Below are 56,223 nucleotides of genomic sequence, written 5' to 3' on the forward strand. Positions count from 1 at the left end.
GGGATTCCGGGCGTCGAGTACTTCGCGCACCCGTGGATGCTCGGCCCGCGCGCCGCGAAGGAGGTGCTGTTCACCGGCGATCGCTTCTCGGCCCAGCGCGCCTACGAGTGGGGCATGGTCTCGCGGGTCGTGCCGCGGGCCGAGCTGAAAGAGTCGACTTTCCAGTTGGCGTCACGGATCTCGGCGATGCCGCGGTTCGGGCTGGCCTTGGCCAAGAAGGCGGTCAACCAGTCCGAGGACCTCATGGGCATGCGCGCCGGGATGGACTCCGTGTTCGGCCTGCACCACTTCGCCCACGCGCACAACGCCGAGGTGAGCACAGACGCGTTGGCCGGGATGGACGCCCGTTCGATGAAGAAGGCCTCCAGCTGATGGACCTCTCCCTGGACGCTGAGACGCTGGAGTTCCAGGCCGAGGTGCGCTCGTGGCTGGCCACGAACGTGCGGCCGCTGTCCTCAATGGACACCGCGCAGGGCTTCGAGGAGCACCGCTCGTGGGAACGTCTGCTGGCGTCTTCGCGACTGTCGGTGGTCTCCTGGCCTCGCGAGTTCGGCGGCCGGGAGGCGTCGCTGCTGCAGTGGCTGGTGTTCGAGGAGGAGTACCACGCGGCGGGCGCACCGGGCCGCGTCTCGCAGAACGGCATCTTCCTGCTGGCACCGACGTTGTTCGCGCACGGCACCGACGAACAGCGGGCGCGCATCCTGCCCTCGATGGCGCGCGGCGACGAGGTGTGGGCGCAGGCGTGGTCCGAGCCCGAAGCCGGGTCCGACCTGGCGTCGTTGCGCAGCACGGCGGTGCGGACCGACGGCGGCTGGCTGTTGCGGGGCCAGAAGACCTGGAGCTCACGGGCGGCGTTCGCGGACCGCGCCTTCGGCCTGTTCCGCACCGGCCCCGGCGAACGTCACCGCGGCCTGACCTACCTGCTGTTCGACCTGCGCGCTGACGGTGTCACCGTCCGGCCGATCAACCAGCTCGACGGCGAACCGGGCTTCGCGGAGATCTTCCTGGACGACGTGTTCGTGCCGGACCACGACGTGGTGGGCGAGGTCGGCGACGGGTGGCGGGTCGCGATGAGCACCGCGGGCAACGAACGCGGCCTCACCCTGCGCAGCCCCGGCCGGTTCACCGCCGCCGCCTGCCGGTTGGTGGAGCTGTACCGCAAGAACCCCGATCCGGCCTTGCGGGACCGGGTCGTCGACGCGTGGATCGGTGCGCAGGCCTACCGGCTGCACACGTTCGGCGCCCTCGCGAACCCGCCGTCCGGGCCGGCCGCGAGCGTCACGAAGGTGTTCTGGTCCGAGCTGGACGTGTCGATCCACGAGACCGCGCTCGACCTGCTCGGGGAGATTGCTCCCGGCTGGCAGGACGGGTGGCTGTTCTCGCTCTCGGGGCCGATCTACGCGGGGACCAACGAGATCCAGCGCAACGTGATCGCCGAACGAATCCTGGGGCTGCCGAGATGATGTTCACGCTGTCACCGGAGCAGACGGACTTCGCCGGGGTGCTGCACGGGTTCCTCGGGGCGGGGAAGCGGGATCTGAACGAGATCGGGGTCGCCGAGGTCACCGATCCGGTTGATCTCGTGGTGGTGTTCGAGGAACTGGGGCATCACGCGGTGGCCGGGCCGTTGATCGAGTCGCTCGCGGTGCTGCCAGCGCTTGGTGTCGTTGGTCCTGGTTCTGTGGCGTTCCCGCCGCTCATCCCCCACGCCGTGGAAGCCGATCGCTACCTCCTGGTCGAGGGCGACACCGTCCGCGAGGCCTCCCCGACCGCCGAACTCACCTCCGTCGACCCGGGCCGACACCTCGTCGAACTCACCGCGGGCCCGGTGATCGCCACCGACGTCCCGGCCGCCCACGCGTTCAACCTCGGCGTCCTCACCTGCTCCGCCCAGCTCCTCGGCCTCGGCCGCGCGATGCTGGAGATGACCACCGCCCACGTCCTGGCGCGCACCCAGTTCGGCAAGCCGATCGGCCAGTTCCAGGCCGTGAAGCACCACCTCGCGAACGTCCTGATCGGACTGGAGATGGCCCGGCCGCTGGTGTTCGGCGCGGCCGTGACCATGACGACGCGCGACGTCTCGGCCGCCAAGGTCGCCACCTCGGACGCCGCCTGGCAGGCCGCCCGCATCGCCCTGCAGGTCCACGGCGCGATCGGCTACACCGCCGAGCACGAACTCAGCCGGTTCCTGTTGCAGACCCGAGCCCTGCGGACCGCGTGGGGCAGCCCGTCGATGCACCGAGCGCGCGTGCTGGAGGCGTTGTGACCGAGGAACAAGAGGAGCTCCGCGACGCCGTCCGCAGCCTGCTCGAGAAGCATTCGGACGTCCGGTCGGCGATCGAGACCCCGCACGGCTACGACAAAGCCGTGTGGGCCAGGTTGTGCGACATCGGCGTGCTGCCGATCCCCGAGCAGTACGGCGGATCGGGCGCCGGGCTCGCGGAAACCCGCGTCGTGCTGGAAGAACTCGGCCGCACCCTCACCCCGGCGCCCCTGCTGTCCTCGACCCTGGCCGCTCAGGCACTCCTGGCCAGCGGAAACGAAGAGGCGTGCGAACGGTTGCTGCCGCGGATCGCGAACGGCACCGTCGCCGCGCTCGTCTGGCCGTGGGACAACGCCGAGACCAGCCTGGACGGGATTACCAGCTACGTCGTCGACGGCGACCTCGCCGAGATCCTCCTGGTGACGGACGGCGTCTCCCTGTACGAGGTCGACCTGAACCAGCCGGGCGTGACCCGCGAGCACACGCCGACCATGGACCTGACCCGCCGCCTCGCCACCATCACCCTGACCGGCGCGTCCACCACCCGCCTCGGCCCGTGGTCGGCCCAGGTCCGCGACATCGCGCTGGCCGCGCTGAGCGCGGAACAGGTGGGCGCCGCCGCCAGAGCACTCGAACTCACCGTCGAGTACACCAAGACGAGGATCCAGTTCGGCAAGCCGCTCGCTTCGTTCCAGGCGTTGAAGCACCGCATGGCAGACATGCACGTCCTCGTCGAAACCGCCAGGTCAGCCTCACAGGCCGCGACCGACGAGGTGTCCGCGGCGGTGGCGAAGGTCTACTGCTCCGAGGCGTTCTTCAAGGTCGCGAGTGAGATGGTGCAGTTGCACGGCGGAATCGCGATCACCTGGGAGCACGACGCGCACCTGTACTTCAAGCGGGCGCACGGCAGCGGCCAGTTGTTCGGCGGCCCACGCGTCCACCTGGACCGACTCGCTCGTTCCGCCCGCAGTTGATCATTTCGGTGCATAGACTCCGGTCGTGGACGAGCAAATCCTGGATCCGGACGGCGCACGCGAGCGGCTGGCCGCGTGGAAGGGCCGGATCGACAAGCTGGCCTCCGCCACGTTGTCGATGAGCGACCAGTTGCAGGGTGTGCGGATCGTCGCGAAGGACCCGGCGGGGCTGGCCGAGGTCACGATCGACTCGACCGGCTCGATGACGAACCTGAAGCTCACCGACCGGATCAGCACCACCGCGCCGGAGACGGTGGCGGCGACGATCATGTCCACGCTCGCCGACGCCCGCAAGCAGCTCGCGCAGCGGTCGAAGGAGATCGTCGCGGAGACCATCGGCACCGAGACGGCGGCGGGCCGCGCCATCGTGGAGAGCGTCGGCCGGCAGCTGGGCGCCGACGAACCGAAACCCGTTGCCCGGCGCGCACCGGACGACGACGACAACAGCGCGGAGATCTACACCGAGGAGCGCTGGTGACCGGGTTCAACGTCGAGGCGGAACAACTGCGGGCACACGCGGGCAGCATCGACGCCATCAAGCAGCGGTTCGCGAAGGTCAAGTCCGCCAGCTCCCACATCACGGCGGACTCCCAGGCGTACGGCGTGCTGTGCGGGTGGATCTCCGGCGTGCTGGAGGGCAGGCACACCGACATCGACGCCGTGATCGCGACCGTCGAGAGCAACCTGGAGCTCGTCGCGAAGGAACTGCGCTCCAGCGCGGACACCTACGCGTCGGCCGACCAGGACAACGCGGACAAGCTCCGCGCGACCGGAGGTGGACTGTGACCGAGGGTTCCCTGGTCGCGCCGGTCCAGTCGTCCCGCGAGGCCTGGACGGGCTCCAGCCTCGCGGACGGCATCGAGGGGCTCGTCGACGCGATCAAGAGCGAGGGCTGGGTCGACGACGCGATCGCCGGCGCGTCGCTCGGCGTCGACGTCGCGGCGAGCGTGATGGACCCGATCAGCGCGTTGCTCGCCAACGGGCTCGGCTGGGCCATCGAGTACTTCGACCCGTTGCGCGAGATGCTCGACGAACTGACCGGCAAGCAGGACGTGGTCAGGTCGCACGCCGCGACGTGGAACAACATGGCGACGGAGCTCGCCGACATGGCCACCGACCTGCGCGCGGACCTCGAGAGCGACCTGCTCGGCTGGGAGGGCGAGGCGTCGGAGGCCTACCAGCGGTTGATGGTGAACAACGTCAACGCCATCGGTGGCCTGTCCGCGATCGCGGCGGCGATGGCGGCCGCCACGGAGGGCGCGGGCGGCCTGGTCGAGATGACCCGCGAGATCGTCCGCGACCTGATCGCCGACCTGGTGGCCAGGGTGATCGTGTGGGCGGTCGAGGCGATCTTCGTGATCACGATCCCGGTGATCGCGGCGCAGATCGTCGCGGCGGTGGTCAAGTGGGCGGGTCGCATCCTCACCTACACCACGAGCCTGATCACCAGCCTGACCAACCTCACGAAGCTGCTGAACGGGTAGGGCTCGATGACCGGGAAACCGAGAACTCCGGGCGGCGGCGGCAGCACCCCGAGCGGCACGCCGAAGAAGAAACCGTCCCAGCAACACGGCAACATCAACGCGGGCGCCGGCCTGACCAGCGCGACGAAAGCCGCCGCGCAGACCGCTCAGGCAGGCACGCCCGGCGGTGGCTCCGGCACCCCCGGCACCCCTGCCGGCAAACCCGGCAACCAGCAGAACAACCCGCCCGCGAAGAAACCGTTGCCGGCCAAGCCGACCACGCCGCCCAAAGCCGACGACATCCACCACAGCGATGCGTCCAAAGAGCACATCATCCACGGCGACGGCGGCAAGCAGGGCGGCCACATCGCGGGCACCGGGTTCTCGAACAAGACCGAGTTCCCGAAGGGCTGGGACGAGGCCAAGATCCTCGACGCGGCCCACCAGGTCACCCAGTCCGGGCAGCCGGTCACCGGTCCGAAGCCCACCAAGGACGCCAACGGCGACCCGGCGTGGGCCTACAACTACGAGGGCATGGTCGACGGAGTGCTCGTCCGGACCACGGTGCTGTCGAACGGCGAGATCCGCACGTCGTTCCCGCCGGACGCCACGAACCCCGGCGTGATCCTCAACCCGCCCGCGCCCACCCCGGCCCCGCAGGGCATCCCCCAGGGCAACCCGCCGCGCTACAGCAACCCCGCGGCCGGCGGCGACGGCAGCTGGACCTGGGAGGGACCGAAGGGCGACCGTGTCATCAAGATCGTCCAGGACGATCAGGGTAACGTCACCAAAACCGATCTCGGCCCGTACAAAAAGAAGTGAAAACCATGGATGTGAAGACCTACGCGACGGTCACCGACCTGTGCGCGCGGCTCGCGGGCCGGTTGGAAGACGACACCCTGCGTTCGGTGCGCGAGGACTACTTCGGTGGCGAACCCGCGCAGGCCGAGGCGACGCTGCTGCTGTCCATGGCGTACGAGAACATCGGCATCACGGCCGAGGAGCGCGAGCTCATCGCGTCCACATTGGATGATCCGGCCAGCCCGGACCTGGCCGCGGTGCCGAGCATCGACGAGGTGCCGCCGCTGCCGTACCGCTTCAGCGCCAACGCTCCCGCCTCCGCGCCGGACCCGAGCAGGGCGGACGTCGTGTTGTCCGCCGACGCCGCACGGCACGGTGGACGCCGGTTGCGCCGGGCCTGGCGCGAGCCGCTCGACGGCGCGCCCGACGTGGCGAAGTGGGTGTACGTGTTGCAGGCGCACGAGAACGCGAACCTGCTGGGTGCGTTCGCCGGGCTCTCCGGACGACTGTGGGTGGTGTTGCAGGAGAAGTGGCCACTGGAGGTCGTGGTCGAGGGCAGGCTGCTGCCGCCGTACCAGGCCGCCGCCGTCACCGTGGCGCCGCAGATCTGGAGCCTCTAAGCCTGCCCCAGCACTCGCCGGAAGGTCGGGCACTCCATGTGCGACGGTGCCGGGCAGGCCGCCGCGTGGCGCAGGTCGTCGCGCATGGACGCGAGCTTGCGGATCGTCGCGTCCAGCTCGTCCGCCTTGGCCGCCAGCATCGCGCGGTTCGGGCTCGGGCGGCCGTCCGGGGCGAACATCTGCAGGACCTCCTCCAGGGAGAACCCGGCCGAACGGCACACCGCGATCAACGCCAGCTGTTCCAGGACCGAGGTCGAGAACACCCGCGCCAGACCCCGGCGGCGCACCGAGGTGATCAGGCCGCGTTCCTCGTAGTAGCGCAGAGTGGACGCGGGCACGCCGGAGCGCCGCACCACCTCGCCGATCCCGATTTCATCCACGACACTTGACCTCAAGCCGACTTGAAGTAGGACGGTACGAGCATGACATCAGAGGTCAACAGCGCCCAGGCCGAGTGGTGGAACGCCGCAGGACAGGGCTGGGCCCAGGCACAGGACATCGTCGACCTGGTCCTGAAGCCGTTCCAGGACCTGCTCGTGGAAGCCGCGCGAGAACGGCCCCGCGAGCGGGTGCTCGACGTCGGCTGTGGCACCGGCGGCGTGACACGGGCGATCGCGGACGCTCTCGACGGGACGAGGTGCGTCGGCCTCGACATCTCGGAATCGATGCTGGCCGCGGCGCGAGAGCACGGGAAGGCGGAGTTCCTGCTCGCGGACGCGCAGGTCCACGTGTTCGAGGAGCGCTTCGACCTGATCGTCTCGCGGTTCGGGGTCATGTTCTTCGACGATCCGGCCACCGCGTTCCGCAACCTGCTGCGCGCCTCGGTGCCGGGCGGTGAGCTGTGCTTCATCACGTGGCGCACACCGGAGGAGAACCCGTTCATGACGGCCGCCTCACGCGCCGCCGCGTCGTTGCTGCCCGACGCGCCGGCTCCTGATCCGGACGGACCGGGGCCGTTCTCGCTCGCGGACGCCGCCAAGACCCGGAAGATCCTCGAAGAGGCCGGCTGGAGTGGGATCGACATCAGCGCGGTGGACCGGATCTGCACGATGCCGGAGTCGTTGCTGGTCCCGTACCTGAGCAATCTCGGCCCGATCTCCCGTGCGCTCAAGGAGGCGGACGAGTCCGTGCGGCCGCAGCTGATGGCGCAGGTCCGCAGCGCGTTCGACGAGTTCGTGCACGGCGACGAGGTGCGGGTTCCCGGTGCGTGCTGGCAGGTCACCGCGTCAGCTCCACTCTGACTGACGCTGCCAGGTCATCAGGTTGTCCAGCACCTCGCCGGACCACCCGCGGGTGTCGAGTTCGGCGTGCGAGGCGTAGCGGCCGCGGTAGAACAGCAGCGGCTGCGCGTCCCGTGTCGGGCCGAGTTCGACGACCTCGCCGACGACCACGTGGTGGTCACCGGCGTCGTGCACCACCGTCACCTGGCAGTCGATCCACGTCAGTGCGCCGTCGAGCACGGGAGCACCGGTGCTCGACGGCGTCCAGGACACGCCGGCGAACTTGTCCGCGCCGGCCCTTCCGAACACCGTCGACACCCCACGCTGGTCCTCCGCCAGCACGTTCACGCAGAACGAGCCCGCCGACGCCATCGCCGCCCAGCTGCGCGAAGTCCGTTGTGGACAGAACAACACCAGCGGCGGGTCCAGCGACAGGGCCGCGAACGACTGGCAGGCGAACCCGACCGGTCCGTCCGCGGACATGCCTGTCACCACGGTCACACCGGTGCAGAAGTGACCGAGTACGGAACGGTAGTGGGCTGCTGTTTCTGACTGCATTACTTCTGGTGGCCAACGCTGAAGTCGTGTCCCCACAGGCTCACCGCCGTGCTCTCGCGTGCGATCCAGTCCTCATCGGACACCTGCCGTCCCTCACAGCCGAACTCGACGTCGAACCCGCCGGGTGTCTTCATGTAGAACGACAGCATCAGGTCGTTGACGTGCCTGCCGAGCGTCGCCGACATCGGCACCTTCCTGCGCATCGCCCGGTCCAGCGTCAGGCCGACGTCGTCGGTGTTCTCGACCTCGACCATGAGGTGCACGATCCCGCTCGGCGTCGGCATCGGCAGGAACGCGAGGCTGTGGTGGCGCGGGTTGCAGCCGAAGAACCGCAGCCACGCGGGCGGTCCGTCGGCCGGGCGACCGACGAACTGCGGTGGCAACCTCATCGAGTCGCGCAACCGGAAGCCCAGCACGTCGCGGTAGAAGTGCAGCGCGGCCTCGTCGTCCGATGTGGACAGCACGACGTGCCCGAGGCCCTGCTCCTCGGTCACGAACCGGTGCCCGTACGGCGACACCACGCGGCGGTGTTCCAGAGCCGCGCCGTGGAAGACCTCGAGGGTGTTGCCGGACGGGTCCTCGAACCTGATCAGCCCGTTCACCCGCCGCTCGGCCAGGTCCTCGGCGCTGCCCTCGACGTACGCGACTCCGGCCGACGCCAGGCGCTTCGCCACCTCGTCCAGTTCGGCCTCGGTGGCTGCCTCCCAGCCCGACGCCTGCAGCTTGTCGGACTCTCCCGGCACGATCACCAATCGCGCCGGGAAGTCGTCCATCCGCAGGTACAAAGCGCCTTCGGTGGAGCCTTTGCCCTCGACCATGCCGAGGACCTTCAACCCGAACTCGCGCCACCGGGTCATGTCGGTGGTCTCGATCCGGAGATATCCCAGCGAACGGATCCCCATCACGCCTCCGTCAAGAAATCAGTGGCCAGCCTGTTGAACTCGTCGAACTTCTCCAGCTGGGCCCAGTGCCCGCACCCGCCGAACACGTGCAGCTGCGCGCGCGGGATCAGTTTCATCGCCAGCAAGGCGCCGTCCAGCGGGTTGACGCGGTCTTCGCGGCCCCACACGAGCAGCACCCGTTGACGGAGCTTGTAGGCCTCGCGCCAAAGCATGCCCTGCTCGAAGTCCGGGCCGGCGAACGACTTGCCCAGCGCGGCCATGGCCCGCAACGACTCCGGCTTCGACGCCGCCTCGAACCGTTCGTCGATCAGCTCGTCGGTGATGAGTGACTGGTCGAAGACCATGATCCGCAAGAATTCTTCGATCTTCTCCCGCGTCGGCGTGCGGGCGAACGCGCTGAGCTTGCGCACACCCTCCGTCGGGTCCGGCGAGAAGACGTTCAAGCTGAGGCCACCCGGCCCCATCAGCACGAGTCGTCCGGCCCGTTTCCCGTAGTCCAAGGCGAACCGGACCGCGGTGCCGCCGCCGAGCGAGTTGCCCAGGATGTGTGCCTGCTCGACACCCAGCTCGTCGAGCAGGTCGTTCAACGCCCTGGCCGCGAAGGTGAAGTACTGGTCGTGCTCGGCGGGCTTGTCGGACTGGCCGTAGCCGGGCAGGTCCACGGCCAGCACGCGGAACGACTTCGCGAACACCGGGATGTTGCGGCCGAAGTTGCTCAACGACGACGCGCCTGGCCCACCGCCGTGCAGCATGACCAGTGTCTCGGCGTGATCCGCACCGGCTTCGTGGTAGTGCAACCGAACCTTCACAGCACTCTCCTCAGAACAGCCCGTCGCGGACCTGGATGCCGAGCTCGTTCTTGCCGTACAGGACAAGCACGCGCTCCGGGTCGTTGGCCGCGTGCACGCGTGCGGCGTGCGCATCGCGCCAGAACCGGGGCAGCGGTGAACCCTGGTTGATCGCCTTGCCGCCCGCGCTCTCGAAGAGCCGGTCGATCGCCGAGATCGCCCGCGCGCTGCCGAGCACCTGGTCCCGCCGGGCCCGCAGCCGCAGGTCGATCGGGATCTTCGTGCCAGCGACGGCGTGTTCCCACTCGTCGTTGATGTCCTTCTCGAGCTGCCACCACGCCGTGTCGATGTCGTTGGCCGCCGTGGCGATCCGCACCTGCGCGAACGGGTCCTCGACCGACTTCTCGCCCAGATAGGCGGCCCGGACGCGCTCACGGGTCGCGCCCACGTGCAGGTCGTATGCGCCGGTCGCCATGCCGATCATCGGCGCGGTGATCGCGTACGGGTGGATCGTCCCGTACGGCATGCGGAACAGCGGACCGGGATTGACGTCCTGGCCAGGACAGATGCACCGCGCCGTGTGCAGCATGCTCAGCGCACGGTGCTCCGGCACGAACACGTCCTCGACCACGATGTCGTTGCTGCCGGTGCCGCGCAGGCCGACGGTGTCCCAGACGTCGTTGATCGTGTAGTCGGCGATCGGCAACAGGAACGTGCGGAAGTCGACGGGTTTGCCCTCGTCGTTCATCACCAGGCCGCCGAGCAGCACCCAGGTGGCGTGGTCGCAGCCGGACGAGAAGCTCCACTTGCCGCTGAACCGGAACCCGCCCTCGACCGCCGTCGCACGACCCGTCGGCGCGTACGACGACGAGATCCGGGTGTCCTGGTCCTCCCCGAACACCTCTTCCTGCGCCTGCACGTCGAACAACCCGACGTGCCACGGGTGCACGCCCAGCACGGACGCGACCCAGCCCGTCGAGCCGCACGCGCTCGCGATCAGCTTCACGGCGGTGTAGAACTCCAGCGGATGCGACTCGAACCCGCCGTACCGCACGGGTTGCAGCATCCGGAAGAACCCGGTCTCCTGCAAAGCCTTCACCGACTCCGGTGGCACCTTGCGCAGCTCCTCCGCCTCCTGCGCGCGTTCCCGCAGAGCAGGCAGCAGCTCCCGCACCTTGCCGAGGATTTCCTCGCTCATCGGACTTTCTCCCTGCTCAGCTCCAGTGCGATGTCGATCAGCTGGTCCTCTTGCCCTCCCACGAGCCGGCGTTCTCCCGCTCGGATGAGGATCTGCGCGCCGGACACGTCATAGCGCTTCGCTTGCGTGTAAGCGTGTTTGAGGAAGCTGGAATAGACGCCGGCGTACCCCATCATCAGTGCCATCCGGTCGAGCAGGCACTCCTCGGGCATGACGGGCCGGACCACGTCCTCGGCCGCGTCCACGATCTTGAAGAAGTCCACACCGGTCTCGAACCCGAGCTTGTCGCACACGCCGACGAACGCCTCCAGCGGCGTGTTCCCGGCACCAGCCCCGAATCCGCGCACGCTGCCGTCGATCTGCCGCGCCCCCGCCCTGGCCGCGGCGACCGAGTTCGCGACGCTCAGCCCGAGGTTCTCGTGCCCGTGGAAGCCGACCTGCGCGTCCTCGCCCAGCTCGTCGACCAGCGCGGCCACCCGGTCGGAAACCTGTTCCAGGACAAGGGCTCCTGCCGAGTCGACCACGTACACGCACTGACAGCCCGCGTCCGCCATGATCCGCGCCTGCTTCGCCAACGCCTCGGGCGGTTGCGAATGCGCCATCATCAGGAACCCGACGGTCTCCAGCCCGCGTTCCCTGGCCAGCTGGAAGTGCTGCACGGAGACATCGGCCTCGGTGCAGTGCGTGGCGATGCGGACGATCGAGGCGCCGTTGTCCTGGGAAACAAGAATGTCGTCCTTCACCCCGACACCCGGCAGCATCAGCACGGCGATCTTGGCCTGCGTCGCCGTGTCGGCCGCGACCTTGATCAGCTCCTGCTCCGGGGTGAGGCTGAAGCCGTAGTTGAACGACGACCCGCCGAGCCCGTCGCCGTGCGTCACCTCGATCACCGGCACCCCGGCGCCGTCCAGTGCCGCCACGATCGAACGGACGTCCTCGACCGTGAACTGGTGCCGCTTGTGGTGCGAGCCGTCACGCAGTGACGTGTCGGTCAGCCGCAGCTGCATGTGCGATCTCCTCCCCCACCTTGGTCGCGGCGGCGGTCATGATGTCGAGGTTCCCGGCGTACGCGGGCAGGAAGTCACCGGCGCCCGCGACCTCGACGAAGATCGACACTCGACCGGCGTCGAACTGCGGTTCGCTCAGCAACCGGAAACCCGGTACGTACGAACGGATGTCGGTCTCCATCCGAGCAATCGAGTCCGTGATCGGATCGGGGTCGGCGTCCTCGGGGATGGCACAGAAGATCGTGTCGCGCATGATCATCGGCGGGTCCGCCGGGTTCAGCACGATGATGGCCTTGCCGCGTTCCGCTCCCCCGATCGCCTCGATGCCGTGGCTGGTGGTGCGGGTGAACTCGTCGATGTTGGCCCGCGTGCCCGGTCCGGCCGACACCGACGCCACGCTCGCGACGATCTCCGCGTACGACACCGGAACCACCCGCGAAACGGCGTACACCATGGGAATCGTGGCCTGGCCGCCGCACGTGATCAGGTTGAGGTTGGGCGCGTCCCTGTGTTCGCCGAGGTTCACCGGCGGCACGACGTACGGCCCGACCGCCGCCGGGGTCAGGTCGATCGCCCGGATCCCGGCCTCCGCGTAGCGCGGCGCGTTCGCCCGGTGCACCGCCGCGGACGTCGCCTCGAACACGACGTCCGGCAGCTCGTCCTGACGCAGCAACCACTCCGCGCCGTCGACCGAGACCTCCAGGCCCAGCGACGCCGCGCGCTTGAGGCCCTCGCTGGCCGGGTCGATGCCCACCATCCAGCGAGGCTCCAGCACTTCGGAGCGCAGGAGCTTGTAAAGCAGGTCGGTGCCGATGTTGCCGGAGCCGACGATGGCCGCCTTCACCCAGTCACCTCACTCGAATTTCAGGTCGACAGAACCAAGTCCGGCGAACTCGGCGTGGAACTCGTCACCCGGCCGCGCGTCGATCGCCCGCGTGCACGACCCCGGCAGCACGATGTCGCCGGCCAGCAACCGGACGCCGAAGCCCGCGACCTTCTCCGCCAGCCACGCCACCGCGATCGCCGGATCGCCCAGCACCGCCTCACCACGGCCTTCGGCGACGACTTCGCCGTTGCGCCGCAGGGTGGCCGCCACCGCGCCGATGTCCAGTTCGGACGGACGCACCCGTTCGGAGCCCAGCATGAACCCGGCCGAGGACGCGTTGTCCGCGATGGTGTCCTGCAGGCCGATCTTCCAGTCGATGATCCGGCTGTCGATCAGCTCGATGGCCGGCGCGACGAACTCGGTGGCGGCCAGGACGTCCTCGACCGTGCAGCCCTCTCCTGGCAGGTCGCGGGCCAGCAGGAACGCGATCTCCACCTCGACCCGCGGATACAGGTACGCCGAGGCGTCCGCGATCCCGGCGAGTTGCATGTCGTCGAGCAGGTGGCCGTAGTCGGGTTCGTCGACGCCCATCATCTGCTGCATCGCCAACGACGACAGGCCTACCTTGTGGCCGATCACGTCCCGGTTGCGGTGCCGGACGTTGAGCAGCTGGATCTCGTACGCGTCGACCACGTCGATGTCGGGATACAGCTCGACCAGCGGCTTGATCGGCACGCGGTCGCGTTCCGCCACGCGCAGCAACTCGGCGGCCGCTTCCCGTTTCTGGATCGTCAGCACCTGGCCTCCCCTGCACCTGTTGACATGGCAGCGTGTTGCCCCGCACGGCGGCCCGAGAAGACGCAGTCGGCGAGCGCGAGCCCGCTGACGTAGGACTCCGAGCACACCCCGACGGCCGACCGGCCCGCCGCGTACAGGCCGGGAACTCCCTGCACCTGACCGGTTTCCTCGTCGACGACGAGTCCGCCGAGCGTCAGCATCGGGCACGGGTAACCGAATCCCGCGCGCACCGACACGTTGATCAGTGAATAGGGCGGCTTGCCGACCGGTTCGGGCACGCCGATTCCGGCCTTGGCCGCGACTTCCTCGATCGTCGGCGCGGTGACCATGCCGCGGCCCAGCAGGTAGCGGACCTGCCAGCGCTGGAACGGCGCCGTCTGCGTCCTGACCTGGGCGCGTGCGACAGCGAGGATGTCGTCGTCGATCAGCAGCCACGCCTTGCCGCCGCGTTCGACGATCTCACTGCCGATCGCCGCGCCGTACCGGGTCGCGTCACCGAACGCCTTGCCGTCGACGTCGACCAGCACCCCGCGTTGCAGAGCGCTGGGCGGCGTGACGAACCGCCAGACCGAGATCTTGTCCATCCGCGCGGTCTTCCCACCGGCGGCGATGCCGAGCCGGATCCCGCCGCCGTCGTCGCCGGGCGTGCCCAGCGCGAGTCCGCCGCGGTGAGCAGGAGCGTTCTCGTGCACCATCGCCCGGTCCGCGATGAAACCGCCGGCGGAGATGATCACGCCCTGGCGCGCGATCACCGTCACCGGGCGGGCGAACCGTTCCAGCCACCCGGCCAGCCCGAACAGCCTTCTGCCCAGCGGCGGGTAGTAGAGCCACGGTTTGGCGCCCGCCCTGGACAACGCCCCGTGCAGCGCCTTCGCGATCCCGGACAACGCGCGGCACCGCACACCGGTCACCCGGCCGTCCGTCGTGATCAGCTCGACAGCGCGGGTCTGCGGCATGATCCGCACGCCCGCCCGCCTGGTCGCTTCCGCCAGCCGGGTGAAAAACGCCTTGCCCGAAGTTCCCTTGGCCCTGGTCCGATGTCCGCGCGGGGCCGGGTCGGGCCAGGCGTCCTCGCTGCCGGACTGGTACAGGTAGTAGTCGTCGGTCGGGTACGAGGTCTTGAACGGGGACACGCGGGCATCGAACGGCACGCCCTGGTCCTCCAGCCACGCCAGCATCTTGGCGCTGTCCTCGCAGAACCGCCGCAGCGTCGCCTCGGACACCGCGTCCCGGACCTCGGTGCGCAGGTAGGCCACCATCGCCTCGACCGAATCGGTCACTCCTGCCTCGACCTGCTGCCGCGTTCCACCACCCGCGTAGACGACACCGCCGGACAACGCGGTCGCGCCACCACCGGCGAACCGGTCCAGGACCACCACGGACGCACCGGCCGCCGCGGCCTCGACGGCGGCGCACGCGCCGGCCGCACCGAAGCCGATGACGACCACGTCAGCGGTGACCTCCACGCAACCCTCCTGGAACAGGTTCTTGGCCAGAAACAGGTTCTTGGTGAGTCGACTTGCCTGGAACTCCTACACCATAGCGCCAAAGCGCCCCGAAACTATAACCTGTTCTAGTTCGACTTCCGGGGAGGTGCGATGTACGACGTGATCGTCGTCGGCAGCGGTGCGGCAGGCATGACAGCCGCCCTCTGCACCGCTCAACAAGGCCTGCGCACCCTGATCATCGAGAAGGCCGAGCACTACGGCGGCTCGACCGCGCGGTCCGGCGGCGGCATCTGGGTGCCGAACAACGCGGTGGTCGCCGCCAACGGCGTGCCGGACTCGCCGGAGCAGGCCAGCACCTACCTGGGGCACATCGCCGGGGAAGTACCCGCCGAGCTGCGCGAGGCGTTCCTGGACGCCGGACCCGCGATGCTCGCGTTCGTCGCCGCGCACACACCGCTGAAGTTCCGCTGGGTCCGCGACTACTCCGACTACTACCCGGAAGCGCCCGGCGGCCAGCCGCGCGGCAGATCCGTCGAGCCGCTGCCGTTCAACACGAAACTCCTCGGCGAGGAGCTCAAGGACCTCGAACCGCCGTACGTGCCGACGCCGGCGGGCATCGTGATCACCCAGACCGACTACAAGTGGCTGACCCTGATCGGCCGCCACCCGCGCGGCATCGTCACCGCCGCCAAGGTCTTCGCCCGCCGGTTCCTGCCGGGCCGGCGCCTCACCATGGGCCAGGCGCTGTCCGCCGGACTGCGGGCGGGACTCAAAGCACTGAACGTCGAGATCAGGCTCAACACCGCCATGACCGACCTGCACTACGAGAACGGCCGCGTCGCTGGCGTCCTCATCGGCGACCGGCTGATCACCGCCAAGCACGTCGTCCTGGCCGCGGGCGGGTTCGAGCACAACGAACGCCTGCGCAAGCAGCATCAGGACATCGGTACGGAGTGGACAGTCGGCGCGAAGGCCAACACCGGTGACGGCATCGAGGCCGGCATGCGGGCGGGCGCGGCCGTCGGGCTGATGGACGACGCCTGGTGGGGCCCGTCGGTCCCGCTGCCCCGCGGCCCGTTCTTCCTGCTCGCCGAACGCTCGCTGCCCGGCTCGGTGCTGGTCGACAAGACCGGCCGCCGGTTCGTCAACGAGGCGGCGCCCTACATCGACGTGGTCAACGCGATGACCGGCGACACCTGGCTCGTCTTCGACCACACCTACCGCGGCCGCTACCCGTTCTGCGGCATCCCACCGCGCCGCCCGCTCCCCCGCCGCTGGAAGGAATCCGTGCTCACGGCCCCCAGCCTCGAAGAACTCGCCCAGGAAGCCGACCTGCCGGAACTCATCGACACCGTCCGGCGCTTCAACACCCTGGCCGTGGACGGCAAGGACGAGGACTTCCACCGCGGCGACAGCGCGTACGACCGCTACTACGGCGACCCGCGCAACCACCCGAACCCCAACCTGGCACCGCTGACGACCGGCCCGTTCTACGCGGTCAGGATCGTGCCCGGCGACCTCGGCACCAAGGGCGGCCTGCGCACCGACACCCGTGCGCGGGTGCTGCGCGAGGACGGTTCGGTGATCGACGGCCTGTACGCGGCCGGAAACACCAGCGCTTCGGTCATGGGCCACACGTACGCGGGCGCGGGCGCCACCCTCGGACCGGCCATGACGTTCGGTTATCTCGCCGGTCTCGACATCTCTGGAGGCATGTCATGACGCAGGACGCCGTACGCACGATCGACACCGGCGCACCTCCAGCGCGGTTCGCGCGCGGCTGGCACTGCCTCGGACTGGCCAGCGCCTTCCGCGACGGCAAACCTCATGCGGTTGAGGCGTTCGGCACCAAGCTCGTGGTGTTCGCGAGCGAGGACGGCAAGATCAACGTGCTGGACGGGTACTGCCGGCACATGGGCGGCGACCTCACCCAGGGCACGGTCAAGGGCAACAACATCGCCTGCCCGTTCCACGACTGGCGCTGGGCGGGCAACGGCAAGTGCGTCGACATCCCTTACGCCAAGCGGGTTCCGCTGCGGGCGCGCACCCGGTCGTGGATCACGATGGAGGAGAACAAGCAGCTCTTCGTGTGGAACGACCCGCAGGGCAACCCGCCGCCGGAGAACGTGACGATCCCGCGCATCGAGTCGGCGTTCAGCGACGAGTGGAGCAACTGGACCTGGGACTCGGTGGTGATCGAGGGCGCGAACTGCCGCGAGATCATCGACAACGTCGTCGACATGGCCCACTTCTTCTACATCCACTTCGCGTTCCCGACCTACTTCAAGAACGTGATGGAGGGCCACGTCGCGTCGCAGTACCTCACGACGCGGGGACGGCCGGACGTGGCGATGGGCTCGAACTACACCGGTGACGTGGAAGTTCGTTCGGAGGCCGCCTACTACGGGCCGTCGTACATGATCGATTATCTGTGGAACGACTACAAGGGCCTCGAGATCGAGACCGTGCTGATCAACTGCCACTACCCGATCACGCCGAACTCGTTCCGGCTGCAGTGGGGCGCGATCGTGAAGAAGCTGCCGGGTGTCGACGACGTGCACGCGGACAAGATCGCGGCCAAGTTCGCGCGCGGCATCGGCGTCGGGTTCCTCCAGGACGTGGAGATCTGGCAGAACAAGACGCGGATCGACAACCCGTTGCTGTGCGAGGAGGACGGGCCGGTCTACCAGCTGCGGCGCTGGTACGAGCAGTTCTACGTCGACGTCGAGGACGTCAGCGACGACATGACGCGGCGCTTCGAGTTCGAGGTCGACACGAGCCGGGCGATCGAGGTGTGGGAGAAGGAGGTCGCCGAGAACCTGGCCAGGCGGGAACCGGCGCCTCAGGAGTCGGCCACGTGAACGAGCGGGACGAGTTCCTCGTCGGTGGCATGGGGCCGGTGAGGTGCGACTGCGGGAACCGGGTGCTGGTCAAGAAGAACAGCCCGCAGCACACGAGCGTGCAGTGGCTTTCCGACACTCGCGACTGCCCCGAGTTGTGCGGGCCGCGGTCGGCGTTCGTGCCGACGTGCCTGCGGCTGCGGGACAGCATCGAGAAGGCCGTGCGCGACGGCACGCTGGAGGTCGCGGATGGCTGAGGTGCACCGGGTCCGGGTCGACGAGGTGATCGAGGAGACCGCCGACGCGCGCTCGTTCGTGTTGTCGGGAGTCGATTTCACGCCGCGGCCCGGCCAGTTTCTCACCGTGCGGGCGGGCGAGGTCGCTCGGTGCTACTCACTGTCCAGCGCGCCGGGCGAGCCGTTGAAGATCACGGTCAAGCGCACGCCGGACGGGTACGGCTCTGCGTGGATGTGCTCCGAGGTGCGGCCTGGCATGGAGCTGGACGTGCTGGCGCCGGCCGGGGTCTTCACCCCCAGTTCGCTGGACGGCTCGCTGCTGGCGTTCGCCGCCGGTAGCGGGATCACGCCGGTGATGTCGATCATCAAGACCGTGCTCGCCCAGGGATCGGGCAGGGTCTTCCTCTTCTACGCCAACAGGGACGAAGGCTCGGTGATCTTCGCCCGCGAGCTGGACGAGCTGTCGCGATCCTGTCCGGATCGGCTGGTCGTCGTGCACTGGCTGGAGTCGGTGCAGGGGTTGCCGCACCTCGGCGCGTTGCGGGCGTTCGTCCAGGACTGCGACGAGGCGTTCGTGTGCGGGCCGGGACCGTTCATGGAGGCCGCCCGCAAGGCGTTGCGGGACGTCAAGGTCGTGCACGTCGAGAAGTTCGTGTCGCTGTCCAGTGATCCGTTCGCCGAGGTCGTGCCGGTGGCGGACGATCGACCGGACGCCGTGGTCGAGGTCTCGCTGGACGGCGAGGAGCACCGGTTTCCGTGGCCGGCGCGGCAGAAGTTGCTCGACCTGTTGCTGGAGAAGGGACTCGACGCGCCGTACTCGTGCCGCGAGGGTGCGTGCAGCGCGTGCGCGTGCCGGTTGGTCGAGGGCGAGGTCAAGATGCTCAACAACGACGTGCTCGACTCCGAGGACATCGCCGAGGGCATCGTGCTGGCGTGCCAGTCGGTTCCGGTCACCGACACGGTGAAGATCACCTACGAGTGAGGAGTGCTTGATGCCGATCGATCCGGACGTCGCGATCGGGGCGGAACTTCCAGAGATCAAGTTCTCCTGGACGCACTCGGACGTGCTGCTCTACCACCTGGCGCTCGGCGCCACCGAACTCCAGTACGTCTACGAGCAAGGTCTGCGAGTGCTGCCGACGTTCGGCGTGGTCGCGCCCCGGTTCCACGAGACCGCGCCGCCCGCCGTGTCGTTCCCCGGCGTCGACATCGACCTGGCCCGCGTGCTGCACGGCACGCAGGAGATCACCGTGCACGCTCCCCTCCCCGCCGAGGGCGAGGCGGTGCTGCGGACTCGGATCGCGGACGTGTGGGACAAGGGCAAGGCCGCGGTCATCGTGCAGGAGTCCACGGCTCTCACGCCGGACGGGACCGCCCTGTACACGACCAGGTCCAGCATCTTCGCGCGCGGCGAGGGCGGGTTCGGCGGCGAGCGCGGGCCGTCCGGCAAGGTCGAAGTGCCCGAGCGCGAACCTGACGTCGTGATCGAGACGCCGACCTTGCCGCAGCAGGCCTATCTGTACCGGCTTTGCGGTGACCGGAATCCGCTGCACGCCGATCCGGGCTTCGCCAGGGCAGCCGGGTTCGACCAGCCGATCCTGCACGGGCTGTGCACGTACGGCGTGGTGTGCAAGGCGGTGATCGATGCGCTGCTCGACGGGCCGGAGCAGGTGCTGTCATTCGGGGCGAAGTTCGCGGGCGTGGTGTTCCCCGGCGAAACCTTGACCACACGAGTGTGGCGTGAGGGTTCACAGCTGGTGCTGACAACGTCCGCCGGAGACCGTGCTGTGCTCGCGGACGCGGTGCTCACCACGGTGTGACGGCTTCGGTGCCTTCGTTCCAGCGCCAGCCCGGCTGAGTCCCCTGCAGGTGCACGCCGCCGATCCACCGGTCGATGCCGTTGATCGTGACGTGGTCCGCGGCGCCCGCGAGCACCTGCGCCCCGGTGTCGGTCAGACCGAGGCGGGTGTGGCGGGTGATCCGGTCGCTGTCCGCGGTGAGCAGCGGCACGGGCGCGTGCACCATCCGTTCCATCGTCAGGAAGCACCAGGTGTCACCGAGGTACGGACGCGTTTCCCTCGCCCAGACGCGGACGAACGCCGTGCCCGCGTCGGCCGCCCCGCCGGCGACGGCGGCCAGCACGCGCCGTTCGGTGAGCGCCAGACCATCCCGAGTGGACGGATACTCCCGGCAGAGCCGGTCGAACGCCTCACCCAGGAACCGCAGCTCGCCCGAACGACTGGCGGCGATGGCGGCGAGTCCTTCCGGGGTCGGCGCCCGGAAGACGGCCCACGCCCCGACGGCCAGCTCCAGCGCAGCAGGAGTCAGGACGGCACACGCGTTCGTCTCGGGCAGCTCGCGCAGTTGCTCCGCCGTGAGCTCGCCGAGACCGCCGAAACGGGCGATGCCGGGGTACTCGCCGATGCAGATCAGGGTGATGTGCCCGGCCGGGACGCCCAGGCCGGCGAGGCGGTCCAGGATCTGGATGATCTGCAGCTGGTCGTACAGGTCCGCCTCGAACCACAGCACGTACTCGCCGTCCCGGCCGGCCTCCAGGATCCGGTCCCGTTCGGCGAACATCGCCGAACCCTCCGCCCGGTCGTCGACGTCGCTGTCCGCGAGGAAGCCCGCTCTGATCCGGCGGAGTTCCTCGGGCCCCACCGCAGGCACCGGGCCCTCGTGCAGGGAGTCACGCCAGTACAGGACGTGCTGCGCGAGGCCGGTGCCCGGGATGTCGGTGCTGTCGCCATTGCTCACGTGCAACGCGGACTCGGTCATGGTCCGCCAGATTAGGCCTCCCGGCCCAGTATCAGGCCGCTCGTCGGCACGCCGGTCCCTGCCGTGACCAGGACGTGGTCCACACTCGCGACCTGGTTCACCGCGGTGCCGCGCACCTGCCGGACGCCCTCGGCGATGCCGTTCATGCCGTGCAGGTAGGCCTCGCCGAGCTGGCCGCCGTGCGGGTTGAGCGGGAGCGAGCCGTCGAGTTCCAGGGCGCCGGACGCCACGAAGTCCTTCGCCTCGCCCTTCGCGCAGAAGCCCAGCTCCTCCAGCTGGACCAGCACGAACGGCGTGAAGTGGTCGTAGAGCACGGCGACGTCCACATCGGACGGACCGATGCCCGACTTCTCCCACAGCCCGCGCGCCACCACGCCCATCTCGGGCAGGCCGGTCAGGTCGTCGCGGTAGTAGCTGGTCATTGTGAACTGGTCGGCACTGCTGCCCTGCGTGGCGGCCTTGACGTGCGCGGGCTTGTTCGGCAGGTCGCGGGCGCGTTCCGCCGAGGTGACGACCAGAGCGACTCCGCCGTCGCTCTCCTGGCAGCAGTCGAGCAGCCGCAACGGTTCGGCGATCCATCGGGAGGCCTGGTGATCTTCGAGGGTGATCGGTCGTCCGTGGAACCACGCGTGCGGGTTCGTGGCAGCGTGCTTGCGGTCGATCACCGCGATCCGGCCGAAGTCCTCGGAAGTCGCGCCGTACTCGTGCATGTACCGGCGGGCGAACATCGCGACCATCGCACCCGGTGTGCCCAATCCCATCGGGTACGACCAGCTGTTGTCGATGTTCGCGGCGGCCGCGGTCTGGACCTGACCGAACCGGTGGCCCGACCGTTCGTTGAACGCCCGATAGCAGACCACGACCTTCGCCGCGCCGGTCTCGATCGCCATCGCGGCCTGCTGGACGGTCGCGCACGCCGCCCCGCCGCCGTAGTGGACGCGGCTGAAGAACGTCAGCTCCGGGATGCCCAGCTCGCGCGCGACCGCGATCTCGGCGTTGGTGTCCATGGTGAAGCTGACCAGGCCGTCCACATCGGACGGTTCGAGCCCGGCGTCTTCCAGGGCTGCCCTGACGGCCTCGGCGGCCAGCTGGAGTTCGCTGCGCCCCGAGTCCTTGGAGAAGTCCGTCGCGCCGATACCTGCGATCACGGCGTTCATGCCGGCACCTCGATCTTCACGGTGCCGGTGACGTGGTCGCCGTGCCCGGTCCTGCCGACGACCTCGATGGTCAGGTCCTGGTCTTCGCGTCCGATGACCTGGCCGAAGAACTTCAGCGTGTCGTAGGCGTAGCAGGGCGCGCCGAGCCGGATGTTCACCTGACGCACCAACGCTTCCGGGCCGGCCCAGTCCGTGACGTACCGCTGCACCAGACCGGTCGTCGTGAGGATGTTGATGAAGATGTCCTTCGAGCCGCGCTGGATCGCCAGGTCGCGGTCGTGGTGGACGTCCTGGAAGTCGCGCGTGGCCAGCGCGGTGCTGATCACGAACGTGGGCGTGGCCTCGACGTGCCACTCGGGCAGGGAATCACCGATCCGCACGGGGCCTCCAGCTCGGCATCGTCAGCTCGTCGTCGACCTTGGTGAACACGACCTCGACCGGCAGCCCGATGCTGGGCTCGCCGGCCAGTTCGCCCAGCATCCGCACGCCCTCGTCCAGTTCGATCAGGGCGATCACGAACGGGGTCTGCTTGCCGGGCACCTGCGGGTGGTGGTGCACGACGTAGCTGTAGACCACGCCGTACCCGTCCGAGACGAGGTACTTCGGTTTGGTGGCACCGCATTCCGGGCACATCGGGCCTGGTGGATGCCGCAGCAACCCGCAACCGCCGCAGCGTTGGATGCGCAGCTCGCCTTCTCGGCAGCCTTCCCAGAAGTACTCGGTGTCGCGGTTGACGGAAGGCCGGATCGCCTGTGCTTTCGGAGGTTCCTGGGCCGCTTCCCGCTTCTCCGCCGGCCGGAACTTCAGCACCCGGAACCGCATCTCCGCCACCGGCTCGTCGCCGACCCACCAGGTGCTCCTGGTCGTGACGAACCAGCCCTCGCCCAGCCCAGTCTTCTTCGGGCCGGTCACGTCCTCCAGACTCGTCGTCACCGACAGGTGCTCGCCGACCTTGAGGTAGCGGTGGTAGGTCTGGTCGCTGTTGGTGGCGACCACGGACGTGAACCCGGCCTCGTCGAGGATCTTCATCATCGCGCCGAGCGGGTCGTCCAAAGTGCGCTGGCCGTGCAGTCCGGCCATCGTCCACACCTGGACCATCGCGGGCGGTGCGACCTCGGTGTAGCCGGGGTGCTGGTCGCCGATGGCCTCCAGCCAGTTGTTGATCATCGGCAGGTTGACCGGGTCGCGTGCCAACCTCGGCGCGCATTCGCCCTTTTCCGCGATGCGTGCGGCTTCTTTCTCAACGTCGATCATCGCACCACCCGAGGTAGGCCGAGCCCGATGCTGGTGATGAGCTCGCGCTGGATCTCCTGCACTCCCCCGCCGAAGGTCAGCACGAGGTTGCGCCGCGCCTGGACGTCCAGCCACCGCACCAGTTCCGCATCGGCGCCGTGGCGTCCGACCAGTTCTTCGAGCAGGCGGCCGATGCGCTGGGTCCGGTCCGCGGCGAACACCTTGGTCGCCGAAGCGTCCGCGACCTCCACCTCGCCGGCCGCGACCTGCCAGTTCAGCAGCTCGTTCACCCGATGCACCGCCCGTGCCTCGGCCAACGCCCGTTGGACGTCCGGCAGGTCGAGGAGCTGGCGTTCGGCGGCCCAGGCATGCACTCGCTCGATCAGCGCGCCGATCCTGCCGGACGGGCCGAGCATCACGCGTTCGTGGTTGAGCTGGGTGGTGATCAGCCGCCAGCCCTTGTTCTCCTCGCCCACGCGCATGTTCTCGGCCACGCGGACGTCGTTGTAGTAGGTGGCGTTGACGTGGTGCGCGCCGTCGCAGGTGATGATCGGCGTCCAGGAGTAGCCGGGATCCTCGGTGTCGACGATGAGGATCGTGATGCCCTTGTGCCGCGAGTCCGGCGCCCCGGTGCGGCAGGCCAGCCACACGTAGTCCGCGTCGTGGCCGCCGGTCGTGAACGTCTTCTGCCCGTTGACGATGTAGTGATCACCTTCGCGGACGGCCTTGGTGCGCAACGCGGCCAGGTCCGTGCCGGCGTCCGGTTCGGTGTAGCCGATGGCGAAGTGGATGTCGCCCTTGAGGATGCGCGGCAGGAAGAAGTCCTTCTGCTCCCGCGTGCCGTACGCCTGCAGCGTCGGCCCGACCGTCTGCAGCGTCACGTACGGCAGCGGGACGTCCGCGCGGGCGGCCTCGTTGACGAAGATCTGCTGCTCGATCGGCCCGAACCCCTTGCCGCCGTACTCCTGCGGCCACCCGACGCCGAGCCTGCCGTCTTTGCCGAGCCTGCGCACCAACGCGCGGTAGGTCTCGCCGTGCCGTTCGGTGAGCATCGCCTCGCGTTCCCCGGCGGACATGAGGTTCGCGAAGTACTCGCGCAGCTCGTCCCGGAGCTTGAGCTGCTCGGCGCTGAGGTCAATGAACATCGATGACTCCCAAGCGGTGCTCCACTCCGCCGACGAACCGCGTCAGCTCCTTGGCCATGCCGTAGTACCGGTGCATCGGGTAGGTGATGTCGAGGCCGAGACCGCCGTGCAGGTGGTGGCAGGTGTGCACGGCCGGCATCGCCTCGGCCGCGAGCCAGTAGGCGGCGGTGTCGAGGTCGTTGTCGTCGAGGCTCCAACACGCCGTCAGTGCGGCCAGGTGTAGGGTGCGGGCGGCGATGTAGACGTCCGCGACCTGGCACGCCGCCGCCTGGAAGGTCGACAGAGGCTTGCCGAACTGGTGCCGGGTGCCGACGTGCTTGACGGTGAGGTCCAGGGCCCCGGCCAGGACGCCGTCCGCGACCGCGCACGCTCCCATCAACGCGAACCGCCGCAGGTCCTCGGCCGCGCCCGCCAACTCCTGCCCTCGGACACCGTCCAGGTGCACGGTTCCGTCCGATGTGGACACACCGGGTTGCGCGGGATCGATGATGAACACACCAGCGTCGGTGCTCACGAGGATCCGGTGTGCCTCCGCGGCGTGCGGCACGTTGATCTTCACGCCGAAGATCCCGTCCGGACCCGCGGTGGTGCTCGGACGGGCGGGCAGCGGCGCGGACGGCTCGCTCAACGCCGCCGTCAGCACGCCGTGTTGCTGAGTCACCAACGGGAGCAGCTCGTCCTGCTGTTCCGGAGTGCCGTGTCTGACGATCGGCAGCACGCCCAGCGCCAGCGTGGCCAGCGCCGGAACGTCCACCGCCCGGCGCCCGATCTCGGTGAGCAGCACGGCCGTCTCCAGCACGCCGAGCCCGTCGCCGCCGAGCCGTTCCGGAACGGCCAGGGCCAGCAACCCCGCCTCCCCCAGGGCTTTCCAGGGCGTGTCGCTCTCCCTGCCCAGCACGTCGGCCGCCAGCGCGGCGATCTCCCGCTGGGTCTCGTCGAGCTGGAAGTCCATCACGTCTCCCTCGGTAGACCGAGAATTCGTTCTCCGGCGAGGTTCATCAGCACTTGCGTCGTGCCGCCCGCGATGCTCAGGCACCGAGTCAGCAGGAACTCGTGGACCAGCTCGTTGTCGGCGGCCGCACGCGGTCCGAGCAGTTCGACCGCGAACTCCGCGACGTCCTGTCGTTGCCGCACGCCGACCAGCTTGCGCACGCTGGACTCCGCGCCCGGCTCTTGCCCGCTCAGCACCCGCAGGCTCGCCCTCAGGTCCAGCACCGACACCGCGAGTCCCTGCGCCACCAGCTCACCGAGTCGTTCCGGATGTTCAGCGGCCGCCGGTTGCCGCAGAACCTGTTCCAGTGCATCGCCGAGCGACGACCCGCGTCCCATCGCGACGCGTTCGTTGGCGAGGGTCGTGCGCGCCAGCCGCCAGCCGTCGTTCACCGCGCCGACCACGCAGTCGTCCGGCACGAACACGTCGTCCAGGAAGACCTCGTTGAACCGCGCGTCGCCGGTGATCTCCCGCAACGGCCGCACGTCCACGCCGTCGGAGCGCATGTCGACCAGGAAGTACGTGATGCCCTTGTGCTTCGGCACCTCGGTGTCCGTGCGGGCGAGACAGATCGCCCAGTCGGCCTGGTGCGCGAGCGACGTCCACACCTTCTGCCCGGTCAGCCGCCAGCCGCCGCCCACCTTCAGCGCCTTGGTGCGCAACGACGCCAGGTCCGACCCGGCCTCCGGTTCGCTGAACAGCTGGCACCAGGTGAGCTCCCCGCGCAACGTCGGCCGCACGAACCGTTCCTGCTGCTCGGGCGTGCCGTGGCGGAGGATCGTCGGTCCCGCCCAGGCCCCGATGATCAGATCCGGCCTGCGCACCCCTGCTCGCGCGAACTCGTCGTCGATCACCATCTGCCTGGCCGGGCTCGCGTCCTGCCCGAACGGCTTCGGCCAGTGCGGCACCAGGAACCCGCTGTCCGCCAGCCGTTCCCGCTGCTGCGCGGCGTCCAGTCCGGCGATCTCCTCGGCGAACGCGCGCACCTCCTGGTCGCGTTCGATCTCGACCGAGTGGGACCTGCGCACGCCCTGGAGTGCCAGTTCGGCGACCCGCCGGCGCCAGTGCGCGACCCCACCCGCGAGCTGCTGCAACGCCAGCGCCCGGCGCAGATAGCGATGCGCGTCGTGCTCCCACGTGAACCCGATGCCGCCGAGCACTTGGATGCAGTCCTTGGCGTTGCGCACCGCGGCATCGAGCGCCACCGCCGCCGCGACCGCCGCCGCCAGCGGATGTTCGTCCTCACCGACCGAACTCGCGGCGTCCCACGCCACCGAACTCGCTTGCTCGGACCGGCACAGCATCTCGACGCACAGGTGCTTGATCGCCTGGAACGAGCCGATGACACGCCCGAACTGCTGCCGCTGTTTCGCGTACTCGACGGCGGTGTTCAGGCACCACGCCGCCACCCCGCTCGCCTCGGCGGCCATCAACGTCACCGCGAGGTCCGTCGGATCAGCCACGGCCTCTCCTGGCGCGTTGACCACCACCGACCCGAGCGAACGAGACAGGTCAACGGCTTCGAGGCCGGTGACCGTCACCTGCTCGGCCGGTACGAGCATCCACGTGTCCGTTTTGAGCAGCAGATGTGTTGCCTCAGCAGCACCGACGACGTGCTGTGGCGAAAATCCCAACCCGGCGATCCCGTCAAACTCCGGAAACAGCACCGAAACCAGCGCCGTGGGCAGCAACGGCCCCGGCACGAGGTTCTCCGCCGCCCGCTCCAGCATCACCGCGAGATCGGCGACCGTGCCGCCCTCCCGCGTCACCTCGAAGAACCCGACCCGGACGAGATCAGCCCACTCGCCCTTGGCCGCGTCCACACTGTCCCGCAACGCTCGTTGTTCACCGGTCGTGGCGATCGGCATGCGGCCTCCTCCAGTACGTGAAGAAGTTTATAGAACGTGTTCTAATTCGAGCAACAGATCATGGCCGCGAAACCGATCGAGTATCATGAGAGGGCAGCTGCAACACGTTCCAGGAGGATCATCTCCGTGTCACCTTCGAAGTCGCGCACGGACGCGCTCATGGCGGGCGAGGAGCTCAGCTCCGCGGCCCAGCGCGAGCGCCGCAAGCGGATCGTCGACGCGACCATCGCGCTGGCGTCCAAGGGCGGGTTCGACGCCGTCCAGATGCGCGCCGTGGCCGATCGGGCGGACGTCGCCCTGGGCACGTTGTACCGCTACTTCCCGTCGAAGGTCCACCTGCTCGTGTCGAGCCTCGCGGTGGAACTCGAGCGCGCCCAGGAGAAGATGGACCGCACCACGGTCCCCGGTGACAGCCCCTACGAGCGCGTGCTGTTCGTGCTCGGCCGCATCACCAGGGGCCTGCAGCGCAACCCGCACCTCACCGAGGCGATGACGCGCGCGTTCACCTTCGCCGACGCCTCCGCGGGCGCCGAGATCGACCGCGTCTCCTTGCTCATGGAGTCGATGTTCACCCGCGCGATGAGCGCCGAGGAACCGACCGAGGAGCAGAAGGCGATCGCCCGCGTCATCGGCGACGTGTGGCTGTCGAACCTGGTCGCCTGGGTCACCCGCCGCGCCACCGCCACCGACGTCGCGAACCGCCTCGAACTCACGGTCCGCCTGCTGCTGAAGTAACCGGCCTAGTGTCCTGAGTCGCAAGGTCGCAGCCAGTCATCCCGTCTGGCTGGGTGGCGTCTGCAAGTACCGCCAACTCTTGATCAGATCGCCTGTAACTACACCCAACAAGCAGGTCTGCGGTCCGTGACCGCCGGAGCAGGCCGGTCGGTCGGGTGTAGTTACACGCCCGATGATCTTGAGTTGGTGGTACTTGCACACGCCACAAGCTGACCGTGAACCAGCGACTCAGGACACTAGGCTGGGCGGGTGCAGCGGATCCGGGTGTTCCTGTCGTCTCCTGGCGACGTCGCCGACGAGCGTGCCATCGCGCTCGAGGTCCTCGACCGCCTGCCGTACGAACCGGCGCTGCGCGGACGCGTGGCGATCGAGGTCGTCGCGTGGGACAAGCCGGGTGCCGGCGCGCCGATCCTCGCGACGGGCACACCGCAGGCGTCGATCGACAGCGGGTTGCCGCGGCCACGGGACTGCGACGTCGTCGTGGTGCTCTTCTGGGCCCGGATGGGCACCCCGCTGCCGTTTCCCGAGTACACGCGTGCGGACGGCCAGCCCTACCTCTCGGGCACGGAGTGGGAGTTCGAGGACGGTGTCCGCGGCGGCGCGCAGGTGCTGCTGTATCGCCGCGACGCCGAGGTGATGATCAGTCTCGCCGATCCGCGGCGGGCGGAGAAGCAGCAGCAGTACGACCGGGTCCAGGACTTCTTCGCACGCATGCGAGACCCGGTGACCGGCGCGATTCTGCGGGGGTACAAGGAATACACGGCTCCCGAGCACTTCCGCGACGAGCTCACCACCGACCTGCGTGAGGTGCTGCACCGGCTGGTCGTCGGTGAGGCCAGGCAGGACACGGGACCGCGCTGGCAGGGTTCACCGTTCCCCGGCCTGCGCTCGTTCACGCCGGCGGACGCGCCGATCTACTTCGGACGTGGACGGGAGACCGACGAGCTGGTCAGCCGGGTGGACGCCAGCCGGTTCGTCGCGGTGGTCGGCGCCAGCGGGTCGGGCAAGTCCTCACTGGTCGGCGCCGGGCTGATCCCCCGGCTGGCCGCGCGCGGGTGGACGGTGCCCTCGCACACCGGCAACCAGTGGATCGGGCCGCGCTTCACTCCGGCCGAACTGGGCGACGACCCGTTCCTCGCGCTCGCCGTGAAGCTCGGCGGGATCCCGCGCGAGGTCGTGCGCGACCTGCGGGCCGGCCACCTCGCCCAGCACATCACCGACGACACCCTGATCTTCGTCGACCAGTTCGAGGAACTCTTCACGACCGTCGCGCCCGAGCACGTCGAGCCGTTCGTCGCACTGCTCGCGAACCCTGGCCCCGCCCACGTCGTGGCGACCGTCCGATCCGACTTCTACCACCGGTGCGTGGAGATCCCCGCCCTGGCGAAGTTGCTGGAGACCGGCCAGTTCCCGTTGTCCACGCCCACCGACACGCTGATCGACATGATCGCCAGACCCGCCGCGTGCGCGGGCCTCGACTTCGACGAGGGCCTGCCCGGCCGAATCCTGGACGACGCCGGCAAACAACCCGGCACCCTCCCCCTGCTCGCCTACACCCTCGACGAACTGCACCGGGTCTGCCCCGGCACGCTCACCCACCACGCCTACGAACGACTCGGCGGCGTGGCGGGCGCCATCGGCACCCGAGCCGAGGACGTGTTCCAGCGCAAGCTCGACGACGCCACCCGCGCCACCTTCGACGCGGTGTTCCGCGAACTCGTCGACATCGACGAACACGGCCACGTGGCCCGCCGCCGCGCCGCACTGTCCACTGTGGCCGGCTCACCCGCCGCCGAACGGCTGATCGACGTCTTCGTCGAGGCCCGCCTGCTGGTCCGCAGCGCGGAACCCGGCCAGGAACCCGTGGTCTCCGCCGCGCACGAGGCGTTGTTCGGCAGCTGGAACCGCCTGCGCGAGTGGATCGAAGTGGGCCAGGACGACCTCGTCCTGCTGCGCCGCGTCCGTGCCGCCGCCCGCGAGTGGGACGAGGCCGACCGCGCGGACGCCTACCTCTGGCAACACGAACGCCTCGAACCGGTCTACGAGATGATCTCCCGCCTGCAGCCCGCGATCGACCCGGTGCTGCGCGACTTCATCGAGTTCGAACACGTCCGCCTGCTGACCGAGTTCACCTCCCCCGCGCTGGAGGGCTACCGGCGCCAAAGCATCGCCGACCGCCTGTGCGTCATCGGCCTGCAGGCAGTGCCGGAACTGCTCGACGCCATGCTCGACGGCGCCCCGGCGGTCCGGACCGCCGCCGCGGCCGCCCTCGCCCGGCTGGCCCCGGCGTCGATCCTCGGCCTGGTCGAAGCGGCGGCCCACCACCCCGACGCAGACGTCCGCCTCGCCGCCCTCAGTGCGTTGCGCCAGACCACAGACCCGCACGTGGTGCCGGCACTCGGCCATGCGCTGCACGACCCCGACGACCGCGTGCGCTCCCTGGCCAGCGGCGGCCTCCGCGCCATCGGCGGCGCCGAAGCCCAATCCATCCTCGCGGCCGCCGCAGGAGATGCCGACGTCGACATCCGGTGGCAGGCCGTCGGCATGCTCGGCGCGTTCGGCGAAGCGGCCGTCAACCCCTTGCTCCTCGCCATGCGCGACAACGACGTCCGCGTGCGCACCGACGCACTCCGCGCCCTGCAAGCGATCTGCGCCGACGCACCCGAACCGTTGATCAGCGCCCTGCACGACCAGAACGCGAGCATGCGCGCGGCCGCCACCGAAGTGCTGGGCACGCTGGACGAACGCGCGATCCCGGCGTTGCTGGCCGCCCGCGACGACCTCGACGACGACGTGGTCTGGCGGGTGCGCGACGCACTGGACGCCTTGGGCCACGCCGATCCAGTCGACGAGTTGATCGGCAACCTGCCAGACACCGTCGACGCGCTGGTGCGGCACGGTGAGGAAGCGGTCGCCCCGTTGCAGGCCGTCCTCACGTCGCTGCGGCCCAGTGAAATGCGCGTCGCTGCCGCTCATGCGCTGCGCAGGCTCGGCGATGCAGGCACCCATGCGCTGGTGGCGGCATTGCACGACGAACGCCCGCAGGTCTGGCTCAGGGCGATGGACGCGTTGAAAACGTGGCCGGGATCGTTCTCCGACATACTCGATCTCCAGGGGCGACCGCACGAGGCCGCCGTCGCCTTGCTGCTGGCCGACGAACACGGTTACGGCGTGACGATGCTGCGGAACGCGGATTTGCCCACTCGCAGGGTGTTCGCGGCGACGCTCTCGGCCTGGCCTTCTCACTACGTGAACAGCCGGTTGGTAGAGCTGCTGCAAGAACAGGACACGGCTGTTCCTGTCCTGGCCGCGCGCAGTGTCGGGGCGATCGGCGCGGAGATGCTGCCGCTACTCGCCCCGCTGGTGAACGACCCGAACTTGCAGTATCCGCTCAAGCTCGCGCTGCAAGCGATCGGAGCCGAAGCCGTGCCGTGGCTGCTCGACCTCGTATCCGGACCCGACGAGCAGGCACGAGAGCTGGCCATCGACGTGCTGAGCGACATCAGCGGCCAGGCGGCCGTCTTCGGGCTGGTCGAACGCGGCATCGAGCTTCAGCCGAGGAAGTAGACCACCCGGAAGAACGACTGCCCTCGCGCCACGGTGATCCCGCACTCGGCGATGATCTGGTTCGCGTCGCGGCTCTCGTCCGGGTTCGCCGCGTCATCGCAACGCACGGAGTAGGCCTCGGCAGGGGTCTCGCCCTCCAGCACCCCGGCCCGCCACAACAGTCCGAGGAACTCGTCCAACGCGCTTTCGATCCGCTGGAACAGGCCCTTGTCGTAGGAGTCCTCGAAGATCGCCCAACTCGTGCCCGCGACGATGTTGCGGCCGATGAAGTTCATCAACCTCCGCCGGTTCAGGTATCGCCAGGCCGGATCGCTCGACATCGTGCGCGAACCCCACACCCGGATGCCGCTCGCCATGGACACCAGACAGTTGATGCCCCACGGGTGGAGCAACTCCTGTTCGGCCTTCGTCAGGTCCTGTTCAAGCCCGAGCACACCCTGAAGTTCCAGGTTCGCGGCTTGGCGCTGCGGTCCGCGCAGCAGATCGGAGCGTGCGTAGGCACCTGCCACGTGCCCACACGGTGGCGCGGACACGATCCCGGTGTGGTCGATGACGCGCAGCCACGGGTAGTACAGCGCCACGTACTTCGAGTCGTAGCCGCGCGTGGTTCGCCAGTCCCTGACCTGCTGCGCGCTGAGCCCTTGCGGCGGGTCGATGATCGCGATGCGGTCGCCCATCAGCTCGCAGTGCGCGAGCGCCCCAAGCCGAAGAGAGTGCGCGAGCTCGTCATCGCCCGTCACATCAGGCACACACACCGTGGAGATGTCGTCGATGCGCTCCAACTTGGTGAAAACCTCGTAGAGATCTTCGTCCTGCGGAACGATCCAACATCCCGTGCCGCCGTTCTGGAAGAAACCCTGCACAGCGCGTGGGAGGTGCATTGTCTCGTCGGAGATGTCCCAGAACTGGCGGCGGTAGGCGTCCCAGCTCGTCACGTAGGTCGGATCGGTGTGGTCGTGGCGTGCTGGACGGCCGATGAACGCGGCGATCGAGTGCTCAGCCAGCCACTTGGTGTCGTTCGGCTTCAACGGCCGTGGCGGCTCGTACGGACGACGCAGCTGCGGATTCGTCCACGAACCGGCGTCCACCTCTTCGATGTAGACGCCGGGACGCATGTAGGTCGGCACGCGCACATCGTGACAGTTCGGCAGCCGGCGCGTCATGATCTCGGGCGTGCGCGTGTTCCTCAGCCATCGGACCGAGAGCGAAGGCCCGCTCGCCCAGCGGTTGTCCGCCGACCTCGAGCGGCACGGTGTCGCGACCTGGATCGCGCCCCGCGACATCGACCCCGGCGTGACGTGGCCGCAGGCGATCGAGGCCGGGTTGCAGTCGTGCACGCACGTGGCCGTGCTGGCGTCGGAGCAGGCGTTCCAGTCCAGGGCAGTCCAGCAGGAGCTGCAGATCGCCGAGATGCTGCAGATCGACGGGCACGTGGTGCTGGTGCCGTTGCTGGTGGCACCGGTCGAGCTGCCGTTGTGGCTGCGGGTGACGCAGGGCGTGGACTTCACCGGACCGTACGAGCAGGGGTTCGACGCGCTGGTCAGGATGCTGCGGCGGATGCCGGTCGCGGTGCGCAGCGAGCCGGTGGTCTACCACCGGGTGCGGCGTGGCGACCGGATCGACCTGCTGGCACACCGGTATCTCGGCGCGTCGCAGGACTGGCGGCTGATCGCCGACGACAATCCCGGTCTCGACGTGTCGGCGCTCGTGCCCGGCACGCTCGTGGCGATCAGGAGGCGGTGACGGTGGCTGGCCTCGGCTTTCCGCTGCGACTGGACGCGCGCGGACGGATGACCGTCGTCGCTGGCGGGGCGGCGATCGAGTCGTCGCTGGCCGTGCTGTTCGGCACGGTCGCGGGCGAACGGGTGATGCGGCCGGACTTCGGGGTGCGGCCGGACTGGACCGAGCAGGAGCTGCCGGACCGCGTGCGGGAGCTGATCGCCGCGCACGAGCCGCGGATCGAGGTGGCCGGGCTGGAGTTCGACGACCTCGCCCAGCAGTGGGGCACGCGCCGGCTCGGGTGGGCGGTGGTGCGGGTGGAGTACGTCGTGACGGCCACCGGCGAACGCGGCATGTTCGAGGGGCGGTTCGAGTGGACGCGCTGAACGCGGACGGGCGGTTGCCCGTTCCGTCGCTGGACGACCGGCGCTTCTCCGACCTCGTCGACCAGGCGATGCGGCTGCGCGCCCAGCTCTGTCCGGAGTGGACGAGCACGGAACCGGGCGACCCCGGCGTGGCGTTGATCGAGATCTTCGCGTTCCTCACCGACCAGCTGATCTACCGGCTCAACCAGGTGCCCGACCGGCTCTACTCCACGTTCCTGAACATGGTCGGCGTGCGCGGCCGACCGGCCGGCGTCGCGAGCACCATGGTCGCCTTCGGGCTCGGGTCGCCCAACGACCAACCGGTGCACATCCCGGCCGGCACGAGCGTCGCCACCGTCCGCACCGACGACTCCGCACCTGTCGAGTTCCGCACCGTCGCCTCTGCGGTCGCGCCGGCCGGACGTCTCGCCGGCGACGCCACCCGCACCGAGGAGTGGACGTATCTCCCGTTCACCGGCGGAGCACCGAACGCGCTCGTCTGGGTCAAGTTCGCGGACAACGCGGACGTCGAGCTCGACTGGGAATCCTCGACCAGGGACGGCTGGTCGGCCGCGTTCTCCGAGAACACGTTCGTCCACATCGGACCGGACTGGGACGGCCGCCAGCTCAGGTTCAGGCCGGTGGTGAGCCGCCTGGACATCCCGCTGGTGCAGGAAGCGCACTGCTGCGGAGTGTCCGTGCTGGCCGAACACGGGACACGGGTGACCGGGGAGGAGCTCGGCACCGGAACCGGTCGGCCGCGGCAGCGTCTGCGCACCCGCCAGGCCCCGGTGGTGCCCGGCGAGCACCGGGTCCGCGTCGGCGGTGCCGAATGGGCCGCGGTGGACTCGCTGGTGGATTCATTCGGTGACGACCGGCATTACGAGATCGACCGCAACACCGGTGAGGTCCTGTTCGGCGACGGCGCGCACGGCGCGGCTCCCGCGGCCGGCGAGCAGATCGCGATCGACTACGTGGCCGGTGGCGGCACGGCCGGCAACGTCGCCGCCGGAATGATCACGGTGTCGAAGGCATCGGTTCCCTTCGTGTCGTGGGTGATCAACCGCTCGCCCGCGCTCGGAGGCATCGACCCGGAACCCGTCGAGGAGGTGCGCGCCAAGGCACCCGCGCTGCTGCGGTCAGGATGGCGGGCCGTGTCGGCCGCCGACTTCGAACGACTGACCCTGGAAGCCACCCCGGAGGTCGCCCGCGCCCGCTGCCTCACCGACGACGACGGCGGCGCGCGAGTCCTGGTCGTGCCATCGGTCCAGGTCGACGACGACTTCGCCGACCTGCTCATCCACAACCCGGTGTTCGAAGCGGTCGGCTCGTACCTGGAGGAACGCCGGACCGTCGGCACGCGCCTGGTCCTCGAACCACCGATGTACCGGGGCGTCGTCGCGTCGGCAACCGTGACGAGGTCGGGCTACGAGCCGATCGACCGGCTGCGCACCCGTGCCGCCGAGGCGGTCCGCACCTACCTCCACCCGGTCACGGGCGGACGGGACGGCCGCGGCTGGCCGTTCGGCCGGTCCCTCGTCGCGGGTGAACTCTTCGGCGTGCTGCTGAACGTCGCCGGTGTCGAACTGGTCGAGGAAGTGCAGCTGTTCCACTGGAATCCGATCAGCGGCGACCGCAGCGGCCCGGACAACTGGATCGGCCTGCCGCCGCACGCACTGCTGTGGCCCGGTCCCCCGGAGATCGAGTTCCGATGACCACACCACCCCGCATCACCTCACTGGTGCCCCGCGGCATGCTCGACGACTGGCTGCTGGTGAAGTTCACCGCGATCTTCGACGAGCTCGTCGACGGCGTCGCCACGCAAGTGGACGACCTCGCGCTGCTCACCCATCCCGCACTGGCACCCGACGCGATGGTCGGCTGGCTGTGCTCCTGGCTCGGCTGGGACCTCGCCGGCTGGCCGTCGGCCGACGCCGGGCGACGGCTCCTGCGTGACGCCGGCGAACTGCTCACCTACCGCGGCACCGCACGCGGCATCCAGCGCCTCGCCGAGGTGCTCGGCGGGGCGGACGTCACCGCGGTGGACGTGGTGGATCCCGGCAGCACGTCGATCGGCCCGCCCGGTGACACCAGTCATGATCGGCAGATCACCGTCCTGGTGCACGGCCCGATCGCCACCACCTGGACCCAGGACGACCTGGGTCGGTTCGAGCGGCTCATCCTCAGTGATCTTGCGGTTGGCCATCCTGCTCAGGTTCTGTTCCGGTCACCGACCACGTCCCCTCCGGATGGTCCAGAACGAGGGTCAGCGGATACCCCTTCGTGATCCGCCCGTCGAGATTGACGTGGATCCGCCAGCGATCCGAAATCAGCGGCTCGCACCGAACCGAGAACGCACCGTCAGGTTGGCCGGACAACGACCTGATCTCGTGGGCGATGGCCTCTTCCAGGTCCACCGAATACTCGATCGACCCGCGCAGTCGTGTCACCGCGGATTTCAGGGCGGCCAGCAGCCGCACGGTGGAGGCGCGGAACAGCCACGCTTCGCTGGACAGGGTGCGCGCCCCGGCGGTCCGGATGCCCCAGCCGGGCAACGCTCGCAGCACGCTCACCCCGACCTGCTGGAGAACCCACTGCTCGTCCGGCGCGACATCGGTGGCGACGTCCACCACGTCGATCAGCTCGATTCCACCCACCGAGGCGCAGACTCCCTCGTCGCGCGCCACCCGCGCCCACGCCCCCGCGACGTGCCCGCACGGCGGAACCCACCCGTCGCCCGCCCGGATCCACGGGTAGTACAGGACCGCGTTCGGGCTGTCGATCGCCAGCACGTGTGTTCGCCAGACCCGCGCCTGCCTCGGGTCCCGGCCAGGCGGGCTGTCGAGCACCGCGATGCTGCCCCGCCGCTCGCACTCCGCGACGACCTGCCGTTGAGCGTCAAGCCAGTACTGCGCGTCCTCGTTCATCCCCGGCTCGGCCAGGCCTGGGAAGCACACCACGTCGGCGTCGGGCATCGCCTCCAGCGCCGCGGGCAGGTCGTCCGGCTCGTCCAGCCGAACGAGCTCAGCCGGGCCGCCACCGTTGGCGAACCAGCCCCGCAGCACGCCTTCCAGCACCTCGGCACCGCTGAACGACCACATCTCGTAGGCGTTCTGCATCCGCCCGAGTGGGCCGCTGAACGTCAGGAAGACTCCGCGCATGACCTGATCGTCCTCAGGAATGACCCGCGCGTCACCCCGGCGAATGATGCCAGCGCATTCCCCGCCGCAATAACGTCTGTCCTGTGAAGACGCTCATCGTCCTGGCCGTGCTGGCCGTCATCGGTGGCGGAACGGTGTTCCTGGTGAACCAGTCCGGCGGCTGGTCCACGCTGACCGGCAAGGCCTGGGCCATCACCTACGAGGTGCGGGCCCAGCCAGCCGACACGGCCGTGGACCTGACCTACACCGAATCGCCGGACCGGTACCGCAAGCAGACCCCGGAGACCGTCACGATCTCGAAGCCGCTGCCGTGGCAGCTCGAGGTCGTGATCAACGCCGGCGAGAAGGCGAAGGTCGAGGCCACGCCCAAGGGCGACCAGGTGCTGACGTGCCGCATCCTGCTCGACGGGATCAAGGAGCTGGCGACCGCGACCGCGAAGCCCGGCCAGAAGGTCAGCTGCGAAACGGTGACCACCGGCTGACCGGCCACCTCACCGGGTTTGCTCGTCCTCCTCACCGGGCTCCAGTTGCGGCGGCGGGTCCTTCTGGATGTTCGCCAGCGTCTGGTTGATCATCTGCTGACCCACCACGAGCGGCAACGCGCCGTTGGCCGTGGCGCCGTCGGTCACGATGCTCGGCGTGTTGAAGTCCTTGAGCTGTCCGAGCGACTGGAGCAGCACCTCGGACTGCACGCCCAGCACGTTGGCCCTGGCCTCCATCTCCGCCACCGGAACAGTGGCCCGTTCCTTCTCCGTGTCGATCTTGGTGCTCTCGATCTCCTTCGTCAGCTTGGCGTTGTCCAGCTCGTGCTCCAGCGTTGCCCGCCTGTCGCGTTCCTCGGCCTTCCTCCGCCGGCGCGCGTCCAGTTCCGGGTCCTCGCACTCGAAGTCGCTGAGGGTCGTCCGCCCGGCCTCCACGCCCCACTCCGTGAGCGCCTCGGCGACCTTCGACTCCAGCTCCATCCGCACTTCGTTGAGTCCCTCGATGAACTGCAGCACCTCGTACTCCGACGCACAGCTTTCGAAGTAGCCCTTCACGGTGCGGCCCAGCACGCGTTCCACGAACCGCTGCACGGGTGCGGGACTCTGCACGTCGCCGAGGCCCGTCATGTCCCGGTCTTCACCGAACCGGCGCACGAGCAGCGGTGCCGCCTTGGCCGGGATGCGGATGATCTGGGTCATCGTGAACAGCAGCCGGTTGCCCTCGACGTTGGCCACGATCTGGTCCAGCGCGGCGTCGTAGCGGTCGGCGGACTTGGTGTCGCTGCGCTGCCAGTCCAGCGTCAGCTCGCGCGTCGGGATGATCACGACGCGGGCGAACCACGGGTTGATGCGGTAGACGCCGCCGTGGGGCAGCGTTTCGGCCTGCGCGCCGCGGCGGCCGCCGCCTGCCAGGAACTCCCAGGGCTTCTGGAAGCTCGCGTGGCCCGCCACCACCGGGCCGACGGTCTTGTCGTCCTCGTCCGGTGACTCGCCCACCTTGGCGATGACGACCCCGGTGGCGCCCTCCGGGATGCTGATGTCCATCAGGTCGGAGCGGGTGAGCTCGTCCTTCTCGTCGTCACCCAGCGTTTCGGTGGTGATGACGTCGAACAGCGCGGGGTTGATGTCGTAGTAGGCACCACCGGGCAGCACCATCGACTGCTTGCCCATCTGACCACCGTTCAGCAGGAACTCGCGGCCGTCCTGGAAGTAGTCGCAGTCGACGTGCCGGCACAGCGTGAACTCGACCGGCGGCACCGCACCGACCTTCGCGATCACCAGCCCGATCGTGCCGGTGGGGACGTAGGTCCTCTCGACGTTGCGGACCCGGAACAGCAGCGGCGGCAACAGGTAGCGGCGGTCGGCCTGCAGGGTGGCGGCCTGCACGCCCTGGCCGCCGTGCACCCGCACCGGGTACCTCTCGCTCTTCAAGCCACCGAACCGCTTGTACACCAGGCCGATCTTCCCGGTCGGCACCGACTGGTAGCCGGTCAGCGCCACCACCGCGGCCAGAGCGATCACCAGAACGACAAGCATGAAAAATGTCATCGGACACCGTTGTTCCGCAGTCGGGTGTGCACGGTCATGACCGTGTCGGTCCATTTGTCGTGCCAGCTCTCGAACCGTTCGAGCTGGGGGTTGCGCATCGTCGGGAAGAAGCCCGGCGGGAAGAAGTCCGCGCCGACGAGTTCCTCGTACACCGGGGACACCTCACCCCGCAGTCCTTTCCACCCCACCGACAACGCCAGCGCGAGGAAGTCCCGATGGCGGCCGGGTGGTGCGCCTGGCGGCGGTCCGGGATGCCTGGCCTGCTGCACCGCGAACCCCTGCTGGGCGAACTTCGACCAGAGCGCGTCGATGTCGGCGAGCAGGCCGGTGGGCAGCTTGGCGCCGTCGGTCCGGCGCAGCCATCCCTTGTCGAGTCGTTGCGCGGCGTCCAGCAGCAGCGACGTCGTCAGGATGTCGGCGTGCGCGAGCTGGCCTTCTTCCAACGCGTGCCGCAACTTCCGCAACGAGGTCTCCGCCGGCACCGACGCCACCGGGACGACCGGGCTCGGCCTCGGCACCGGTGGCGGTGCCCCCTCCAGCAGCTCCCGCAGGTCGTGGATCTCCTGCGGACCCGGCAGCCGCCCGTCCCGTGCGTCGAAGAAGCTGGTGGAGGCCAACAGGAAGTGCCGCTGCCCGCGCAGCAGGATCGGCAGGAACGGCCGCCCGTACCGCTGCCCCTCGAGGATCTCCCGCTCGACCCACTCCGAGCGCTCGGACGCGGGCGACATGATCACGATGATCCCCGGCGCGGCGGACAGCTTGTCCCGGATCTCGACGGGAACCCTCGCGCCCCAACGAAGCTTGGCGTCGAGCCAGACCGGTAGCGCGGAGGCCTCCAGGTGCTCCGCGAGCCGCTTCACGTAGGCCGCGTCAGCCTGCGTGTAGGAGAGGAAGAATCCGGGTGGTCCAAACGACATGCGCGCAAGCTAGTCACGACGCCGCCGGTTGAGACAGACGCGGCAACTCATTGTCCATCAATTGGCCACTCCAGCTCACCCGCTCGGAGCAGTCCCGCCCAGGGCGGCGGTTCAGTCCGATGAACGTTGTACCGGAATCTCCACGCGCATTGACCCGCCCGGACGGACACTGCTTGTGTGGCCCTGAGCACAGGGGGTCACATGACGACCAGCAGGCGGCGGTTCTTCGGGCAGGCGGCGGCGGTGTCGGCAGGCGTCGCCCTGACCTCACCAGCACTGGACTCACCCGCGGTGGGGGCGATCGCGGCCGAAAGCCCGCCGCGGACGGGGCTCGTGGACGTGGCCTTCAAGGTCAACGGCGAACGCCAGAAGCTCAGCCTCGATCCACGGGTGACGTTGCTGGACGCCCTCAGGGAACGGCTCGGGCTCACCGGTACGAAGAAGGGCTGCGACCGCGGGCAGTGCGGCGCGTGCACCGTGCACGTCGACGACCGGCGCGTGCTGTCGTGCCTCACCCTGGTCGCGACCTTGCAGGGCAAGGAGGTCACCACGATCGAGGGCATCTCGGACGGTGACGACCTGCACCCGGTGCAGCGCGCGTTCATCGACCACGACGGCTTCCAGTGCGGGTTCTGCACCTCCGGCCAGATCATGTCGGCGGTCGAGGTGGTCGAGGAACGCGAGGTCCGCACCGACGACCAGATCCGGGAGGCCATGTCGGGCAACATCTGCCGCTGCGGCGCCTACCCGAACATCCTGGAAGCGATCAAACAGGCCAGGGAGCGTTGATGCACGCGTTCGACTACGCCTCGCCGTCGACCGTCCCCGACGCTCTCCGCCTCGCCGGGCCGGGCTCCGCGTTCCTCGCCGGCGGCACCACCCTGGTCGACCTGATGAAGCTCGACGTCCTGACGCCGGACCGGGTGATCGACGTCAACGCCCTGCCGCTCAGGGGAATCCGGCTGCACGACGGCGTGCTGCGGATCGGCGCGCTGGAGCGGATGAGCGACGTCGCCGCGCACCCCGTCGTCACGTCGGTCCACCCGATGATCTCCCGCGCGTTGCTGCTCAGCGCGTCCGGCCAGCTGCGGAACATGGCGAGCATCGGCGGGAACCTCATGCAGCGCACCCGATGCGACTACTTCCGCGACGTCACGTCGGCGTGCAACAAGAGGAGTCCGGGCAGCGGGTGCCCGGCGCTCACCGGGGTGAACCGCGGCCACGCGATCCTCGGCACCAGCGACTCTTGTGCCGCCACCCACGCCAGCGACGTCGCCGTCGCGTTCGTCGCACTGGAAGCCCAGGTCGTGCTCAGGAGCGAGGACGGCGACCGCACGGTGCCACTGGAGGACTTCTACCGGCTTCCCGGCAGCACACCGGAGAAGGAGAACGTGCTCGGGCCCGGCGAGCTGATCGCCGAGGTGGTCGTGCCGGTGCTCCCCTGGGCGCGGAACTCCACGTACCTCAAGATCCGCGACCGGCAGTCCTACGAGTTCGCGCTCACGTCCGTCGCCGCCGCGATCAACCTGAAACGCGGCGTGATCCAGGACGTCCGGCTCGCCGCGGGCGGAGTGGGCACCAGACCGTGGCGACTACGAGCCGTCGAAGAGGCTCTCCGAGGCGGCGTGGCGATGGAAAGGACGTTCGCCGACGCCGCTGAGTCCGCTGTGGACGGTGCACGACCGCTGGCGCACAACACGTTCAAAACGAGCCTGTTGAAACGCACGATCGTCAGGGCGCTGCTCGACGTGGCGGGTGTGCGATGAAGACACCGATCGGACAGTCCGTCGACCGGGTCGACGGCCGCATCAAGGTCACCGGCGCGGCGCCGTACGCCGCCGACACGAAGATCGCTGGCGTCACCTACGGCTACCTCGTCACCAGCACGATCGGCAAGGGCTCTGTCACCGCGATGGACACCACCGCCGCGCTCGCCTCCCCCGGCGTGCTGGCCGTGTACACGCCGTTCAACCCGCTCAAGCTGTTCGCGTACGTCCAGGAGCAGAACGACGAGCGCTTCCCTCCGTTGCAGGACAAGGAGGTGCGCTACTTCGGCCAGCCGATCGGGTTCGTCGTCGCCGAATCGTGGGAACAGGCACGTGACGCGGCCGGCCTCGTCACCGCCACCTACCAGCAGCTTCCGCACGTCACGGAGTTCCCCGGCCGCACTGCGCAAAAGCTCGAGGAAGTCGAAGAGATACTCGGCACTCAGACGCTGGGCGCGGTCACGTTCACCGCCGACTACACCTCACCTGTGCACCACCACTGCGCGATGGAACCGCACGCCACCGTCGCGACCTGGAACGGCGACCGCCTCACGGTCTACTCGACCTCCCAGGGCGCGTTGCTCGTGCAGAAGCGGTTGTCCGAGACGCTGGGCGTGGACCCGGCGAAGATCCACGTGCTCAGCCCGCACGTCGGCGGCGGCTTCGGCGGCAAGTGGGGCAACTGGGCGCAGGTACCGCTGGCGTGCGCGGCGGCCAGAGCCCTCGGACGTCCGGTCAAAGCCGTGCTGACCCGCGAGCAGGTGTTCGCACTCGCCGGCCACCGTCCGTTGACCAAACAGACGATCTCGTTGACGTGCAACGAAGACGGCACCCTGACATCGATCACCAACGACGGCGTCTCCAGCCGCGGCCTGGCCGGCAACTTCTCGGAGAACCCGGCCGGCTGGGTGCAGACCACCTACGCCAGCCCGAACCTCCGCACCACCAAGAAAGTCGTACCGCTGAACCTCGGCGCGGCCACCGTGATGCGCGCACCGGCCGAGGCGAACGGCTCGTTCGCGTTGGAGAGCGCGATGGACGAACTGGCCGGCCGGCTCGGCCTCGACCCGCTCGAGATCCGGCGGCGCAACTACGCGACCGTCGTGCCGAACACGAAGAAGCCCTGGTCCAGCAAGCACCTGGACGAGTGCTACCGCCTCGGCGCCGAGGAGTTCGGCTGGTCACGCCGCCCGAAGCAACCCCGCGCGACCCAGGACGGCGACTGGCTGGTCGGCACCGGCATGGGCACCGCGACCTACGCCGCCTGGCGCGACAAGGCATCCGTGAAGGTCCGGCTCGTCGCGAACGGCACGGCCACCGTGTCCGGCACCGGAGCCGACCTGGGCACCGGCCAGTACACGGTCTTCGCGATCCTCGCCGCCGACGCCCTGGGCATCCCGGTCGACCGCATCCACCCCGAGCTCGGCGACTCCACCTCCCCCGCCGCGGCCAACGCCGGGGGCTCGGTTTCCACCTGCAGCAACGGCCCCGCAGTCCAGGACGCCGCCGCCAAAGCCCGAGCCGAGCTGATCACCCTCGCCGTCACGAACCCGCGTTCCCCGTTCCACGGCAAGGAAGTGACCTACCGCGACGGCAGCGTGTCCGGCGGCGGGCTGACCATGAGCTTCGGCACATTGCTCAGCACGTGCGACGTCGCCGGCGTGGAAGCCGTCGGCAGCTCACCGCAACTCGTCGATCCCGAGCACGGCTACCGTTCGTTCGGCGCACACTTCTGCGAAGTACGCGTCCACCGGCTGACCGGCGAACCACGCGTGACCCGCTGGCTGTCGGTGATGGACGCGGGCACGATCGTCAACGCCAAGGCCGCCCGCAGCCAGATCCAGGGCGCGGTGATCATGGGCATCGGCCAGGCGTTGCTGGAGGCCACCGAGATCGACCACGCCACCGCCCGCTTCTCCAACGCCAACCTCGCGTCCTACCTGGTGCCGGTGCACGCCGACATCCCGAAGATCGGCGTCCGGTTCATCGACCGCCCCGACCCGTTGGTGAGCGGGCTGGGGGCCAAGGGAATCGGCGAGCTCGGCATGGTCGGGGTGGCCGGCGCGATCGCGAACGCCGTCCACCACGCCACCGGTGTACGGGTCCGCGATCTGCCTATCACCCTGGACAAACTGCTGGGCTGACGGCAGCGGTGCCCGGTCCAAGTGCAACTGGGGCCGCAGGTAGACGCGTGATCCCGCAGCACCCCATAAACTCAGGTTTAGACGGAGGTCGTTGACATCAACAAGAGTTGTCTCCCCTGTCCATGAGATCTCGGGGGAGTTCTCTTGAATCGAACGCTGAAATCCGTGCTGTCCTTGTTCGCCGCGATCGCCGCGCTGCTCGTCCTCGCTCCTGCGGGCGCAGCGCAACCAGACCAGAAACCAGCCCAGGATGACGTCACCATCATGGGCATCGGTGAGGCCACCGGCATCCTCCAGGCGCCTACCTGGATCCGGTTCCGGCCGAACCCGCTCTACGGCGAGCACCTGGAGCTGAACTTCGGCACCGACATCGCCACCATCTGCAAGGACTGGGGCACGGACGGAGAGACCTGGAATCTCGTCCTCGACCACGACAAGAAGTTCGTCGGCTGGACCCACGCCTACAACCTCTCGGTGAAGTCACAGAGATGGTGCAGCGACATCGGTCAGTCGACCGCCCTGCACGCCGAGTACAACCCCGCCTGGGTACACCTGTACCCGAAGGAGGACTGGGCCTACGACGTGGTCGCCAACGCCAACAACCTCGCAACGCTCTGCTGGGTGACCAACGGCGGCATCTACTGGGACATCGTCCTGGCCCACAACACCAACACCGTCGGGTTCACTCACTCCAGCTACCTGGTCAACGCCGGCAGCAGGACGAACTGTTCCTGAGCATCACCACTTGACCGCGGGGCCGTCCACCGCTGAGGTTTCCCGGTGGACGGCCCCACCTGCTCACACGTTGTCGACGTGCTCCACACCGGAGCTGCGGTAGCTCTGCACCGCCGTCTTCACCTGAGCCGGGCTCAACACCTGGTCCTTGGCGAAGTACACGTAGTCGACCTCCTGCTGGTAGGCCCGCTCGGCACTGCTGCCCTGCAACCCACCCGAGATGAACCACAGGTTGAAGTTGATCGACATCGGCGTCTCCGGGTAGTACTTGTCGCCGTGGTCGGCGACCAGCGTGCCGTCGATGTAGTACTTCACCCGGCCGTTCGCGACCTGGAAAACCAGGTCGTGCCAGCCGTTGTAACTCGCGCGCTGCTCGTTGTGGATGTTGTCGGCGACCCACGGCTCGTTCTGGTAGGTCTCCCAGGTCGTCTCGTACATGATGTTGGCCGGCTCGCCCCAGCCGCCGTTGGGCAGGTACTCGAAGTCGATCTCGCCGTAGTTCGGCGCCATCGGGGCGTCGAGCGGGGTGATGGTGAAGAACGTCTGCACCACGTGGTCGCCGTCCGGGCCGAAGACCGGCGCGTCGCTGAACTTCACCCTGGACGCGTAGGTGCCCTCGAAGAACTTGCGCTGGTGGAACATCTCGGTCTGCCTCGCCGCGGAACCGTTGTTCCACGAGTCGAGGCGCATCACCTTCTGGCCGTCGACGGTCGGGAACGTCACCCGCGACGGGTCCCAGGTCGCGCCGGGCACGCCGGGGCCGCCGCCGCCCGATCGGACCGTCCAGCCGCGCTGGCCGATCCGCGCGTCGCTCGAGCTGGTGTAGCTGAAGTCGTCGAACATCTTGGGGCCGTTGGGGTTCGGCGGCGTGGTCGTGGTCGTCGTCGTGGTGGGCGGGCTGCCACCGGGCGGGGTGCCCCACAGCAGGGTGCTGCCGCGGTAGACGGTCACCTTCGACGACGGCGAGTACGTGCTGTCGCCGCGGAACGAGTAGTCGTCGGACTGGTTGATCTGGCTCCAGTTCGTCCGGTAGAAGCGCAGCTGCAGGTCGCCGGAGTCCTGGTTGGGCGCCAGGGTTCCGGCGCCGCTCGTGAACCCGACCTCCAGGTAGCGGTCGGCCGAGCCTCCGGTCAGCGTGCCGAACTGGCCGGTGACGTTGCCGCAGCCGCGAACCGCCCACGAGCAGGCGAACCGGTAGCCGACGTCAGGGGTCTCGCTGCGGAAGTAGTAGCGGATCTTGACGTCGGACAGCGGCACGCTCGTGGTACCGGAGTTGACCAGCTTGAACCACGGTTCGACCTGGTCGGTGGTCGCACCGGACGCGCTGGTCCGGTACTGGGCGGTGATCGCGTCGGCCGCGAAGGCGTTCGGCGCCACCGCTATCGCGGCCACCGTCAGGGCCGCGCAGGAAACGGCTATGAGTGCTCGCAAGGTTCTCTCCTCACTTCGGCAGGGATGGACAGTGCGGCGAGCCTTGATGCGTGGTAGCGCATCCGTGTGGTGAAGCCCTCCCAGTCCGGTCGCTGCGACCAGAGGGTGTCGGCCAGTGCGACCAGACGCGGGAAGGCCAGGTATTCCAGGTGTTCTCGGGTGCGGACGTGTTCGGTCCACAGCTGGCACTGGGCGCCGAGCACACCGTCGGGCAGCGGAACCCGGTAGACGTCCCGGGTGGTCACGACGAAACCGGGCTGGCCGGGTGGTTCGTGCGCGCCGTCCGACTGCGGGTAGTCGAGGTAGGTGGAGGTGTGCGGGGTCATCACGACGCCTTGGCCCTGTTCCAGCGCTTTCGCCGCCTGGGTCTCGTCCTTCCACGGCATCACGACGGAACGCGGGTCGCCCGTCGGTTCCCACGCGGCGGGGACGCGGCCGCGGTCGAGCAGGTACTTGGCGGCCTGCGTGAGGAACCGGCCGTGCACGTCTTTCGGCAGCAGGCATTCGTCGCCGCCGAGGTGGACGTGCTCGCCGGGGAACACTTCGAGGACTTCCGCCAGCACCTCACGGACGAACCCGATCGCGTGCAGGCCGAGCGCGGCATCGCTGATGCCCCAGCGGGTCCAGACCGGCAACGGTTCCGGGGCGACGCCGAGGCCCGGGTAGGCGGCCAGCGCCGCGCGGGCGTGACCGGGCATCTCGATCTCCGGCATGATCCGGATGCCGCGCTCGGCCGCGTGCGCGACGAGTCCTTCCAGTTCGCCGCGGGTGTAGACGCCGCCGTGGGGCACGCCGTCGCCGTTGGTCTCGTCGCGCCAGCCGCCGACCGAGGTCAGCAGCGGGTGGCTCGGGATCGGCATGCGCCAGCCCTGGTCGTCGGTCAGGTGCAGGTGCAGGACGTTGAGCTTGTGCAGGGCCATCAGGTCGATGAACCTGCGCAGCACGTGGACCGGCTGGAAGTGCCGGGCGACGTCCAGCATGAACCCGCGCCACGGCAGCCTCGGCACGTCCCGGATGTCGACGCCGGGCAATGTCCAGTCCACTTCGGACACGCGACTCGTCCGGAGTGCCTCGACGGGCAGGAGTTGACGGATCGTCTGCACGCCGTGAGCCAGGCCTGTTGCGGTGGCGGCGCGCAACAGGACGCTGTGTTCGTTCACGGTCAGCGCGTAACCTTCCGCGCCGAGCCCGACGAGCTTGGCGTCGAGCGCCATGACGATCTGGCCGTGGTCCGCGATCGGCAACGGCAGACCGGTGGCCGGCCGCAGGGAGGTGCGGAGCAGTCTGGCCGCCTGCTCCGCACCGGGCGTGACGCGCACGCTCGTACCGCTGCCGAACGTGAAGCCCTTGCCGCGCCGCACGACCCTGCTCGGTTGCGGGACGATCATCCCTTCACCGCCCCTCCGACGATCCCCGTGGTGACCCGGCCCTGCAGCACGATGAAGATCAGCAGCACCGGCAGCATGAACAGCGTGGAGGCGGCCATCGTGGCGCCCCAGTCGGTGCCGAAGGTGTTGTTGAACGACGACAGCCACACCGGCAGCGTGCGGTCGTCCTGGTCCTTGATGATCAGCACGTTGGCGAAGGCGAACTCGTTCCAGGCGGTGATGAAGCCGAACAGCGACGTCGCCAGCAACCCTGGTGCCAGCAGCGGGAACACCACCCGCCGGAACGCCTGCCCGCGCGAACAGCCGTCGACCTGCGCGGCTTCCTCCAGGTCGACCGGGATCGCCGCCAGGAACCCGCGCAGCGTGACGATGGTGAACGGCAGCGTCATCATGAAGTAGACGAGCGTGAGCATCCAGAGCGTGTCGAGCATGCCGGTGTCCCTGGCGATCACGTAGATCGGGATGAGCAACGCCTCCCACGGCGTCATCTGCGCGACGAACACCATGAGCACGAACGCCCTCCGCCCCTTCCACTGCAGGCGCGCAACGGCGAACGCCGCCAGCAGCGCGACGAGCAGCGCCAGCAGCACCGCCCCGCCCGCGACCAGAAGGCTGTTGCGCCAGAAGGAGAAGAACCCCTTCGCGGCGATCGCCGTGCCGAAGTGGTCCAACGTGACCGAAGCCGGGAAGAACGTCGGTGTCGCGCCCTGGATGTCCTTGGTGGGCTTGAAAGCCGTGAGCACCATCCAGTACACCGGGAACACGGAGATCACGAAGACGACGAGCGCCGCCGTGGTCCGGGAGATCCGGCCGATCATGCTTCCCGCTCCTGCCGGTAGAGCTGGCGGAAGTACGCCAGCAGCGCGAGCACGAGCAGCACCACCATGAGCATCGACACGGCCGCGCCCAGGTCGTAGCGCTGCAACGACTGCGCGACCTGGAACGCGTACACCGGCAACGTCGTCGTGGCCTGCCCCGGACCGCCCTGGCTGATCACCCAGATCTGCACGAACGCCTTGACGACCCAGATCACCTCAAGGCACGTGATCAGGCCGAACATCGCGCGCAGCATGGGAAACGTGATGGTCGAGAACACCCGCCACGCACCCGCGCCGTCGATCCGCGCGGCCTCGTACAGCTCCTGCGGCACGGTGATCATCGCCGCGTACAGCGACAGCGCCGCGAACGGGATCGACTGCCAGACGATCAGCGTCACGAGGATCCCGAACGTCGCCTCGCCGTCGGCGAACCACGTGTAGTCCCGGTACTCCTCGAAGCCCATCGCCACCAGCGCCCAGTTCACGACGCCGAGCCGCGACTGGAAGAGCCACTGGAACACCGTGGTCGCCGCGATGATCGGCGTCGCCCAGGTGAGCACGAGGCCGCCCATCACGAGCAGCCTGAGCCACCTGCCGAGCCGGATCAGCAGCAGTGCGACCAAAGTGGACAGAACCATGATCAGCACGACGTTGATCGCGGTGAACCACAGGGTCCTTTTGACGACGCCCCAGAACTCGGGATCGGACAGCACCTTGACGTAGTTCGCGAGCCCGACGAACTTCGCGTCGCCGCGCACCAGCTGCGGCAGTCCGAACTCCTGCAACGAGATGATCACGTTGCGCACCAGCGGGTACAGCAGCAAGTACGCCGTAGCGAGCAGTGTGGGCGCGATCAGCACGTACGGCAGGATCGGGCGCTTGCGGCGTCTGGGCGCGGCCGGCGCAGTCGCCTGCACCGGCCGCTCGGCCAGGAGCGTCATCTGAAGTCCTCCGAGGAGACACAGCACTTCAGGACGGGGTGGAATCGGCCCCCTGCGGAGCAGGACTGCGACAGCCGTGTCGCTACTAAGACGACACGGCGTACATGACCCACCCGCGTGGTGCCACACAACGATTTGGTAGTTTGTGGAAGGTGAGTGGTCAGGTGAAGCGGGCGTTTCGATTCCGCTTCTATCCGACAGCGACGCAGGCTGACGAGCTGTCGCGCACGTTCGGATGTGTTCGCAAGGTGTACAACCTGGCGTTGCAGGCCCGCACGGAGGCGTGGACGCTGCGCGGTGAGCGGGTCGGTTACGAGGCCACGTCGGCGTTGCTGACCGCCTGGAAACGCACAGAAGAACTGGCGTTCCTCAACGAAGTATCGGCGGTGCCGTTGCAGCAAGCGTTGCGGCATCTGCAGGCCGGGTTCACGAACTGCTTCGCCAAGCGTGCCCGGTACCCCAGGTTCAAGTCGCGGAAGAAGTCGCGTGCCTCGGCGGAGTACACGCGTTCGGCGTTTCGGTGGCGTGACGGGGCGTTGACGCTGGCAAAGATGGCCGAGCCGTTGGACATCCGCTGGTCCCGGCCGCTGCCGGAGGGGCCGATGCCGTCGACCGTGACCGTGTCGCGGGACCCGGCCGGGCGCTGGTTCGTGTCCCTGCTGTGCGAGGACCCGAGCGTGACGCCAATGCCCGCCACGAAGGCGGTGGTGGGCATCGATGTCGGCCTCGATCACCTGCTGGTCCTGTCGACCGGGGAGAAGATCGGCAATCCCCGGCACGAACGCCGGGACCGAACGGCGCTGACGAAGGCTCAGCGGGCCTTGTGCCGCAAGCAGAAGGTCAGCAACAACCGGGCCAAGGCCCGCATGAAGGTCGCTCGCTTGCACGCCCGGTCCGCCGACCGGCGCGCGGACTACCTGCATAAGATCACTACTCGGCTCGTGCGTGAAACCCAAACGCTCGTGATCGAGGATTTGGCCGTGTCCAACATGGTCGGCAACCACCGCCTGGCCCGCGCGATCGGTGACGCTGGCTGGCGGCAGTTCCGCCAACTGCTGGAGTACAAAGCGAGCTGGTACGGACGACAAGTGATCACCGTGGATCGCTGGTTCCCGTCGTCCAAGCTGTGCTCTGCCTGCGGCGCGCTCGCGGCAACCATGCCGCTGCACGTGCGCACCTGGACCTGTGCCTGCGGCGCGACCCATGACCGGGACGTGAACGCGGCACGCAACATCCTGGCCGCCGGGCTGGCGGTGACAGTCTGTGGAGCCGATGTAAGACCTCAACGGAACCCTCCGGGCGGGCAGTCGGCGACGAAGCAGAAACCCCACGGCGCGAGCCGTAGGACTCCCCTCGTTCGCGAGGGGTAGGAAGTCAATTGCCCGAGTTCAACGCTTGAGTGATGACCTCGTCGGCCCTCGCGGCCGCTGTCTTCGGATCAGCGCCGGTCAGCACCGCCGTCTGGAACTCCTTGATCGGGTTGCGCGCCTCGACCGCCGCCCAGTTGGGCGAGTTCGGCGTTGCGTGCCCGTTGGCCGCACCGACCGCCATCGCCGCCGTGCCGGGGTCGCCGCCGACGTCCTTCGCGAGCGACTTGCGGTTCGGCACGTAGTTCATCGCCTTGGCCAGCTCGACCTGCCACTTCTCGCCGGCGAGCGCCTTGACGACCTCGTAGGCACCGTCCTGCCTGCTCGACGCGAGCGGGATGATCAGGTCGGACCCGCCGGTGAACACCGCGCCGGACTTGTCGGCCGTCTTGCCGGGAATCGGGAAGAACCCGATCTTGCCCTCGAGCGCCGGATTCGCCTTGGTGACGAGCTTGGCCGCGCCGGGCACCGCGATGAACTGCGCGACCTTGCCGCCCGCCACCACGTCCGTCTGCTGCGGCTTGGCCTCGTCGGAGTCCTTCGGCCCGTCACCCAGCGCCTGCAGCTTCTGGTAGAAGTCCATGCCCGCCAACGCCTCCGGCGTGTTCAGCGAACCCTTCCACTTGTCGCCGTCCTGCGCGGCGAGGTCGCCGCCCTCGTCCCAGACGAAGCCCGACAGCGTGTACCAGTTCTGGCCAGGCAGGTAGATGCCCTGCTGGTCGCCCTGGTCGAGCTTCGCGGTGGCCGCGAGCCACTCCTCGCGGGTCTTCGGCACAGCGACCTGGGCGGCCTCGAACAGGTCCTTGCGGTAGATCACCACCCGGTTCGCCGCGTAGAACGGCACGCCGAACTGCTTACCGTCCACCGCACCGGGTTCGGCCAGACCGGGAATCCAGTCGTCACCCTGCAGCTCGCCCTTCTTGCCGGACAGGTCCGTGACACCCTTGCTGGCCACATACTGGGCGACCTGGGTGTTGCCGACCTCGATCACGTCCGGCGGATCCGTGCTGGCCAGCGCACTGGTCACCTTCTGCGTGATGCCGTTCCACTCCTGGATCTGGATCTTCAGGTCGAGGTTCGCGTGATCGCGTTCGAACTCGCTCTCGAACCTCGTCACGAAGTCCTCGGTGGCCGTGTCCTTCATCAGCCACACGGTGATCTCCTGCTTCTCATCACCCCCTCCCGCGGACGTGCCGCAGGCGGACAGGGCAAGCGCCAGAACGAGCAAGGCAGCGGAGCGCGACACGACTCACCTCTCGCTGGGATGTGACCAATTGGTCAGGTCCAATGGAGTGGGTAGAAAGTGGCATAGACCACTTGTCAGGTCAATACCCTGCTCGGACGCGTGAGAGCGCTCCCGATCTTGCTCAGACTGGTTACTTACCACTGGTATGCGATACTGGCCGCCGACGAAGCGGAGAGGCATGGCCGAAGCGATCCTCAAGCGCGAGCGGGTCCGCGACTACCTGCTCGAACTCATCGAGACCCACCCGGCGGGAGCCCCGATCCCCGCCGAACGCGTGCTGTGCCAACAACTCTCGGTGTCCCGCCCCACCGTCCGCTCAGCCGTGGAAGAACTCGTCAACACCGGCCTCCTGGTCCGCCAGCACGGCCGCGGCACCTTCGTGGCCCGCGCCAAGATCACCCAGGAAATGGTCTCCGACACCGGCTCCATGTCGCTCCCCCAAGCCTCCGGCACCTGGTCCTCACAAGTCCTGGAACACGCCCGCATCCCAGCAGGCGCCAGAGTGGGCCGCCGCCTGCACCTCTCCCCCGCCGCCGAGATCCACTACATCGCCCGCCTGCGCCTCGTCGACGGCGAACCCATGGCCTTGGAGTACCTCCACGTCCCCGCCCTGATCGCGCCAGCCTTGACGCTGCACGACATGGAGTCCGGCGACTTCTACGAACGCCTGCGCGAGCACGGCGTCCACGTCCGGGACGCGGTGCAGTCGATCGAACCGACCGTGACCAACGAGTCCGAGGCCGCACTGCTCGGCGTACCGGAGCTCGCGCCGGCGTTGCTGTTCGAGCGGCTCACGACGGACGAGGAGGGGCGGCAGGTCGAGTACGTGCACTCGATCTACCGGGGGGACCGGTATCGGATCGTCTCTCGCCTGACCCTCGGTGCGTCGCCGCGGAACACCGTGGACGTGCAGGCGAAGGTCGGCAACGACCCGTTCTGACGTAACACCGGACTCCCGCCGCGCGACGTGAGATCACATGCGAGGTGCCACGGTTGTCCGAGTAGTCGCTTTCGCCTTGGCAACCATCGCCTTCATCGCCGGGATCATGCATCTCGCACGGCCGCCAGATCGCGATCATCTCGGACGTTGGGTCTTCGAGTACGTCGGCATGTACCGCTCTGCCCAGCCGGTTCCACCGCTTCGTTTCCTTCTGACCGCGACCAGCTTGAATCCGATAGAGCGTCGGCTCCAAGGCACGTTGACGCTTCTACCAAGCGAGCCGGATGACAGACCGACGTTCGTTGATGCGAACGGCCTGTCAGTTGAACAGACCAACGGAGTCCTCAGAGCGGAGTTCGTCGACGCGAAGCTGCTGATCTACATTGGCGACGCTTCGCTCAGGCACGAGACGATCTATTTTCCGCTGCGTCACGTAGTGAATCCGCAGGCGGCCGAAAACTCGAGCAGTGTGAGCGTATCCATTCCTCTGCACGCCGATCCGTCACAGTTTCCCAACGACACCTATACCTTCGCTCTCTACCTCGATGTCCGCACAGGCCCAGGCGTCGCTGCCACACCACCACGGCATGCGAACGCCTCGGTTCCACTACCCGTCTGGCAGGGATCCGTCCTGCCTGTCACCTTCGGCATCGCGGTCGATGAACGGCTCGGGCAGTGGAACCTCGGCACCAACGCGGTTGTCACGAGCACAAAGAAATACTCTCCTGCTGTCATCAAAGGTGGTTTCAGTCGCGGCTGGGCCTACTGGGCATTCATTTACTCCATCAGCCTGATGCCAGCAGTGATCGGGCTGAGCTTCTTCGTCCGCACCCGGCGCCGGCGCGGCGGCACGAACGACACCTCAGCGGCGATGGAACTCGCCGCTGCACTGCTCGCTCTCATCGCACTGCGCCAGGTGTTCGTTCCCACCGACATCGTCGGCCTCACCAGGCTCGACTTCGTGCTGGGCGTGCAACTGCTCGTCGTGTGCTGGTTAATGGCGGTCACTTATGTGGCTGAGCCACCCGCTCTCCCATCGCCACCGAAACCCAAGGCCCGGTCGCGCACCCGCCGCCCGATCCCCCGACTTCCGGCCGGCGCCGTCCGCCGCTAAAGAAACCGAGCCGTCTGACTGTCGATGAACGTCTGCGCCCGCTCCAGCGTGTGCGACGCGTAAGTCCCACTGGCGCGCGCATCCAGCAACGCGTTCTGCTGCGCCTCCATCATCAACCGTTGCAGCTCCCGGCGTTGATGCATCGCACTGTCCGGATCCTGCTCGACGAACATCTTCTCGACACCCTCACTCATCGCGAGCGTGCGTTCCCGAGTCTGCTCCAGCAGCTCGGAGTCGAACTCCTGCCCGTTCTCCCGGCACAGCTCCGGATTGCCCAGGAAGCTGTGGGTCGCGGTCATCAGCTCACCCGCCAGCCGCGCGTACTCCCGGCGTTCGTGTTCGTCGTCGTTGCCCCGGACGCCGAGCCACCGGATCACCAGCGGCAGCGAGCCGCCCTGCACGACCAGCGTGACGATCGCGACCGTGAAGGCGATCAGGATCAGTTCCGTGCGGTGCGGCAGATCCGTGGGCAACGTCTGGGCGGCGGCCAGCGTCACGACGCCGCGCATCCCCGACCACGCGAGCACCGCGCCCCCGCGCCAGCTGAGTCCTTCGCTCGCGTAGAACGCCACGTCGGCCTGTTTGCGTTGCAGCGCGCGGACTCCCCGGTCGTACCGCTTCTCGTCGCCGGGACGAGGGCCTCGTGCGGTGAAGCGGTCCAGAAAGGACTCGATCTTGTCGGCGAACGCGTCCGCGCGGCGTTGCTGACGGCGCAGCAATGCGATCAGCGGGATCACGAACGCCCCGCGCAGCACGACCAGCGCGAGCGTCACCAGCAGACCGATCACGAGGGTCTGCGCCAGGCCTTCCTTCGCCACGTCGTTGACGACCGAGGTGAGCTCGAAGCCCATCAGCAGGAAGACGCCGTTCTCCAGCAGCAGCTGGATCGTGCGCCAGTTCGTGCGTTCGGAGATGCGGTCGTGCGCGGCGAACTTCCTGGCGCTCAGATGTCCGGTGATCAGGCCGGCCACGACCACGGCGATCACGCCGGACGCGTGCACCTCCTCGGCCGGGATGAACGCGAGGAACGGCACGACGTACGAGATCGCGGTCGTCAGCACGGGCTGACCCTGGATCCGCGACCGCGCCCACACCGAGACCAGGCCGACCGCCGCCCCGATCACCACACCCACGGACACGGCGAACGCGAAGTCGCCGACCGCCCCGCCGAACGACACGCTGGCCGTGATCGCGACGATGGCCGTGCGCAGCAGCACGAGCGCGGTGGCGTCGTTGACCAGCCCCTCGCCTTCGAGGATCGTCACGAGTCGTGGTGGCAGGCCGAGCTTCTTGCCGATCGAGGTGGCGGCGACCGCGTCCGGCGGGCTGACCACCGCACCGAGCGCCAACGCCGCCGCGAACCCGATCTCCGGCAGCAGCCACCAGATCAGCAGCCCGGTCCCGAACGCCGACACGGCCACCAGCAGCACCGACAGCGACCCGATGGCCGCGAAGTTGCGCCGGAAGTCCACGACCGGCACGTTCACCGCCGCCGAGTACAGGATCGGCGGCAGCACGACCGTCAGGATCCATTCCGGCTCCACGGACATGTGCGGCGCGCCGGGCAGCTGACTGCACGCCATGCCGACGATCACGAGCAGCACGGGCGCCGCGACGCCGAGCTTCGGCGCGAAGTACGACACCGCCACGATGATCAGCACCGCCGCCACGGCGAGCAAGGCCAGTTCCTGCATGACGTGCAGTTTGTCTGATGGAGCGCGATCTTGCCCGCGATGCAACAGGGGAAATCCCGGGGTGCTGATCACACTTCCCCGCGTGGTCCTCTGCGCCGACCGGAAAGTCCGGTTCAAAGGGGGAGATCACCATGCGCAGACCTTTGCTGGCAGCCGCACTGGCCGCCGGGACACTGCTCGCCGTCCTGCCCGGCCAGGCTTCGGCAGCGCTGTCCACCGACGACGCCATCCCGCCGGTCGCGGACCGCATCTTCGAGCTCGGCCACGACCGCGGCTTCACCAGCCAGCGCACCGACTACCAGCACCGCGCCATCACGGTCCGCTGGTCCGGCGCCGTCCCGAGCGACGTCCAGCGCTACGCCGACGCCAAGCCCAACGGCGTCTCCATCACCATCGTGCCCGGTGCCAAGTACTCCCGCGCCCAGGCCGAGGCAGCCCGCACCAAGCTGCAGACCAGCGCGTACGGCCGTCAGCTCGGCATCGTCTCCACGTCGTTGCGCCAGGACGGCAGCGGCATCGACGTCAACGTCGCCGGCACGTTCTCCACCCTGGCCGCCGACGCGAAGCAGGTCGCGGGCATCGAGGACGTCCAGATCAACTATGGCGCCGTCACACCCCAGGGCTACTCACGTCCGAACGACGCCGCCCCGTGGAAGGGCGGCGCCCGCATCCGCCACGGCAGCGGCGGCTCCTGCACGTCCGGCTTCGCGGTGCTCAAGGGCAGCGTCGGCAAGCTGATCACCGCCCGCCACTGCGACCCCGGCGCCAACGCCGCGGTGACCGACGGCGCCGGCCAGCAGATCGCACCGGGCGGCGCGTCCGTCGCGGGCATCCCTGCCGTCGACTCGCTCATGATCGACCCGTCGGCCTCCCCGGCCACCACCGCGAAGGTCTACCGCGGCGCCTGGAACAGCAACTCGACCTCGACGGTGAAGAACTACGCGTCGAACTGGCCGGGCGACCCGGTCTGCAACTCGAGCTCCAGCACCGGCGAGCACTGCGGTGAGGTCTACGACGACAGCCAGAACATC

56 protein-coding genes (2 of these 56 cut by a window edge) are annotated in these 56,223 nt (G+C 68.7%); 30 read left to right on the plus strand and 26 right to left on the minus strand.

Features of this window, described 5'->3' with window-relative positions; all coding sequences use genetic code 11:
- The 9 genes in view from ACWGE0_RS02170 to ACWGE0_RS02210 are tightly spaced (at most 25 nt apart) and all read left to right on the plus strand, a layout consistent with a single transcriptional unit that may run on beyond the window.
- Nucleotides 1-372: the 3' end of an enoyl-CoA hydratase gene (locus tag ACWGE0_RS02170; RefSeq protein ID WP_452259041.1), read on the plus strand. 459 nt of this gene lie to the left of the window's left edge; the window shows 372 of its 831 coding nt (coding positions 460-831); the start codon falls outside the window, past its left edge; its stop codon occupies nt 370-372.
- Complete coding sequence (locus ACWGE0_RS02175) at nt 372-1,463, plus strand: acyl-CoA dehydrogenase family protein (protein ID WP_452259042.1); 1,092 nt, start codon at nt 372-374, stop codon at nt 1,461-1,463. The genes ACWGE0_RS02170 and ACWGE0_RS02175 overlap by 1 nt, the downstream gene beginning before the upstream one ends.
- A complete protein-coding gene (locus ACWGE0_RS02180; protein WP_452259043.1) occupies nt 1,460-2,266 on the plus strand; it encodes an acyl-CoA dehydrogenase family protein in 807 nt (268 codons plus the stop codon). Before ACWGE0_RS02175 ends, ACWGE0_RS02180 begins: the two co-directional genes overlap by 4 nt.
- On the plus strand, nt 2,263-3,237 hold the full coding sequence (locus tag ACWGE0_RS02185) for an acyl-CoA dehydrogenase family protein (RefSeq protein ID WP_452259044.1): 975 nt from the start codon (nt 2,263-2,265) through the stop codon (nt 3,235-3,237). The genes ACWGE0_RS02180 and ACWGE0_RS02185 overlap by 4 nt, the downstream gene beginning before the upstream one ends.
- A 25-nt stretch (nt 3,238-3,262) precedes the next feature.
- Entirely contained in the window at nt 3,263-3,715 is a 453-nt protein-coding gene (locus ACWGE0_RS02190; protein ID WP_452259045.1) for a YbaB/EbfC family nucleoid-associated protein, read from the plus strand.
- Nucleotides 3,712-4,023, plus strand: coding sequence for a type VII secretion target (locus tag ACWGE0_RS02195; protein ID WP_452259046.1), 312 nt, complete (start codon nt 3,712-3,714; stop codon nt 4,021-4,023). Before ACWGE0_RS02190 ends, ACWGE0_RS02195 begins: the two co-directional genes overlap by 4 nt.
- Nucleotides 4,020-4,721, plus strand: a complete 702-nt coding sequence (locus tag ACWGE0_RS02200) for a WXG100 family type VII secretion target (RefSeq protein ID WP_452259047.1) — start codon at nt 4,020-4,022, stop codon at nt 4,719-4,721. The genes ACWGE0_RS02195 and ACWGE0_RS02200 overlap by 4 nt, the downstream gene beginning before the upstream one ends.
- Nucleotides 4,722-4,727: 6 nt before the next feature.
- Complete coding sequence (locus ACWGE0_RS02205; RefSeq protein WP_452259048.1) at nt 4,728-5,522, plus strand: EndoU domain-containing protein; 795 nt, start codon at nt 4,728-4,730, stop codon at nt 5,520-5,522.
- A 5-nt stretch (nt 5,523-5,527) separates the two neighbouring features.
- The gene (locus ACWGE0_RS02210) at nt 5,528-6,121 is read left to right on the plus strand and encodes a hypothetical protein (protein WP_452259049.1); all 594 of its coding nucleotides are present in this window, start codon (nt 5,528-5,530) and stop codon (nt 6,119-6,121) included.
- On the opposite strand, the gene ACWGE0_RS02215 is transcribed toward ACWGE0_RS02210, so the two are convergent.
- The gene (locus tag ACWGE0_RS02215; RefSeq protein ID WP_452259050.1) at nt 6,118-6,501 is read right to left on the minus strand and encodes a helix-turn-helix domain-containing protein; all 384 of its coding nucleotides are present in this window, start codon (nt 6,499-6,501) and stop codon (nt 6,118-6,120) included. The genes ACWGE0_RS02210 and ACWGE0_RS02215 overlap by 4 nt on opposite strands.
- Nucleotides 6,502-6,543: 42 nt before the next feature.
- Here ACWGE0_RS02215 and ACWGE0_RS02220 point away from each other — a divergent pair, with 42 nt between their 5' ends.
- Nucleotides 6,544-7,362, plus strand: coding sequence for a class I SAM-dependent methyltransferase (locus ACWGE0_RS02220; protein WP_452259051.1), 819 nt, complete (start codon nt 6,544-6,546; stop codon nt 7,360-7,362).
- On the opposite strand, the gene hsaB is transcribed toward ACWGE0_RS02220, so the two are convergent.
- Genes hsaB through ACWGE0_RS02260 form a run of 8 tightly spaced genes read right to left on the minus strand, consistent with a single transcriptional unit; the run spans nt 7,348 to nt 14,884 of the window.
- Nucleotides 7,348-7,899, minus strand: coding sequence for a 3-hydroxy-9,10-secoandrosta-1,3,5(10)-triene-9,17-dione monooxygenase reductase subunit (gene hsaB / locus ACWGE0_RS02225; protein WP_452259052.1), 552 nt, complete (start codon nt 7,897-7,899; stop codon nt 7,348-7,350). The two genes, ACWGE0_RS02220 and hsaB, sit on opposite strands and share 15 nt — an antisense overlap.
- Complete coding sequence (gene hsaC / locus ACWGE0_RS02230; RefSeq protein WP_452259053.1) at nt 7,899-8,801, minus strand: iron-dependent extradiol dioxygenase HsaC; 903 nt, start codon at nt 8,799-8,801, stop codon at nt 7,899-7,901. The genes hsaB and hsaC overlap by 1 nt, the downstream gene beginning before the upstream one ends.
- Nucleotides 8,801-9,610, minus strand: coding sequence for a 4,5:9,10-diseco-3-hydroxy-5,9,17-trioxoandrosta-1(10),2-diene-4-oate hydrolase (gene hsaD, locus ACWGE0_RS02235; RefSeq protein ID WP_452259054.1), 810 nt, complete (start codon nt 9,608-9,610; stop codon nt 8,801-8,803). Before hsaD ends, hsaC begins: the two co-directional genes overlap by 1 nt.
- Nucleotides 9,611-9,620: 10 nt before the next feature.
- Entirely contained in the window at nt 9,621-10,787 is a 1,167-nt protein-coding gene (gene hsaA, locus ACWGE0_RS02240; RefSeq protein ID WP_319964303.1) for a 3-hydroxy-9,10-secoandrosta-1,3,5(10)-triene-9,17-dione monooxygenase oxygenase subunit, read from the minus strand.
- Complete coding sequence (gene dmpG / locus ACWGE0_RS02245; protein ID WP_452259055.1) at nt 10,784-11,794, minus strand: 4-hydroxy-2-oxovalerate aldolase; 1,011 nt, start codon at nt 11,792-11,794, stop codon at nt 10,784-10,786. Before dmpG ends, hsaA begins: the two co-directional genes overlap by 4 nt.
- The gene (locus ACWGE0_RS02250) at nt 11,760-12,638 is read right to left on the minus strand and encodes an acetaldehyde dehydrogenase (acetylating) (RefSeq protein WP_452259056.1); all 879 of its coding nucleotides are present in this window, start codon (nt 12,636-12,638) and stop codon (nt 11,760-11,762) included. Before ACWGE0_RS02250 ends, dmpG begins: the two co-directional genes overlap by 35 nt.
- Before the next feature lie 9 nt (nt 12,639-12,647).
- A complete protein-coding gene (locus ACWGE0_RS02255) occupies nt 12,648-13,418 on the minus strand; it encodes a 2-keto-4-pentenoate hydratase (protein WP_452259057.1) in 771 nt (256 codons plus the stop codon).
- Nucleotides 13,412-14,884 carry an FAD-binding protein gene (locus tag ACWGE0_RS02260; protein WP_452259058.1) on the minus strand — a complete coding sequence of 491 codons (1,473 nt, stop codon included), beginning with the start codon at nt 14,882-14,884 and terminating at the stop codon, nt 13,412-13,414. The genes ACWGE0_RS02255 and ACWGE0_RS02260 overlap by 7 nt, the downstream gene beginning before the upstream one ends.
- 132 nt (nt 14,885-15,016) lie before the next feature.
- On the opposite strand from ACWGE0_RS02260, the gene ACWGE0_RS02265 reads away from it, so the two are divergent.
- Genes ACWGE0_RS02265 through ACWGE0_RS02285 form a run of 5 tightly spaced genes read left to right on the plus strand, consistent with a single transcriptional unit; the run spans nt 15,017 to nt 19,762 of the window.
- Complete coding sequence (locus tag ACWGE0_RS02265; protein ID WP_452259059.1) at nt 15,017-16,588, plus strand: FAD-dependent oxidoreductase; 1,572 nt, start codon at nt 15,017-15,019, stop codon at nt 16,586-16,588.
- Complete coding sequence (locus tag ACWGE0_RS02270; RefSeq protein WP_452259060.1) at nt 16,585-17,727, plus strand: Rieske 2Fe-2S domain-containing protein; 1,143 nt, start codon at nt 16,585-16,587, stop codon at nt 17,725-17,727. Before ACWGE0_RS02265 ends, ACWGE0_RS02270 begins: the two co-directional genes overlap by 4 nt.
- Complete coding sequence (locus ACWGE0_RS02275; RefSeq protein ID WP_452259061.1) at nt 17,724-17,963, plus strand: hypothetical protein; 240 nt, start codon at nt 17,724-17,726, stop codon at nt 17,961-17,963. The genes ACWGE0_RS02270 and ACWGE0_RS02275 overlap by 4 nt, the downstream gene beginning before the upstream one ends.
- Nucleotides 17,956-18,924: a 2Fe-2S iron-sulfur cluster-binding protein gene (locus ACWGE0_RS02280; RefSeq protein WP_452259062.1), complete on the plus strand. Its 969-nt coding sequence runs from the start codon at nt 17,956-17,958 to the stop codon at nt 18,922-18,924. The genes ACWGE0_RS02275 and ACWGE0_RS02280 overlap by 8 nt, the downstream gene beginning before the upstream one ends.
- Nucleotides 18,925-18,934: 10 nt before the next feature.
- Complete coding sequence (locus ACWGE0_RS02285; RefSeq protein ID WP_452259063.1) at nt 18,935-19,762, plus strand: MaoC/PaaZ C-terminal domain-containing protein; 828 nt, start codon at nt 18,935-18,937, stop codon at nt 19,760-19,762.
- Here the strand turns inward: ACWGE0_RS02285 and ACWGE0_RS02290 are convergent.
- The 7 genes from ACWGE0_RS02290 to ACWGE0_RS02320 are packed head-to-tail and all read right to left on the minus strand — an operon-like array spanning nt 19,749 to nt 27,114.
- Nucleotides 19,749-20,720 (minus strand): hypothetical protein, encoded by a 972-nt coding sequence (locus tag ACWGE0_RS02290; protein ID WP_452259064.1) that lies wholly within the window; start codon nt 20,718-20,720, stop codon nt 19,749-19,751. The two genes, ACWGE0_RS02285 and ACWGE0_RS02290, sit on opposite strands and share 14 nt — an antisense overlap.
- An 11-nt stretch (nt 20,721-20,731) precedes the next feature.
- On the minus strand, nt 20,732-21,877 hold the full coding sequence (locus ACWGE0_RS02295) for a lipid-transfer protein (protein ID WP_452259065.1): 1,146 nt from the start codon (nt 21,875-21,877) through the stop codon (nt 20,732-20,734).
- The gene (locus ACWGE0_RS02300; RefSeq protein ID WP_452259066.1) at nt 21,874-22,257 is read right to left on the minus strand and encodes a MaoC family dehydratase; all 384 of its coding nucleotides are present in this window, start codon (nt 22,255-22,257) and stop codon (nt 21,874-21,876) included. The genes ACWGE0_RS02295 and ACWGE0_RS02300 overlap by 4 nt, the downstream gene beginning before the upstream one ends.
- On the minus strand, nt 22,244-23,128 hold the full coding sequence (locus tag ACWGE0_RS02305) for a bifunctional MaoC family dehydratase N-terminal/OB-fold nucleic acid binding domain-containing protein (RefSeq protein ID WP_452259326.1): 885 nt from the start codon (nt 23,126-23,128) through the stop codon (nt 22,244-22,246). The genes ACWGE0_RS02300 and ACWGE0_RS02305 overlap by 14 nt, the downstream gene beginning before the upstream one ends.
- The gene (locus ACWGE0_RS02310) at nt 23,128-24,255 is read right to left on the minus strand and encodes an acyl-CoA dehydrogenase family protein (protein WP_452259067.1); all 1,128 of its coding nucleotides are present in this window, start codon (nt 24,253-24,255) and stop codon (nt 23,128-23,130) included. The genes ACWGE0_RS02305 and ACWGE0_RS02310 overlap by 1 nt, the downstream gene beginning before the upstream one ends.
- A complete protein-coding gene (locus tag ACWGE0_RS02315) occupies nt 24,245-25,207 on the minus strand; it encodes an acyl-CoA dehydrogenase family protein (protein WP_452259068.1) in 963 nt (320 codons plus the stop codon). The genes ACWGE0_RS02310 and ACWGE0_RS02315 overlap by 11 nt, the downstream gene beginning before the upstream one ends.
- The gene (locus tag ACWGE0_RS02320) at nt 25,207-27,114 is read right to left on the minus strand and encodes an acyl-CoA dehydrogenase family protein (RefSeq protein ID WP_452259069.1); all 1,908 of its coding nucleotides are present in this window, start codon (nt 27,112-27,114) and stop codon (nt 25,207-25,209) included. The genes ACWGE0_RS02315 and ACWGE0_RS02320 overlap by 1 nt, the downstream gene beginning before the upstream one ends.
- Before the next feature lie 159 nt (nt 27,115-27,273).
- On the opposite strand from ACWGE0_RS02320, the gene kstR reads away from it, so the two are divergent.
- Both kstR and ACWGE0_RS02330 read left to right on the plus strand, forming a co-directional pair.
- Complete coding sequence (gene kstR / locus ACWGE0_RS02325) at nt 27,274-27,849, plus strand: cholesterol catabolism transcriptional regulator KstR (RefSeq protein WP_319964369.1); 576 nt, start codon at nt 27,274-27,276, stop codon at nt 27,847-27,849.
- A 249-nt stretch (nt 27,850-28,098) separates the two neighbouring features.
- Nucleotides 28,099-31,416, plus strand: a complete 3,318-nt coding sequence (locus tag ACWGE0_RS02330) for an nSTAND1 domain-containing NTPase (RefSeq protein WP_452259070.1) — start codon at nt 28,099-28,101, stop codon at nt 31,414-31,416.
- On the opposite strand, the gene ACWGE0_RS02335 is transcribed toward ACWGE0_RS02330, so the two are convergent.
- Nucleotides 31,401-32,543 carry a phage tail sheath family protein gene (locus tag ACWGE0_RS02335; protein ID WP_452259071.1) on the minus strand — a complete coding sequence of 381 codons (1,143 nt, stop codon included), beginning with the start codon at nt 32,541-32,543 and terminating at the stop codon, nt 31,401-31,403. The two genes, ACWGE0_RS02330 and ACWGE0_RS02335, sit on opposite strands and share 16 nt — an antisense overlap.
- A 46-nt stretch (nt 32,544-32,589) precedes the next feature.
- Between ACWGE0_RS02335 and ACWGE0_RS02340 the strand changes: the two genes are divergently transcribed.
- The 4 genes from ACWGE0_RS02340 to ACWGE0_RS02355 are packed head-to-tail and all read left to right on the plus strand — an operon-like array spanning nt 32,590 to nt 35,787.
- Nucleotides 32,590-33,159: a toll/interleukin-1 receptor domain-containing protein gene (locus ACWGE0_RS02340; RefSeq protein ID WP_452259072.1), complete on the plus strand. Its 570-nt coding sequence runs from the start codon at nt 32,590-32,592 to the stop codon at nt 33,157-33,159.
- The gene (locus ACWGE0_RS02345; protein WP_452259073.1) at nt 33,156-33,521 is read left to right on the plus strand and encodes a GPW/gp25 family protein; all 366 of its coding nucleotides are present in this window, start codon (nt 33,156-33,158) and stop codon (nt 33,519-33,521) included. The genes ACWGE0_RS02340 and ACWGE0_RS02345 overlap by 4 nt, the downstream gene beginning before the upstream one ends.
- Nucleotides 33,509-35,215: a putative baseplate assembly protein gene (locus ACWGE0_RS02350; RefSeq protein ID WP_452259074.1), complete on the plus strand. Its 1,707-nt coding sequence runs from the start codon at nt 33,509-33,511 to the stop codon at nt 35,213-35,215. Before ACWGE0_RS02345 ends, ACWGE0_RS02350 begins: the two co-directional genes overlap by 13 nt.
- Complete coding sequence (locus ACWGE0_RS02355; protein ID WP_452259075.1) at nt 35,212-35,787, plus strand: phage tail protein; 576 nt, start codon at nt 35,212-35,214, stop codon at nt 35,785-35,787. The genes ACWGE0_RS02350 and ACWGE0_RS02355 overlap by 4 nt, the downstream gene beginning before the upstream one ends.
- On the opposite strand, the gene ACWGE0_RS02360 is transcribed toward ACWGE0_RS02355, so the two are convergent.
- Nucleotides 35,684-36,661 (minus strand): phage tail sheath subtilisin-like domain-containing protein, encoded by a 978-nt coding sequence (locus ACWGE0_RS02360; protein WP_452259076.1) that lies wholly within the window; start codon nt 36,659-36,661, stop codon nt 35,684-35,686. The genes ACWGE0_RS02355 and ACWGE0_RS02360 overlap by 104 nt on opposite strands.
- Before the next feature lie 83 nt (nt 36,662-36,744).
- Here ACWGE0_RS02360 and ACWGE0_RS02365 point away from each other — a divergent pair, with 83 nt between their 5' ends.
- Nucleotides 36,745-37,143 carry a hypothetical protein gene (locus ACWGE0_RS02365; protein WP_452259077.1) on the plus strand — a complete coding sequence of 133 codons (399 nt, stop codon included), beginning with the start codon at nt 36,745-36,747 and terminating at the stop codon, nt 37,141-37,143.
- A 9-nt stretch (nt 37,144-37,152) separates the two neighbouring features.
- On the opposite strand, the gene ACWGE0_RS02370 is transcribed toward ACWGE0_RS02365, so the two are convergent.
- Nucleotides 37,153-38,691 (minus strand): SPFH domain-containing protein, encoded by a 1,539-nt coding sequence (locus ACWGE0_RS02370; protein ID WP_452259078.1) that lies wholly within the window; start codon nt 38,689-38,691, stop codon nt 37,153-37,155.
- Nucleotides 38,688-39,608, minus strand: a complete 921-nt coding sequence (locus tag ACWGE0_RS02375; RefSeq protein WP_452259079.1) for a TIR domain-containing protein — start codon at nt 39,606-39,608, stop codon at nt 38,688-38,690. Before ACWGE0_RS02375 ends, ACWGE0_RS02370 begins: the two co-directional genes overlap by 4 nt.
- 333 nt (nt 39,609-39,941) lie before the next feature.
- Here ACWGE0_RS02375 and ACWGE0_RS02380 point away from each other — a divergent pair, with 333 nt between their 5' ends.
- From ACWGE0_RS02380 to ACWGE0_RS02395, 4 genes are all read left to right on the plus strand, one after another.
- Nucleotides 39,942-40,397, plus strand: a complete 456-nt coding sequence (locus ACWGE0_RS02380; protein WP_452259327.1) for a (2Fe-2S)-binding protein — start codon at nt 39,942-39,944, stop codon at nt 40,395-40,397.
- Nucleotides 40,397-41,374 carry an FAD binding domain-containing protein gene (locus ACWGE0_RS02385; protein WP_452259080.1) on the plus strand — a complete coding sequence of 326 codons (978 nt, stop codon included), beginning with the start codon at nt 40,397-40,399 and terminating at the stop codon, nt 41,372-41,374. Before ACWGE0_RS02380 ends, ACWGE0_RS02385 begins: the two co-directional genes overlap by 1 nt.
- Entirely contained in the window at nt 41,371-43,518 is a 2,148-nt protein-coding gene (locus ACWGE0_RS02390; protein ID WP_452259081.1) for a xanthine dehydrogenase family protein molybdopterin-binding subunit, read from the plus strand. The genes ACWGE0_RS02385 and ACWGE0_RS02390 overlap by 4 nt, the downstream gene beginning before the upstream one ends.
- A gap of 144 nt (nt 43,519-43,662) precedes the next feature.
- On the plus strand, nt 43,663-44,253 hold the full coding sequence (locus ACWGE0_RS02395; RefSeq protein WP_452259082.1) for a hypothetical protein: 591 nt from the start codon (nt 43,663-43,665) through the stop codon (nt 44,251-44,253).
- 63 nt (nt 44,254-44,316) lie between these two features.
- Here the strand turns inward: ACWGE0_RS02395 and ACWGE0_RS02400 are convergent, their stop codons facing one another.
- Genes ACWGE0_RS02400 through ACWGE0_RS02415 form a run of 4 tightly spaced genes read right to left on the minus strand, consistent with a single transcriptional unit; the run spans nt 44,317 to nt 48,831 of the window.
- Nucleotides 44,317-45,684, minus strand: a complete 1,368-nt coding sequence (locus tag ACWGE0_RS02400; protein WP_452259083.1) for a cellulose binding domain-containing protein — start codon at nt 45,682-45,684, stop codon at nt 44,317-44,319.
- Nucleotides 45,669-47,072: a beta-N-acetylhexosaminidase gene (locus tag ACWGE0_RS02405; protein ID WP_452259084.1), complete on the minus strand. Its 1,404-nt coding sequence runs from the start codon at nt 47,070-47,072 to the stop codon at nt 45,669-45,671. Before ACWGE0_RS02405 ends, ACWGE0_RS02400 begins: the two co-directional genes overlap by 16 nt.
- A complete protein-coding gene (locus ACWGE0_RS02410; RefSeq protein WP_452259085.1) occupies nt 47,069-47,890 on the minus strand; it encodes a carbohydrate ABC transporter permease in 822 nt (273 codons plus the stop codon). The genes ACWGE0_RS02405 and ACWGE0_RS02410 overlap by 4 nt, the downstream gene beginning before the upstream one ends.
- Entirely contained in the window at nt 47,887-48,831 is a 945-nt protein-coding gene (locus tag ACWGE0_RS02415; protein WP_452259086.1) for a carbohydrate ABC transporter permease, read from the minus strand. The genes ACWGE0_RS02410 and ACWGE0_RS02415 overlap by 4 nt, the downstream gene beginning before the upstream one ends.
- Before the next feature lie 152 nt (nt 48,832-48,983).
- Between ACWGE0_RS02415 and ACWGE0_RS02420 the strand changes: the two genes are divergently transcribed.
- Entirely contained in the window at nt 48,984-50,201 is a 1,218-nt protein-coding gene (locus ACWGE0_RS02420; RefSeq protein WP_452259087.1) for an RNA-guided endonuclease InsQ/TnpB family protein, read from the plus strand.
- A gap of 4 nt (nt 50,202-50,205) precedes the next feature.
- On the opposite strand, the gene ACWGE0_RS02425 is transcribed toward ACWGE0_RS02420, so the two are convergent.
- Nucleotides 50,206-51,444 carry an extracellular solute-binding protein gene (locus tag ACWGE0_RS02425; RefSeq protein ID WP_452259088.1) on the minus strand — a complete coding sequence of 413 codons (1,239 nt, stop codon included), beginning with the start codon at nt 51,442-51,444 and terminating at the stop codon, nt 50,206-50,208.
- A gap of 178 nt (nt 51,445-51,622) precedes the next feature.
- Here ACWGE0_RS02425 and ACWGE0_RS02430 point away from each other — a divergent pair, with 178 nt between their 5' ends.
- Complete coding sequence (locus tag ACWGE0_RS02430; protein ID WP_452259089.1) at nt 51,623-52,384, plus strand: GntR family transcriptional regulator; 762 nt, start codon at nt 51,623-51,625, stop codon at nt 52,382-52,384.
- 76 nt (nt 52,385-52,460) lie between these two features.
- On the plus strand, nt 52,461-53,498 hold the full coding sequence (locus ACWGE0_RS02435) for a hypothetical protein (RefSeq protein WP_452259090.1): 1,038 nt from the start codon (nt 52,461-52,463) through the stop codon (nt 53,496-53,498).
- On the opposite strand, the gene ACWGE0_RS02440 is transcribed toward ACWGE0_RS02435, so the two are convergent.
- Nucleotides 53,495-55,192 (minus strand): cation:proton antiporter, encoded by a 1,698-nt coding sequence (locus ACWGE0_RS02440; protein ID WP_452259091.1) that lies wholly within the window; start codon nt 55,190-55,192, stop codon nt 53,495-53,497. The genes ACWGE0_RS02435 and ACWGE0_RS02440 overlap by 4 nt on opposite strands.
- A 131-nt stretch (nt 55,193-55,323) precedes the next feature.
- Between ACWGE0_RS02440 and ACWGE0_RS02445 the strand changes: the two genes are divergently transcribed.
- Nucleotides 55,324-56,223 carry the 5' portion of a hypothetical protein gene (locus tag ACWGE0_RS02445; RefSeq protein WP_452259092.1) on the plus strand. 276 nt of this gene lie beyond the right edge of the window, so only the first 900 of its 1,176 coding nucleotides appear in the window; it begins with the start codon at nt 55,324-55,326; the stop codon falls past the right edge of the window.

It is taken from the genome of Lentzea sp. NPDC054927 (genome assembly GCF_053610285.1).

Bases quoted from the DNA above. Each gene is read 5' to 3' on its own strand.
- ACWGE0_RS02295 (WP_452259065.1), bottom strand. From the start codon at position 21,877: ATGAACGCCGTGATCGCAGGTATCGGCGCGACGGACTTCTCCAAGGAC.
- ACWGE0_RS02310 (WP_452259067.1), bottom strand. From the start codon at position 24,255: ATGTTCATTGACCTCAGCGCCGAGCAGCTCAAGCTCCGGGACGAGCTG.
- ACWGE0_RS02285 (WP_452259063.1), top strand. From the start codon at position 18,935: ATGCCGATCGATCCGGACGTCGCGATCGGGGCGGAACTTCCAGAGATC.
- ACWGE0_RS02405 (WP_452259084.1), bottom strand. From the start codon at position 47,072: ATGATCGTCCCGCAACCGAGCAGGGTCGTGCGGCGCGGCAAGGGCTTC.
- ACWGE0_RS02415 (WP_452259086.1), bottom strand. From the start codon at position 48,831: ATGACGCTCCTGGCCGAGCGGCCGGTGCAGGCGACTGCGCCGGCCGCG.
- ACWGE0_RS02280 (WP_452259062.1), top strand. From the start codon at position 17,956: ATGGCTGAGGTGCACCGGGTCCGGGTCGACGAGGTGATCGAGGAGACC.
- ACWGE0_RS02290 (WP_452259064.1), bottom strand. From the start codon at position 20,720: ATGACCGAGTCCGCGTTGCACGTGAGCAATGGCGACAGCACCGACATC.
- ACWGE0_RS02360 (WP_452259076.1), bottom strand. From the start codon at position 36,661: ATGCGCGGAGTCTTCCTGACGTTCAGCGGCCCACTCGGGCGGATGCAG.
- hsaB (WP_452259052.1), bottom strand. From the start codon at position 7,899: ATGCAGTCAGAAACAGCAGCCCACTACCGTTCCGTACTCGGTCACTTC.
- ACWGE0_RS02390 (WP_452259081.1), top strand. From the start codon at position 41,371: ATGAAGACACCGATCGGACAGTCCGTCGACCGGGTCGACGGCCGCATC.
- kstR (WP_319964369.1), top strand. From the start codon at position 27,274: ATGGCGGGCGAGGAGCTCAGCTCCGCGGCCCAGCGCGAGCGCCGCAAG.
- ACWGE0_RS02265 (WP_452259059.1), top strand. From the start codon at position 15,017: ATGTACGACGTGATCGTCGTCGGCAGCGGTGCGGCAGGCATGACAGCC.
- ACWGE0_RS02210 (WP_452259049.1), top strand. From the start codon at position 5,528: ATGGATGTGAAGACCTACGCGACGGTCACCGACCTGTGCGCGCGGCTC.
- ACWGE0_RS02410 (WP_452259085.1), bottom strand. From the start codon at position 47,890: ATGATCGGCCGGATCTCCCGGACCACGGCGGCGCTCGTCGTCTTCGTG.
- ACWGE0_RS02175 (WP_452259042.1), top strand. From the start codon at position 372: ATGGACCTCTCCCTGGACGCTGAGACGCTGGAGTTCCAGGCCGAGGTG.
- ACWGE0_RS02370 (WP_452259078.1), bottom strand. From the start codon at position 38,691: ATGACATTTTTCATGCTTGTCGTTCTGGTGATCGCTCTGGCCGCGGTG.
- ACWGE0_RS02180 (WP_452259043.1), top strand. From the start codon at position 1,460: ATGATGTTCACGCTGTCACCGGAGCAGACGGACTTCGCCGGGGTGCTG.
- ACWGE0_RS02270 (WP_452259060.1), top strand. From the start codon at position 16,585: ATGACGCAGGACGCCGTACGCACGATCGACACCGGCGCACCTCCAGCG.
- ACWGE0_RS02375 (WP_452259079.1), bottom strand. From the start codon at position 39,608: ATGTCGTTTGGACCACCCGGATTCTTCCTCTCCTACACGCAGGCTGAC.
- ACWGE0_RS02315 (WP_452259068.1), bottom strand. From the start codon at position 25,207: ATGGACTTCCAGCTCGACGAGACCCAGCGGGAGATCGCCGCGCTGGCG.
- ACWGE0_RS02220 (WP_452259051.1), top strand. From the start codon at position 6,544: ATGACATCAGAGGTCAACAGCGCCCAGGCCGAGTGGTGGAACGCCGCA.
- ACWGE0_RS02430 (WP_452259089.1), top strand. From the start codon at position 51,623: ATGGCCGAAGCGATCCTCAAGCGCGAGCGGGTCCGCGACTACCTGCTC.
- ACWGE0_RS02320 (WP_452259069.1), bottom strand. From the start codon at position 27,114: ATGCCGATCGCCACGACCGGTGAACAACGAGCGTTGCGGGACAGTGTG.
- dmpG (WP_452259055.1), bottom strand. From the start codon at position 11,794: ATGCAGCTGCGGCTGACCGACACGTCACTGCGTGACGGCTCGCACCAC.
- ACWGE0_RS02440 (WP_452259091.1), bottom strand. From the start codon at position 55,192: ATGCAGGAACTGGCCTTGCTCGCCGTGGCGGCGGTGCTGATCATCGTG.
- ACWGE0_RS02355 (WP_452259075.1), top strand. From the start codon at position 35,212: ATGACCACACCACCCCGCATCACCTCACTGGTGCCCCGCGGCATGCTC.
- hsaA (WP_319964303.1), bottom strand. From the start codon at position 10,787: ATGAGCGAGGAAATCCTCGGCAAGGTGCGGGAGCTGCTGCCTGCTCTG.
- ACWGE0_RS02385 (WP_452259080.1), top strand. From the start codon at position 40,397: ATGCACGCGTTCGACTACGCCTCGCCGTCGACCGTCCCCGACGCTCTC.
- hsaC (WP_452259053.1), bottom strand. From the start codon at position 8,801: ATGGGGATCCGTTCGCTGGGATATCTCCGGATCGAGACCACCGACATG.
- ACWGE0_RS02205 (WP_452259048.1), top strand. From the start codon at position 4,728: ATGACCGGGAAACCGAGAACTCCGGGCGGCGGCGGCAGCACCCCGAGC.